This window comes from Aureispira sp. CCB-QB1, assembly GCF_000724545.1.
GTDB lineage: Bacteria > Bacteroidota > Bacteroidia > Chitinophagales > Saprospiraceae > Aureispira.
The window spans coordinates 1-57,671 of sequence record NZ_JHBV01000035.1 but is presented as its reverse complement, the minus strand read 5'-3'; the positions used below and the strand labels follow the sequence as shown (position 1 = coordinate 57,671).

Below are 57,671 nucleotides of genomic sequence, written 5' to 3'. Positions count from 1 at the left end.
AAATGGCACCAATATTAAAACACCCCTATATACTCAAATAACGAGTAAAAAGTTTCAAAATCACTAAATTAATTACACTTTTATTTATTTTATAGCATTATTCTTAAGCCTATATATTCAATATAGTCTTGATTTTCAAAACAATACTTGCAACATTCAACTACAAATAAAAATAGGCTGTAATTTCTTACAACCTATACAATATTTTTATTAGCGATTATCGTTGTTATTATATTATAACATCTCCTCATCGTCATATTTTATATGTTCTCGGTGTCCTTGGAAGGGAATTTTGAGCAACGCTACGACATCCTCGGTAACTTCCTTGTCCATATAGGTATCCGCCCCATAAATTAATTTAGAATTATCAACAACGACATATGTTCCAAAAATTCGATCCCAAAACGAATAATTGCTCCATTTCAAGAGGAGTGGCATAGCCTAAGGCAGAATGCCGACGGCGCATATTGTACCAAATTTCTATATAGCTAAAAATATCTCTTTTAGCCTGTTCTATTGTTGGATATTTTGTTCTATAAATGCATTCCACTTTAATCGTTTTGAAAAATCTTTCAGCAACAGCATTATCCCAACAATTCCCTTTCCTGCTCATACTTGCTTTGACATAGTGTTTGTTTAAATTTTTCACAAAGTCTGAACAAGCATACTGTACACCTCGATCGGAATGAAAGGTAAGCCCATTGGTTGGCTTTCGATTAATGATTGCCATCTGAAGAGCTGCTATCGTTGTTTCACTTGCTTGCATTGTCTCACTCAGTGCCCAGCCAATGACTTTTCTATCCTATAAATCTATAACCACTGCCAAATATAACCAACCTTCACCTGTATCAATGTATGTTAAGTCAGATACCCAAACGTTGGAGGGAGCATCCACTGCAAACTTTCTATTCAATAAATTAGGCGCTACATACAAATTATCATTAAAATCAGTTGTATTGGGTTTATATAATGCTTTTCTATTCTAATAGAGATTTGTGAAAATTATGAATATTATTTTTGAATAATAAAATGAACTTTATATATTTGAATATATTCTTCGTTTAACATTTGAAGCTGCTTAAAAACTATCTTAGTACCTGTGTTACAAACTGGTAACTAGTTGCTCAGATTTCCAATATAATTTTCAAACAACTTCTAAGTAATCGTTCACAATAAAAGATAAGTAAAGACGCAAGTAATTTTGATGATGGGTAAGGTAAAAAATGCAGGAATAGCACGGCTATCACGAGTGTTTTTAACGCAGACCGTCGCTAAATTACTTCTTGAATTTATTGTGAACAATTACATATATATATTAAAACACACCTAAATTTAACTACAAATTATGAAACGATTTAGCATTATTTGTTTTCTTACCTATGGCTTAGTTACCATAGCAATTTCACAAAATAAATCAGAGTATTTTAAAACGGTTCCAAATATACCAGAAAATACTCCTGAGTGGGTACAATTGATGTATTCCCCAGATCCTAACGTATTTGAAGTGGATGAATTACGGGAAGAGTACTACAGAAAAAATGCCTTCCAAAAGAACTTGCATACGCAAAACTATAAGCATTGGAGACGAATAGTAGAGAATTATATCGATGAACAGGGGTTAATTAGACCAATGAGTCCACAAGAAGAAGAGGCATATTTTAAAGAATTAAAAGATAAAAAATCACAGCAACATACAGCTAGGAGTAGTAGCCAAAACTGGACTAATATCGGTCCAGTAGAAACTTATAAACGAGGTACACTTACCCCTATGTCCTCTCAAGCCAATGTTATGTCTTTAGATCAATCAACAAGCCATCCAGATATTCTTTATGCTGGAACAGAAGCTGGTGGAGTATACAAAACAATAGATAAAGGACTAAATTGGAGTTTAGTATCCCAAAATGAAGCTTTTTTAAGAGTTACTGCAGTACAAATACATCCAACGAATCCTAACAATGTTTTGGTTTGTGGTGATTCTAAAATCTATCAAAGCTTAGATGGAGGATCTACTTGGATTCGAAGAGCGTACATTGATGCAGTAGGGCATGAACTTAAGTTTCATCCTACTGATCCAAGCTTAGTTTATTGTGCCAATTCAACTTCTTTGCTTAAATCGACTGATGGAGGTTTTACATGGGCAGTAGATCAGAATAAAGAAACTTGGGATGTTGATTTTCATCCTACTAATCCTAATATTATTTATATACTGATAAAAAATGCAAGAAGAAAAAGAGCAGAGGTATTTAGATCAAATAATAAGGGAGTTACTTGGGCATTAAAAGGAACAGGTTGGTATATACCTACTGATTTGGCAAATGCTAAAACTCTTGGTGGCAAGTTAGCAATTCCTCCTAGTAGTCCTAATATGATTTATGCTTGTTTAATCGGAGAAAGCAAAGCAGGGGATCACGGTTGGATTGGAGTTTATAAGAGTATAAACAGGGGAAATAACTGGACAAATCCTAGCGGTCAAGATGGAGGTCCATACGGTCCTATTAATAGTAATTCAGACTGGAATGTAGCAGCATATCGGAGTGGTTATCATCAAGGTTTTTATAATTTTGATTTAGAGGTTTCTCCTACAAACCCCAATAAATTATGGGTAGGTACCATTCGATTAGCAACCTCCAACGATGGAGGTGCAACTTTTAGTAGTATAGGAGGTCTTTCTCATCCTGGATTGCATGCTGATATTCAGGCATTAGAAGTAAATAGAAATGATATTTGGATAGCAAGCGATGGCGGAATTGGGTACTCCAATGACGGATTGGCGTCTGCGGAATCGAGGAAAAAGGGAATTACTGCTTCTAGTTTTTGGGGATTTGGCTCTGGTTGGAATCAAGATGTGCTTATTGGAGGGCGTTATCACAATGGGAATGCAGCTTATTATCAAACGTATGGTTTAGGAAATTTTCATAAGATTAATGGAGTAGAGGAAGCAACAGGATACGTTAATCCCATGCGAGAACGAAAAGTATATAGTGGAATACGAACAAATACTTTTGTTTCTATCATACCAGACGTACTAGGAGGAAACATCCAATCATTCCCTAGATTACCACTAAGAGCTACAGAATCCCCCCGAACAGGTATGAGTAGTGGTATTTATTTTGACCCTAGGTATGCGGATCATTTGTTATTAGGAAAAGATAACCACATTTATAAATCAACTGATGGGGGATCTAACTTTAATATATTGAAGAGTTTTAGGACTAATAGCAAAGTTTTTGAAATAGCTATTTCTAGGGCAAACCCTGATGTGATCTATGCTGTTGTTTTTTATAATAACATTAACAACATTTATAAAACAGTAAATGGTGGAAGAACTTGGGCTAGAATTACTAATCCTCCTACCAATAATCTAAGAAAACTAATTATTACACTAAATCCAAGTAATGCCAATGATATTTGGGTTGCTTGTATTTCAGGAGCAAATGGAAGAAAAATATATCGTAGTACTAACGGAGGAAGTACTTGGGTAAATAAAACAACTTCGACTCTAAACAACGAGAGGATCGAAGATATTTATTATCAAGGAGGGACAACAGATGGTGTTTATTTAGCAACATTTAATAAAGTGTTTTACTGGAGTAATACTGCGAACAATTGGGTTGATTGCGATGCTAACCTCCCCTTAATTGCAAAGTCTCTAAAGTTTGGACCTTTTTACAAGGAAGGAAAAATGAGATTGGCAACAAAAGGGAGAGGTATTTTTGAACGTGAATTTGTTAATCAAAATTTTCTGCCTGTAGCACAACCAATTACTTACACAAATGTAATTGCTTGTAGCCAAGATACAGTACCTTTTGATTGCCATTCTATGCTTAAACATAATGGCGCTAGTTGGGAATGGATAATTACTCCTTCTCCTGCCTATATTAGTTCCACATCCGTAAGGAATCCGAAAGTAGTTTTTGGAAATAGTGGAAATTATGATGTAACCTTAAGGGTTACAGATGCAAATGGGAATATTGATAGTAAGACGATCAATCAAATGATCTCAGTAACTCCTAGTTCTTGCGACCCTATTAGTTCTACTCCGTCAAAAGCTTTAAGAATAACTTCTCCTAATAGTTTTTTGAAGTTTCCAAATGATGATATAAACAATACAGAGCTTAAAATTGAACAAAAGGAGGAGGAATCACTTATTATTTATCCTAATCCATTAGAATCAGGAGGAGAATTAACCATAAAAATAGCAGATAATAAGAAGGGACGTTTGCAAATTTTTAAAGCTTCTGGTAAATTGGTTAAAGATATCATTTTAAACGAAAGTCAAACAATAATTAAGTTCCCTGAGTTAACAGCAGGGCTTTATTTTTATATATTTGAAACTACTACTAAACTTAAAACAGGAAAATTGATTATTAGATAATCATGCAAATAGTTTGTTTTTGAAAAAAATAAAAACGCTGCGGTTATATTATAAACTATAAATTAGCTCCTACTAAATTACATTTGGTAGGAGTTTTTATGTGTAATAGTCACGATGAGGTCTGACAATTTAGATTTGTCGTTCAGTGAAATAAGAAGAAATCTTATCTTGAAGATATGGCTTCTTTTCTATTTGATCAAACTGTTTTTGAACCGATTTTTTTTCGACTTCAAATCCCTGCCCAGTCTTTGAAGGGTTTGAAGTCGAAAAAAGATCTACTGGTAATTCCTTATTGGACAGCATTTTTTCTTTAGCTAAAGGAATGCTTTTAATAAAAGTTTCATAAGGTGTTTTACCATAACAGTGCTTACCAAAATGTGTTAACACTCCCTTATTCTTTTTATTATCATTGTTATAATAAGGATAATATGTAGGCAATATAATCTGAGTCGCTTGCTCTCGATCGGCCACAGACATTTTAGAAAAATGGGGCAAAATTAGCCGTACATCTTCTTCTTTGGTCGCATCAATCAATTTTAGCATTGCTTTATATGCCATCGAAAGATGAATCTCAACACTTAGCCAAGAAAATACTATATTAGAAAGACTTTTCCCTTTTTGGGGGATTCGTTCCAACTGCCCTTCTATATTTCTAAAAATTTGCAAACAACGGGCATTAGAAACCAATATTAAAACACCCCTATACACTCAAATAACGAGTAAAAAGTTTCAAAATCACTAAATTAATTACACTTTTATTTCTTTTATAACATTATTCTTAAGCCTCGATACTCAATAGAGTCTTGGTTTTCAAAATAATACTTACAACATTCAACTACAAATAAAAATAGGCTGCAATTTCTTACAACCTATTCAATATCTTTATTAATGATTCGTTACAATACCTCTTCATCATCGTATTCTATATGTTTCCGATGTCCTTGAAAAGGAATTTTGAGCAAGGCTACGACATCTTCGGTAACTTCTTTATCCATATAAGTATCTACCCCATAAATCAATTTAGAATTATCAACGACTACATATGTTCCAAAAATTCGATCCCAAAACGAAAAGATATTACCATAATTAGAATCTGAATAAGGTTGGCGGTAATGGTGGTGTACTCGATGCATATTGGGCGTACAAAACACTAACCTTAATGCCGTATCTAGCCAAGATGGCATTTTGACATTAGCATGATTGAATTGCGTTAGAATGACTGACAATGTTTGGTATAAAAACACCAACCAAATTGGCGCACCAACAATTAAAACTGCTGCTGTGGTAAACAAGAATCGAATGACGCTTTCTCCAGGATGATGTCGATTGCCTGTTGTCGTGTCTACATTTTGGTCGGTATGATGAATAACGTGAAACTGCCACATCCATGTTACATGGTGTTCGATATAATGCGCCAACCAAGCACCTATAAAATCCATTAGTAACAAACCAAGTGTCATAGAGACAAAAATAGAGGCTCCGATCCAATTTAAAATTCCAAAATTATTTGTCTCAACAAAAAGAGCTGCCCAAGCTAAAATAAATGCCATAGCAAAATTAATGACAATCGTTGTCATTGTAAAAAAGATATTCAACCCTGTGTGTTTAGTCTTGTTGTAAGACGCTTTGAATAGTGGAAGTGTGTTTTCTATTAAAAAAAAGATAAATAAACCTCCAAACAAATAACCTGCTCGGTGTAGGGGAAGGTGTTCCAACCTAGAAAAGTAGTCTACAATAGCATCCATAAAATTCCTGTTTTTTAATTGATTGATTTTGGAGGGATTCTTCTAAAACTAATATAATAAGTTGCTAGTTAGATTTTTAATAAAAATGCTATTTTAAGGTTTAATACTTCGTGATTTTTTGATTATTACATAAATTAGTAGTTAGCTACGCTGCTAAACTAATAAAGTTTTTTAACGGCCACGTAGTAGAGCGCAGCTAACTATTGATAAATATAACTTAGCTCTACAAAAAAAAGCCATTCTAAGAATGGATCCTAGAATGACTTTCTATTATTATATGTCTATAATTTATGTTTCTCTTGCGTGTATATATTTGCCTTGAGTTATTGCCGTCATCTCAAGCGATTAAACCAATTGCTTCTTTTGAAATCTTGAAGAAACAACCAATTCCTTGCTCCCTTTTTCATATTTGTAGAAACCTTCCCCTGTTTTGCGTCCCAAATAACCTGCTGTCACCATATTTACCAACAATGGACATGGAGCATACTTAGGGTTGCCAAAGCCGTCATGTAAAACGTTTAAAATAGACAAGCATACATCCAAACCTATAAAATCGGCTAATTGCAATGGTCCCATAGGGTGCGCCATTCCTAGTTTCATAACCGTATCAATTTCTTCCACTCCTGCCACACTTTCGTATAACGAGTAAATTGCCTCATTAATCATAGGCATCAAAATTCGATTCGCAATAAATCCAGGGTAATCGTTTACCTCTGTAGGGATTTTTCCTAAATTTTTTGACATTGCCATAATGGTTTCTGTTACTTCGTCTGAAGTAGCATAACCACGAATTACTTCTACCAATTTCATCACAGGCACTGGATTCATAAAGTGCATGCCAATCACCTTATCGGGACGGCTAGTTTCAGCAGCTATTTTAGTAATTGAAATAGAAGATGTATTGGTTGCTAAAATCGCATTGGCAGGAGCAGCAGCATCAATTTGTCTAAATATTTTCAACTTTAAGTCAATATTCTCCGTTGCTGCTTCTACGATTAAGTCTGCTGATGCAGCAGCTTCATCTAGGTTTGTTGAAGTTGTAATATTTGATAGAGTTGCCACCTTATCTTCTTCGGATATTTTTTCTTTTTTAACCATTCGGTCCAAGTTCTTCGAAATAGTAGCCAACGCTCTTTCTAGTGCAGCTTCTGAAATATCTACTAAAGATACAGCATAATCATGCATGGCAAAAACGTGTGCGATTCCATTTCCCATCGTTCCCGCACCTATTACAACAATATTTTTCATCATTTTAGATTTAAAAGTGAGTTATTCTTCAATGTTCAACAATGACACAAAGATACAGAAGTAGATTCAAAATTCATCATTTCTAGTGGTATTCCTTCTGGGTAAAAGTCGCAGGTTAGTATCAATGAGTAGCTAGTAAGCCACGAACATTCTCTCTATAAATTTCATCACATTGAGCTCATAAAACAAAAGCCTATTTCTAAAAAAGAAACAGGCTTTGTAAAACATATTTTTATTAAAATCTTAAGGCCAAATACCCAATGCAGTATAATCGCTTCCGATTTTTTCGATAGCATAAACAAATGCAGCAGTACGTAAATCTTTGATGTATTTTCTTTTCAAAGTATCACGGATACCATTATAAGCAGTAATCATTGTTTCCTCTAGTCCAGAGCGAACTAAGTCTACCTCATCGGCACCAAATGTCAACAATTTACGCTCGTTGTCACTCAACTCCTTTCCAGTCATTTTCAAGACCAAGTCAACCAACAATTCGTAACGATTACTTTCAAAACGTTTTTGCATACGACCAAAACGCATGTGAGAAAGGTTTTTCAACCACTCAAAATAAGATACAGTTACCCCACCTGCATTGGCGTACATATCAGGAATAATCAAACATCCTTTGTCCAACAATACTTCTTCTGCTTCTGGCGTAACAGGACCATTTGCTGCTTCTACAATGATTTTAGCTTTAATTCTATCGGCATTGTCTTCGTTAATTTGATTTTCTAAAGCCGCAGGAACCAAGATATCACATTCTAATTCCAAAGCATCCCCTCTATTTTCTAAAGTTGTTGTACCAGGGAATCCAATGATAGATCCAGTTTGTTTTCTAAAGTCCAATAAAGCATGAATATCGATTCCATCCTTATTATAAATTGAACCTTCGTATTCAGCAACACCAATAATTTTAACATTACCTTCGTCTTGAGAAATCATTCCTGTATAAGAACCTACATTTCCCAAACCTTGGATAACCATTGTTTTTCCAGCTAGCCCCGTTGTCAAACCTAGAGCAGCCATATCTTCTTCGTAGTTACAAGCTTCACGAACAGCGTAGTAAACACCACGACCTGTTGCCTCAGTACGACCTGCGATACCATTTTGAGAAACAGGCTTACCAGTAACACATCCAGCAGCATCAATTTCACCAGGATTTAAGGCAGCATATGTATCCATAATCCAAGCCATTTCACGAGGTCCTGTTCCATAATCAGGAGCAGGAACATCCATACCTGGACCGATAAAATTTTTGCGAACCAACTCAGCAGCATAACGGCGAGTGATTTGTTCTAATTGTTCTTCTGTATAATCTTTTGCATTGATTTTAACCCCTCCTTTTGCACCACCAAATGGTACGTCTACAACGGCACATTTATAGGTCATCAAAGCAGCTAAAGCCATTACTTCGTCTTGATTCACTCCCGTGCTGTAGCGAATTCCTCCTTTAGTAGGAGATCTATGGTTCGAGTGTTGTACACGGTATGCTTCAATTACTTCTACCGAATCTCCTATTTTAACAGGAAAATTCATGCGGAAAACGGCGTTACAACCTTTAATTTGCTCAAGCAATCCACTAGACAAATCTGTATGTTTGGCTGCTTTATCAAAATTTTTCTCGACTCCTTCAAAAAAGCTATAATCTGACATAGTTTTTTTTGGTTAAAGTTATTATAAACGGTTAGTTATTTTTAAGAAGTGTGTAGTTCTAAATGATTAAGTAGTTTATTCAAAATACACACTCCTATTTTTACTTATTCTTCTATTCCCATATCTTGTTCTAGGCTTGCTACTTTTCGTTCTAAACGAACTAAAAATGCAACAATTCCTACGAATAAAATGAGGATAACACCTACAGTTACGTATATTTTCCCAATATTACTAAAAAAGTCATTTCCAGTTGTTGTTTGAGCAGATACACAAACAGGTATTAAACTGAGTATTAATATGTTAATAATTTGCTTCATTAATATAGACCTAAAAATGGTGTTTTTTTTAAAAAAAAAGAATTTTTCCAAATTATATTTTGAGCAATTAGTAGGACTTTAAATTAGATAAACTTCTGACTCGCCTCCCCAAAACCCACAACAACTTAATTACCAACAAAATACAATCAAATAATTAAATATCTTATTATTAGCCACAAAGGCATAAAATTACTCCTCTAATTCTAGTTTTATTCGCATCAATCGTTCGATTCTCCCACCTAGATTAGAAATCCAAATTCCCATCATCATCCACCCCAACACCGCTGGGTAAAACACCATTCGCATGGTATTGTCTAAATCCAATTTACTAAAGGCTGGATTTCCTCCCATTCCTGGGTGTAAACTATCTACCATTCTAGGAACAATGTAAAGCAACGGAATTAAAGTTGCAAAAGCAAAGATATTATAAATAGCCGCTACTCTAGCACGTTTATCCATATCATCAAAAGAACTTCTCAATACGAAGTACGCTAAATAGATTAACAAAGCAACTGCAGAAGTGTTTTGTTTAACGTCAAACGACCAATAAGCTCCCCAAGTATGTTTTGCCCACAATGCGCCTGTCAAAATTCCAATCACTCCGAAAAGTACCCCAACAGCAGCAAAGGAAGTTGCTTGAATATCATATCGTTCTATTTCTGGTCTTGCCAGATACAAAATGCTATAAACGACAGATATTAGCATTAATAACATCATGGCAAACCACATTGGCACATGATAGAATAAATTGCGGATGGTTTCTTCTAAAATATTTAAGAAAGGAAAACTGATTTGTTCTTCTTCTGTCTGCGCAAAAGGAACGACATCACAAAAATCTTGTATGGTATTTTCAACCAAGCTATCTTTGATGTAAACAGCAGACTCTAGTGAACTGTAACCGTTGTTTTTTCCAGATACTTCCAACAATGGAAAGCTAGATTTTTTACCATTCTCTGTTAGGGTTTGGATTGGTAATTTTCCTAAAGGTAGATCAAACGACAACTCTAATTCTTGGTTGTTTTTAACCGTTATATTCTTGGCACAAATTGCCAACTTGGGATTGAGGCGAATACGAGCTTCATAATTACCTTTGTCTTTCAAAAAGTTGGCATTGTATCCTTTTATTTTCAGATCTAAAGGTTCTCCTCCTTGAGCAACTCTTGGTGAAACATTAATAATTCCTGTTCCCAAAGGAATTAGCATACCAGCAAGGAGACTATAACTTACTAAAATGACTCCCAATATTTTGTATATATTCTTCATGCTTCTCTTCAACTACTTTTAATTAATACCATACAAATATGCAAAGTATTCGGCTAAAAACCTTCTTTATGCCTCTTCATTCGACAAAAAACTAAAGTAGGATTGTCCGTATTGGCGAAGTTCTACAAATTTGGGATGATTTGCAAAATTTTGACGAGAATCATGTTCGATAATTAACAATCCATTCTCATTTAACAATTCTTGTTCAAAAATTATATTCGCTAACAGTTGAAACTTGGGTGAGTCATAAGGAGGATCTGCAAAAATAATATCGTATTTTTTGCGGTGTTTGCCCAAAAATTGAAAAACATCTTGTTTTCTAACCTCTAAGACATCCTCTATTTTGAATAGCTTTGCATGTTCTTGGATATATCGGGCGCAAGCCGAAAATTTGTCAACACAACAAATGTAACTAGCTCCTCTTGATGCAAATTCATACGACATATTCCCCGTTCCTGCAAACAGATCCAATACTTGTATGCCGTCCAATGTTATCCAATTAGACAAAATATTAAACAAACTTTCTTTAGCATAATCGGTTGTTGGACGTGTTTTCCATTTGGAACTAGGCAAGTCAAATCGACGACCTTTCAAAAAGCCACTAACTATTCGCATAATTTAAGACTGTACAAATCAAAGAAAAAATTCTGAGCAAAACTCGCCTGAAGCTTCTCTCCAAAAACATAAAAATTAGGACGATTCACAAAATGTATCGTTTTTATGTATTTGTATAGCAATTTATGAATTTCTGAATCCGCTACCAATTCACCTACGATATACAAAGGATGTCGATCTGGCATCAAGCCTAATTGTTTGTAAACTAACAAAATGTAGTACAAGCAATCTGGCGAAGCTTTAAAAGAAAAAATATTATGAAAAAGTAATTTGTTATTTTCAATTACCGTAATCATAACATAATGATCATAAATATTCAGAAAAATATTTTTAGAGCTACTGCTATCAAAATTATTAATAAAATTATTAATTAAACCAGTAGATACATGACAAAAGTTCACCTCTGAAAAATGTTCTTTGAAGTCTTGGATATAAGGTATTGCAAAGGCATAAATATTGGCTGCTTTCAGACTCTCTACCAAATCAAAAAACACCTGATCAGACTTATTCAAGGTAGTTGTTTGTTGCAAGTATACACTAGCTTCTTCTTCGCTAAACAAAGACAAAGGTATCAATGAGAACTTGGGGGCAAACAAACCAACTCGAACCGTTTTGAACTTGGCTCTAAGAATGCTATCTTCTATTAGAACTTGTTTGAGTGGCGATTCATGAGGCAAACCAGAAAGCTGATACGATCGAAGCGCAACAACTTGGTTTTGTTCATTACTGATTAAATAAGACAACCTATCCGTGCCCATAAGGACGGATAGGTTATAAGTATGCGTCAACGATTTATTAAAATCGTCTTCAAATATATTGTATATTATATCTACCAATTACCGTTTGTTGATGGTTTGTACAAATCCCCTACTTTTCTCAATTTATTTGGGTTGTACTCTGGATCATAAATTACATGACTTGCAGAATCAAATTCTTGCATGTAAGTGCCTATAGTTGTCCCTACTTCAAAGGTAGAGGTCATCATAGAATCTGTTCCTTCTACGATTGCTTCTCCTGTTTTGATATAAAACTTTTTCCCTTCAGAAAATGGTACTGTGCTTACAAATTTAAAAAACTCGTCGACAGACATTTCTGGTTTTGTCTTTTTGATAAAAGACAACAAAGAATCTTTTGCAGGAAGTTTTACTTGAACTCTTTGAATAGTTTGTGTTGTATCGTATTCGTCTCCAATCACTTTATCTACCAAGAAAGTATCGTGTGTCAATACGTATCTCAAAGAATCGTAACTATCTGCATATTTACCACGCAATGATTTGTAAATTTTTTGAAGCTCAGCCGCTTGAGTCAATCGTTCGCGAACGAGTTCTTCTCTTAACTCTCTTGTTTCTGTAAAATTAATTGGCTTGCGAATGGACTCTACCAATAAGTAAATTAATCCAATAGCAGCTAATGTCAACAAAATATTCAGTGCAATTTTCATTTGTAGTATGTTGTTAATAGTTTGTTTTTCATTTACCTATTGAAGGCAAGTATACGTAAATATATTTATGACGACGTATTTATACATAATCAAAGCAATATAGCTAACTATTGTTTGTTGAAAACAAATTTCAAAATACGGCTAGCAATTTCTAACAACTTATTTTTTTCTCTTGCAAAGAGAAAATGCTGTTCTTACTCTTTGATTGCAATAATACTTATTTTTTATTGAAAAAAAACAACATTAATATCCAATTTTTGAACAAGTCGCAAAAAATAATTCCCTTTTATCTATGAAGATGCACTTCTACTCTTCTTTTGGTGTGTTGGAATTTATTTTTTTCGACAAAGGTTAAAAGCTCCTGTTTAACGATATTACATTTTGGATTAATGCTCAGGAAAGACCAAGTGTGTCATTCCCATAGCTTCTGCAAAAATATCCATATTTAGATTTAACTCCGCTCCTTTTTTAGGAAAATAGCTCAACATTTTTTCGGTAGGCATATTTCCTGTCAAATCATCTTTTGCCATAGGACAACCACCATATCCTTTAATAGCTCCGTCAAATCGGCGGCAGCCATTCTTAAATGCAGCATCTATTTTTTCTTCCCATTCATCAGGACGAGTATGGAAATGCGCTCCAAACTCAACATCAGGATAAGGGGGAATTAAATTGCTAAACAAGTACTCGATTGTTTCTCTATTAGCAACCCCAATGGTATCCGACAAGGACAAAATTTTAATGCCCATATCAGCTAACAAATCGACCCATTTTTGAACAATATCAACATTCCATACATCGCCATAAGGGTTACCAAATCCCATAGACACATAAACGACCAATTGTTTGTTGTATTTTTGTGTCAACTCTTGAATATTTCCTAAACGCTTTAAAGATTGATCAATTGTGGCATTTGTATTTCGTAATTGAAAGGTTTCTGATATTGAGAATGGATAACCTAAATAAGTAATTTCATCAAATTGACAGGCATCTTGTGTCCCTCTTTCATTCGCAACAATTGCTAGTAACTTACTATTGGTTGTATCCAATTCTAGTTGACTCAAAACCTTTGCAGTATCTCTCATTTGGGGGATGGCTTTGGGCGACACAAAACTACCAAAATCAATGGTATCAAAACCAACTTTTAGTAGTTTGTTGATGTACTGAGCTTTAACTTCTGTATCAATAAAAAATTCTTTGATACCTTGCATAGCATCTCTGGGGCATTCCACTATTTTTACCATAATGTTTATATTCCTTAGGACTTCTATACAATATTCTAAGGTAGAATATTGTCCTTTATCAACTGTTTTCGTCTAATTTGTTTAATAAGCAAGCATTCTACTTATTTTGGAGTCACAAAGATAAAGCTAAAGTTTAAAATACTAAATAGATGGGCAATTGTTTGCAAATAATCCCTTATCTTTGCATTAACAATAGCAAAGATAAATGACTTGCATTACAAGAAGAAAAATAAAATTACAACTAGATGATTATGCAACTTGTTGGCTTTTTTATATTAGCCATAACAATATACCTTACGACAACAACTGTTGAAAAGAACCCTAATTTAAAAACCTTATGGACCTTTATTGGTTGTTTAATGTTTTTTACAGGAGCACTTTGTCTCATTGTTAACTCTGTAGGTCTAAAAATAGGGTTTCTAGTGTGGATAGAAAGCATGGGAATTCTTGGTTCTTTTCTATTCAAATTGGGTTTAGTTTTTGGCGGAATAGCCGTTGTTATTTTAGCGCATCACAATCCAGATGCCTACGATGAATATTTTGATGGTACAAAATACCAGTAACTTTAACTTTATCTTCTGCCTCATAGCAATAAGTAATACCTATTTTCTATGAGGCAGAAAACATTTCTAGCTTTTTAAGTCCGATATATCAGAATCCAATACTTCCACCTGTCTAGCAGCAGTGACAACTTTATCTTCTCGAATTATAAAAACAACCCCCAAAATCAAAATGGTTGCGGCCCAAGCAGATTGGGTTGTAATCACCTCATCATTCAAATACGCCCCTAATGCCAAAGCTATAATCGGATTGATATAAGTTACCGTAGCAACCTTTCTAGGGTCGTCTTTTAACAACAAATAGTTGAACGCAGAATAAGCGATGATAGAACCAAAAAACAGAAGGTATAATAATGAAAAAAATGATTTCCATGTAAACCGTGCTGGAATTGTCGTTAAATCTTCTTGCAAAACCGTGCTCACCATAAATAGTACAAAGCCTGCTGCCAGCATTTGAATGGCGGTATTCGCAACTTTTGATTCAGGCATGTCCATCTGCTTAATATAAATAGAACCAATTGTCCAACTTACAATGGCGATAGAAATAGCAATAATTCCTTTGTAAGCATCTGGATTTGTTGTTATTGTCTCTTGGCTAACCAAAATATACATACCAATCATTCCCAATCCAACCCCTAATAACTTCTGAAAACTAGCCCGCTGACCAACCAAAAGCCAAGATAGTAAAACCAACAACAAAGGTTCGCAGCCTACAATTAAAGAAGCCATTCCTGTATCCAAATACAAAACAGACCACATGGTTCCTCCTGACCCTATGCCCAAAATCAGAATGCCAAAAAAAGCGGCATTTTTAAGTTGTTTGACCGTCGCTGTCTTTACGCCTTGATAACTGATTGATAACAATATCAATCCTGCTGTTATAAATCGAATAGCAGTCATAAAAAAGGGCGGAAAGGATTGAAAAGCCCAATCGGTTGCCAAATAAGTAGATCCCCAAATAAAATAAATGCAAAAATAAGCGATGGGGATTAAATAGCGATCGGAACGCAATTTTTCCAGATTCATTGTCTTTTTTGCCCCAAAGGTATTTATAATATTTCCAACATTGTATTTAATTCTGTACTTTTTTTCTGTAGGATTAAGTCTAGTATATTTCCTCTAAAATTTGTTTCTGTAGGGTCATAAGCTAAGCCGTTGTCTAACAGTAATTGAACGATATTTAATAGGTTATCATCCAGCTTAGAAAACATCAATAAGTTATAAAGTGGAGACCCATTTTTATTTGATTGATTGGGATTTGCTCCATAATTTAACAAAAGTTTGACTAACAAATAATTCCCTTTGAAACAAGCCATATTTAGTGCTCCTTCCAACTCAACATCGTTTTTCTTTAAGAATTCTTTCACTACAACCACGGCTTCTTCTCTAACCAACCTATTTAACAAAGATAATTGATTGTAATCATACAAATTAGGGTCGTCTAATTTTGACAATAGAGGTACTATTTGATGTTCCTTTTTAGAAAGGATATGCCGCAAGATTTCTAAACCTATATTATTAACAGACAGCACCGCTTTTTCTCCTCCTAAAAATTCTATTGTAGATTTAGAGTCACACACAACTGCCATATCTAGTGGCGTCCAACCATAGTGATTTTCCTGATTGAGAGCACCTCCTGCCTTCAACAATAATCGACAAATTTGGACGCAATCTTTTGCAGCAGCAACGTGCATAGCCGTATAACCATACTTATCTTGGATATTCACATCAGCTCCATGACATAGCAAACAATTCAAGACTTTGGGTTCGTCCCACTTTACTAATTCAAATAAGATAGTTCGTCCTCCTTCATTTTTTTCATTGATGTCTAACCCCAAACCAATTAAAAAAGATAATAACTTTACTTTAGTCGTAGAACGGTCGCCATACCGCATTTGAACAATGGCATAAAATAAATTTTCGCCCTGCTGATTGGTGGTATGCTTGTCGGCTCCTGCATCAATTAAATATTGAGCAATTGTTGTTGATCTAGATAAGATTGCTTCATACAATGGGCTGTGTCCCGTCCCTAATGTAGATTCTATATCGGCTCCTAGTTGGACAAAATATTTGACAAAAGACAATTTTCTATAATTAACCGCATAATGCAGTAAGGTTCCTTTAAACAATCCCAAACTATCCGTTACCAGCAGATTCATCATATCCTTTGGGTTATCAAATGCTGTTTTAAATTCGGTAATGGTTCCTCTTTCGATTAATTCAATTGCTTTTTTCATTTTTCGTTTCATTGATGGTTTTCTAGCTCCTTGTTTTATAGTTTGAGAGCATTTTTTAATCAACAATAAAAATAGCCATCTAAGTAAATTTAGACAGCTATATAATTGATTATTTCTTAAAATTAGTAGTTAGCTACGCTGCTACTTCGTGGTATTGCATGAGTGCTGCGCAGTTGATAATTAAAGTTTTAACGCAAAAAATAAATTCACAACTTATTCGCTATCAAGATCAAAATTCAACTTCATTGCTACTGCGTGGTTTCAACGAACTATTGTAAAATGATAATACATTATTATTTCAAAAAGTCTCGAACACCATAACTTGCCAAAACTCCCTCGCCTGTCGCAGCGGCGACTTGTGCAATGGCACCTTCTCGACAATCCCCTGCTGCAAAAATGCCCTTGACAGATGTTTCTCCCAAATTCTTTGTCAAAACAAAGCCTTCTTCATTCATATCCACCAAGTTTTTGAAATTATCTGTGTTAGGAATTAGACCAATAAAAATAAAAGCACCTGCGGCTTCAATCAATTCTTCTTCTTCGGTTTTATTATCTTTTATTGTTAAACCTTTAAACAAACCATCCTCTGTTTTTTCAAAAGCAACCGAAGTTTTATTTTTTAGCGCTACCACATTATCCATCGAAGACAATTTGTCTGTATACGTTTTGGAAGCCGAAAATTCTTCTGAACGGTTAACGATGGTTACTTTCTTGCAAAATTTAGCTAAAAAAATACCTTCTTCTAAAGCCGAGTTTCCTCCACCAATAACAATAATCTCCTTCCCTCGATAAAACGCCCCATCACAAGTAGCACAAAAATGCACTCCCGAACCTATCAACGCACTTTCGTTGGGAATTCCCAATTTTCGATACGTCGATCCTGTTGCCAGTACAATTGTCTTTCCTGAATATTCCCCCATTTCTGTGGTCACATGAAAAATGTTGCCCTTTTTGTCAATTGTCGTCACCTCCTCTCCTGTTCTAATATCAGCACCATACGTTTCCGCTTGATCTTCCATTCGATCCATCAAATCGGGACCAGAGATATCCTTAAATCCTGGATAATTTTCAATTTTCTCTGTCAAAAAAGCATTGCCTCCTATATTCTTTTTTTCTAAAATTAACGTATCAAAACGATCTCTTTGAGCATAAATGGAAGCCGTAAGTCCTGCGGCACCGCCCCCTATGATAATGGTATCATAAATTTTGTCTTTTTTCTCTTTGTCTATTTCTAATACATCCCTCAACGTTACATTGCTAGGGTTCGTATATGTTCTTCCATTAAAAATGAGCGTAGGAATAATTCGTTTCCCATCGTTGATTTCTTCCACTTTTTGCACAGCCCAATCGTGTGCATCAATGTCAATAAAAAGATAATTGATTCCGTTGCTTTGCAAATAGCCTTTTGCACGACGACAATCAGGACACCAATCGGCTCCATAGAAAAAGATACGTCCTTTGGGGTTTATTCCCAAGACACAAGCAAGCATTGAGTTACTAGGATTCGTATAGCTTTTTTCATCGACAATAATAGTAGGAATGATGCGTTTCCCATTATTAATTTTTTCTACCGTAGCCGTAGCATCTGCATTCATATCTACATCGATAAACTCATATTCTATCTGGTGTTTCTCCAAATAACTTTTTGCACGACGGCAATCAGGACACCAGTCGGCTCCATACATTTTGACTTTGATCATAGTTTGTTTTTTTATAAATTTCGATAATAGACAAGGGCTGTTTATTAATAACTTATGGGAGATCCAAATTGTTTAAAGAAAGATCGAAGTTGGATACAATCAGACGATCTCTTTTCTACCATTTCTATTGTTAATTTATAAAAAATTTGATACAGACCTCCTCCTTTAAAATCTAAACTCCACAAAATCAGTCTATTTTCTTTATATTTATACTCTAAATCACTCAACAGTTTTCCTAATTTTTTGATTATGCCATTTATAACCTTATGCATAGCTTTTTTCATGGCTACAACGATATGGGGTCAACAGCCTTGGACAGCATTACAAGACAGCAATTTAATAGCATTAAAAAACAAAGCTCAAGCACTTGCAATACTAGCTGATAGCCCAACTCCTTGCTCCTGTCACACTTCTCCTGAGCTCTATCTTTATGACCTTTATAATTATTACCAACAAAAAGAACTACTAGAACAAGAACAAAAACGATTGAATGAAAGCAAATTTCATCCTAGTGAAACAGCAAGTAGCCTAACGACTAAGATAAAGTTACAACAACAGGAGCTTTCTAAACAAAAAAATAATCTTACAATCAAAGGGTTGTCTTTAGCCCAATCTATGGCAATTCAATCTATGAAGGTGGACAATGAAGACATCCAAGCACTATTAGCCAAAGAAGCCCATTTTTTGAGCACTACCTATCCAAACACAAAGAACGATCCCTTTGTATATGAAGCTGTTTACAAAGCACTACTTCGACTAGAAACAGTCTACCAAGATAATCCTAATTTCAATGTGCTCAATCAAACACCTAAAGGGTTTACTCGTCTTGGACGAATTCGAATGATAAAAATAGACAGCAGCAATCAAATAATGTATACACTTAGTTCGGATGGATTGTTATTAAAATGGGAATTAAATATTTATAAAAATAAGAGTGCCCGTTATGATACGATGAACAAACCTCAAGTACTTGCGATCAACCCTACAGTTTCAAGAACCTTGGATATTAGTTCGAATGGAAAAGAATTAATCAGTGCTGGTGATGGTCATAAAATTTTAACGACCAATGCTATTTCTGGCAAAACCTATTCCCAATTAGCAATTCCCAAAGGACATCGTATCTGGGCAGTAAAGTATGTATCTAATAAAAAGGGAATTGTTATAGCTGAAGGGAATATGACTCGTGAGACCATTGTACATTATCAAAACAGCACCAATACAACTACACAGACCATCGACAGCATCCCCTACCGTTTAACTTCTTGGGACCTATCTACCGATGGAAAATATTTGGCAGGGGCAGGTGATTCTGCGACTATATGGATTTGGAATTTAGAGCAGTTTCATCGTGAGTTTTTGTTAAAAATTCCTAATAATAGAAAACGTGTTACAGCTATTGCTTTTAACCCACAAAAAACGCTTCTTGCTGCGGGGTATCAAGATGGTTCCTTAATGATTTGGGACATCAACAGAGCTAAATCAGATTCGACCTATCTACCTAAGAAGATTTTGCACCACAAAGCCTACATATCTGATGTTGAATTTAATGCTGATGGTACGAGGTTGGCTGTCGGCAGTCTGGATAAAACAGCAACGTTATGGAGCATCAACACATCTAAACAGTACGGGAATCAAGAAACACTATATCCTTATCTAAATCCTAACTTTGATCCTATTGTATTGGATAATTACACCGACTGGGTAACTTCGGTTGCCTTTAGCCCCAATGGACACTATTTGGTAACAGGTACGGCTAATGGTCAACTAAATATTTGGGAAACAGATTTGAAGGTTTACATGGATCAACTTACGCCCTATGTCAATAACTTTAGTACTGAATACACCTACAAAATTTGGCAACAATACATTCAGACAAAAGCACCTACAGAAGAATATAACCCAAGAAAGTTGTACAAAAATTTTTTAATAAATCTAAGGAATAAAAAATAGCCACTCAACACATATGGTCAAGTGGCTGTCTTTAATATAGTTTGAACCAATTAAGGTTTCTTTTTATTGTACATCTGTCGCATTACGAATGTTAATCTGATAACCTGTAAATTGAGATACAATTGCAGTAATATTAACATTACCAGCAGGAACACTATTCGTAGAGAAAGTAGCCCCAGAACGAGTATACATATCAATACTTCCTGTTGCATCTGTCACAGTAGTTGTTCCAGAGTAAGTAGAAGCTCCAGAAATCGTAGCACTGTTAATAACAACTAGTGTAGATTCCCAATTTTCTGCGTTTGCCAAAACATCTGCTACGGTTGCTACTCTTGGAGTAATAGAGTTACCACTAGAAACAACAGCACCATTACCATTTGGTATATTGCTAACTTGCAACAAACCATTAAACTCAGAAATTGTAGCCCCTGAAATATCGACAGTAATACTATCTCCCAAAGCAAAAGTTGTATTATTGGCATCAAAACGAACAACAATACCTGCACCGCCTGTTTGTTGCAACACTAAGTTTCTTCCTGTGATATTTTGATTGTCTTTATCAGAAATTACGATACCAGCAATAGAAGTAGTTGCAGGTGCCGTTGTTGAACTTCCTGTAAACAAAGCACGTGCAGCGCCTATTGTAATGAAGTTGGTTGGACCTCCGCCTCCGCCACCAGAGATATTAACATCTGACGTGTTACGAATATTAATTTGTGTTCCATTATAATCTCCTACAACACCTGTCACATCTCCTGTTCCTGTTGGAATAGCAGTGCTTGCAAAATTAGAAAAGGCACTAAACATAGAGATAGAACCTGTTGCATCATTTAGCATAATTCCAAAATCACCATATGTAGATCCACCATTTAGATTAGCATTCATTACTTGTACTAAAGTAGATTCCCATGCTGTGGCATTTGCTGTAATGTCAGCGACAGTTGCGACACGTGGTGTGATTGAATTTCCTGTTGACAATACTGTTGCATTAGCATTTGGCACACCATTTACTTGCAATAAACCGTTAAATTCTTCGATTGTTAATTGAGAAATAATAACCTCTACCTCATCTCCTAGATTAAAATTGTGTGCAGCATCAAAACGCACTGTAATACCAGCACCGTTTGGCTCTTGGATAACCATGTTGCGATCTACCCAGTTGCCACCAACTAAATCAGAAATTACTACCCCAACGATTTTGGTAGTATCAGGTGCTGTTACCGCTGTTCCTGTAAATAAGTTACGAGCATCTTGAATTGTAATTTGGTTAAGCGTGGTGCCACCACCACCTCCACCTCCGCCACCAGAGATGTTCACGTCTGAAAGGTTACGAATATTTAGTTGTGTACCATTATAATCACCTACAACAGCCGTCACAGTACCTGTTCCTGTTGGGATTGGAGCACTTGCAAAATTAGCAAAACCACTAAACAAGCCAATAGAACCCGTCGCATCATTCAACATGATTCCAAAATCACCATAAGTGGTTCCTCCGTTTAGGTTCGCATTTTGTACTTGTATCAAAGTAGATTCCCATGCTGTGGCATTAGCAGTAATATCAGCTACAGTTGCGACACGTGGATTAATCACAAGTCCTCCAGGGTTTGGCAATGCAGTAGCACGACACAATGGTAAATTATTAACTTGCAACAAGCCATTAAACTCTTCTAGTGTTGCTCCTCCTACTTTCACTTCTACGTAATCTCCCAACGCAAAACTATGATCATCATCAAAACGTACTGTAATACCAGAACCATTTGGCTCTTGAATCACCATATTACGGCTTTGCCACTGTCCTGTATTAGGATCAGAAATTACAATACCTCTAATTTTTCCTGTAGCGGTTGCTGGAGCACCTGAAAATTGACCTCTTAAATCTTGGATGCTAACGCTAGTATAGTTTGCCAATGAAACACAACGTGTACCAGTCATGCTGCTAACATCATTAGGATTACGAATAAACAATTGAGAAGTACCATTAAAAGAATTGAATACAGCAATGATAGAACCATTTCCTGTTGGCATCAATTCGTTTGCAAAATCAGCAAAACCACTATTTCTAACAATAACAGTTCCTCCTGAAGCACACTCTGTCAAATCTGCGTTTTTGCTTTCTTGAGTTGAGGCATAAGCATAAGAACTTCCTGCAAAACAGTCTGCAAACTCTACATTATCCAACTGAATCAACGTGTTGTAGTCTGCTGAAGTCAATGTTGCCAACGTTTTCACTTTAGGTGTCATAGGTTGATTGTACGCTCCACCTATAATAAATTGGCGGTAAGTTGATTGTGGAATTCTAGAATTGTTCGTATTGCTACTTCCAATCAAAGCAACCACATCTCCGTCTTGCCAAACAAATAAGCCCTGACACTTGATCCATACTTTGCGACCAATTGGAAAATCATTGTAAATACTAAAAGCATCAATATCAATGCGAATACCAGCTGTAGAATCTTGTATCACCAATTGCTTGTAGAAATTTCCTGATTTATCATCAGCAATTACAGTTGCTTCTAATATTTGGTTCCCTAAAGCAACAGGCGAAGTTGATGCCAATGCGATCACATCAGCAATAGTAGCATTTGCCGTCAAGTTTGGCAACTCGCTAATCGGGGGCTCATCAAACTCTTTTTTACAGGCACTAAATACCAATAATGTTACTAATAGTAAAAAAGAGGAAAAATTAAAATATCTAGCTTTCATAAGGCTATTATTATATAATTATAAGTTAATGATACTTCGTGGTTTTTATCGACCACTTTGTATTCAATGGACTATTCATAATAATCAAATACCCCATTGAATACATTATATGAAATAATGGTTGTTTTTAAATTAAAATTTTACATTCTAAAGGTCAAACTAATCATAAAGTTTGTACCATAAGCATAGTAATAAGTATTTGGGAAACGGTCTACATTCTTCCCTTCATAATCAAATCGGAACTGCTCAAATCCACTTGTTCTCATATTTGTATTATTCAAGATATTACTAACGCCAGCTCCCAATATGACATAAAAGTTTTTAACTTTCCATGATTTACGAATGTAAATATCAGCCATAAAGTTGCCTGGTAATTGCTCCTGATAAAGAATGCTTTTCCACAAGTCAGAACCTGGTTGTACAGCATCTTGTACATATTCTGGTGCCAATCCTGTATTCGAAACAGCTTGAATAGTACGTCTATCAAAGTTCATATCCGAGTAAGTGGCATGAGTATAGCTAAAGTTAAAGCTAAACGACCAGAATTTAGGTGCACGCCACCATACGCCTACATTAAAAGCCATCTGTGGCGTATTCGGAACATAAAAGTTTTTCAAATAAATAGTTTGCGTTCCTCTAGCTATAGTAGGATCATTATCTAAGTATAAAGTAGCTTTTGGTCTAGAAGTATAAATATACTCTCCTATTGCTGCTGCTGCACTTAACGTAACATTTCCATTCAAATTAACTTCTCCCGCTAACTCGATTCCTGCATGTTGCTTTTCGATCCCTGTCATGACATAGTTCACAAAGTTTCCTCCAATTCCTGCTGGCGAACCACTTCTATCCAAGTAGAAACTACGTTGAAAAAATTCATTTTGGAACTTCGTATAATAACCTGTCACCTTAGCTTTAAATCGAGGTGCTTTTAAAATATATCCACCTTCTACAGAGTAGTTGCTAGAACTTCTCAAACTATCTGTTACTTGATCTCTTGTACGAGGTGCTACATAAGCATAACGGAAATAAGGTGCCTTAGTTTGGTATGAACCGTTGGCATATAAATAATTACGTCCATCAATTTTGTACGTTACCCCACCTTTTACTGTATAATTAAAGAACTGTTGCTCTTCTGACTTTCCTAAAGAGTTATCTGGAAATTGTCCATTTTGAACATTTCCTTTACGCCAAAATGTGGTATAATTTCCTTGTCCCCCCACAAAGAAGTCCAACTTGTTGAATGTAAAGTTCAATTGAGCCCAAGCCGATGCTTTGTGGATAAATGCTTCGTAATTATAACCAAACACATCTCCTTCTTTTAAAATTCGATTTGGGTTAGCCAAGTCATTTTGCGAAGCAGATGTATTTCCAACAGCTGCCGAGTCACGCTCTACAAAACGATTGATATCAACATAAAAATCGGCTCCCAACAAATCCTCCAATACTTTGAAATTCTTGCTATTATAAAACTGGTAAGTCAATCCTGCGTCGATATTTAAGAATTTTGCTGCATTAGCATTCAAAATCATATTGAAATTGGCTTTTTGACTATCGTAACGACGCTCTTCTACTACATAGCGAGCACGATTGCCCCATACGGTATCCCCTTGTACTCCGTTAGCATCGGCAACAAAATCATAAGAGTTTCTATTTACCTCAAACATTCTATCCCAATTTACTTGGCGAGCGGCTTCGTTTTGAACATACAAATCTGAAGCTAAGCGGCTTTGAATAGGATCTTCAATATAAGAAGGCAAATTTCTATAATACTGAGGACGAGGATCCTGCGCATCATACCAATCTAATGCCGTACTACCATACTTGCCAAATTGGTAACTAGCGGCAGTTGTAAGCTTTAGTTTCTCACTCAACTGCGCTTCGTGCGTTAGAATAAACAAAGGTTGATGAGAGTCTGTCATTCTAGAGTTTCTAATCTGTTTTTTGCCAGTTACGCCACTTGTTTGATAGCCCCAGTTGGGGTTGTAATAATGGCTGTTCGCTAAACTAAACATTTCTTGTGTAGCCGGACTCCCCTTTCCTCTCACAGAAGGAGCTCCCATAGCTGTAAAGGAGAAAGAATGTTTTTTGAATCGTTTTTCTACTGACAAGAAGTAAGAAGCAGCATTGTAAGAAGCTCCTTTTATAAAGGCACCATTCTCAGAATAACGCCAAGAACCAGAGGCGGAAAACGCCCAACCACTTGGTAAAAGCCCTGTATTGTACGTCAACATTGCACGATGATTGTAAGAACGGTTAGCATAAGAATAGGTAAAAGTTAGTCCTTTACGTTGACTTCCTGCACGGCTATCTAAAGACGAAGCTCCACCGATATCTCCTAGTGTGTAGGCTGTTGCAGCCAAACCTAGAGAAGACGAACGATTGCGCATAACGTCGTTTAGCCCAGACCAAGACCACCAAGTAGGACGACCAGATTCTAGGTCGTTCATAGGAATATTGTTCATAAATACAGTGGTATTCTCTGAACCATAGCCTCGTAGTCTAAATCGAGCAGCCCCCCAAGCAAATGCTACTTTAGAAGAAAGCACGTCATTGTTGGCATTCAGAACACCAGAAATCGACTGTGTTCCACCTGCACCATTTTCGATTTGCTCATCGGATAACATAATGGTAGGAATAATATCTTCTGCTGCTGGGTTTTCAGCTCCAATATTATCCAAGTTCACAACCCCTAAATCCAAAACACCATCCGTAATTTTAATAGTTTTAGTTTCCAAGCCGTAGCCTTCTGCACTAAATTGAATGGTGTATTCGCCATAAGGTATGGCGGTAATTTCAAACATTCCTGAGGAATTTGTTTGAGCATAAAAATCTGTGCCTTGAATCTCGACCAAAACCCCGGCTAATTTACCTTTGTTGCCGGCGTCTTGCATAACTCCTTTTACAGATCCTTGCCCGTACATCAAACATGCTGAAAAACTCAGCAAGAGTACAAACATACTTTTTAAACAATGCTGCATATCTTAGTTTTTGTTTTAATCAATCCACAGAAAAATTGCCATCTTCCTGCTTGCCCTAATTTCATTGGGTTGTTCTGTTCTAATTTGAGGCTGCAAGTTACAAATAAGGAAGGAATAAAACTCACATTGAGCTGCAAACTTAATAAAAAGTTAATGCTTGTCCGAATAAAAAAAGTTAACCATCTCCAATTTTGCTTTTTTTGACACGAATTGTGCAATTCTGCCCCCAATTACTACGATTAGGTAGATTGCTTTGTTAAATATAAGTTGCGGGAAGGTTAAAAAAATTGATTTATGTGCTAGAATTAAAGATAAATGCAGCATTCATATTGCCGTAACTCCAAGAAATTCTATATTTGTGCGTTTTTTGGTACAAAAATAGAATAGTGTATACATATTGTTATTTGAAAACAGACTAACTAGAAGCTATTTAGGAAGCATATTGTTGAAGTTAATACCCATTTTTTAGCAATCAAATGAAACAATACACCATTAGCTTTTTCTTTCTGCTTTCCAAATCATCATATCAATGAAACGTTCTAAGCGTTCCAAATCATTATATCAATCAATAATAAAATGAAAAAACAGACACTGTTATCTCTATTAAGCTTATTATTAATAAGTACTTTTAGTTTTGCTCAAGCAGAAAAACAAGCTCATAAAGTAGTTTGCGTAGGGTTTTATAACTTTGAAAATTTATTTGATACTGTAGACACAAAAGGCAAACGAGACGGAGATTTTACACCAAACGGAAAGTTACTCTATAATTCCAAAGTTTATCAAGAGAAGCTGGGTAATTTATCTCAGGTCGTTTCTGAACTTGGTACAGAACTAACTCCCGATGGTCCAGCTATCTTGGGCGTTGCAGAGATTGAAAACAGAAAAGTTTTAGAAGATTTTACTCAACAGCCTAAAATAAAAAATAGAAATTATCAAATTGTTCATTACGAATCATTAGATAAACGAGGTATTGATGTTGCACTGCTTTACAATCCCAAATATTTTAAAGTCATCGAGAGTGGTAAAATTACGCCAAAGCTTTTTTATGATAAAACTCCTGATGCAGCCAAAAGAGATACTGTTTGGACAAGAGATATGTTATGGGTAAAGGGGCGTTTGGACGGCGATATAGTTCATATAATTGTTTGCCACTGGCCTTCTCGTAGAGGCGGTTCTTACCTTCGTGAAGGAGCGGCCAAATATTGCAAAGACTTTATTGCAGGTATTCAAGATGAGAACCCTAGGGCTAAAATTATTATCATGGGGGATTTAAATGACGACCCTGTTAGTCCTAGTGTTAAGGATGTTATCAATGCCAAAGACAAAAAAGGACAAGTCAAAAAAGGTGGTTTTTACAACCCTTGGGGCAAATTGTATAAAGCAGGGATTGGCACCTTGGCTTACCGCGATTCTTGGAACCTGTTTGATCAAATTATCCTAAGCCAATCTATTACACAAAATGATGGTGAAGGGTATTATTTTTACAAAAATTCTATTTTTAATAAATCTTACTTAATTAGTAAAGCAGGACGTTTTAAGGGCTATCCTTTCCGCACGTACTCTTTTGGCAAGTACGTTGGTGGTTACAGCGATCACTTGCCTGTTTGTGTTTATTTGGTAAAAAAAGTACAACCAAAACCTTAAGGAGAATATTTTGTTTTAAGGATAGCAATTCTATCTGCAAACAAAATTCAAAATAAATCTGTATTTTGGGTTGAAGCAATCAACCGATTCATCTGTACAAGATGTGAGTTTGCTCGCATCTTGTATTTTTTTATAGACTCATCCAAAATCAATACACCAATGCAACAGTTCGAATACAAAACATTAACAGTGCCTCTCAAAAGCACCTTATTTTCTAAAAAAATAGATTTAGATATGGAACTCATAGAAGATGAACTAAATCTACTGGGAAGAATGGGTTGGGAATTAACCACTCAATTTACAAGACAAAAAAATGGTTTTAGCCAATATGCTGTCTTAATTCTAAAACGTCCTATCGTTCTACATGCTTCTAAAAATAAGTCCTAATGCGTTATTTGATATTTTTATGTTTTGTTCTATCTATGTTGTCTTGCCAAAAAGAAGCCATCCAACACGACAACGATATTCAGCTTATAAAAGATTACTTGTTGGCTAATAATATCAATGCAACAGAAGATAAACAGTCTAATTTATTTTATCATATTTATGTTGAAAGTGGTGACAGTGTTGCTCCGATAAGAGACAATGATATTGTTGTTGAGGTAAAATACAAAGCTTACTTGTTAGATGGCACTAGTGTCTATAATACGAACAATTTAAGTGAAAGAGTTGACTTAGATAAGAGCATTTATGGCTGGCAATTAGCCCTTCCTCATATGGATATCAACGATAAAATGTTGTTATTTTTGCCTTCAAGACTTGCCTATGGTGAAGAGGGGCACGGCAAAATTCCTCCTAATTCAGTCGTAATTTTTGATATTGAGTTAATAGAAGTTTTTCCACACTTCTAAACAACAAAAAAATAATTCCGCAACAGCTACAATTCTATAGCTAGTTTTTATTGCCTTGTTTGGTGTATTAAGAGGCTTAGGTATTTTCTTGAAACATAGCAATAACAACAATTCAACTTATAAGATTAAAAATAGGTATTCAATGACAAAATATGGTATCCCAATTGTAATTTTACTTTTAATAGCCTCCTGTATGTGGTTTTGTGCGCCCAATCCTACTTCAGAAAAATCAGTAGATGCCTTCTTAAATCTTAATGATTCTGTTGAATATGTTGGCATGCAAATGTGTCAAAGTTGCCATCAAAATGTTTATCAAACTTATATCCAAACAGGAATGGGGCAATCTTTTGGCAAAGCAAATCTAAAAAAAACAGCTGCTGAATTTGGAGACAGTGCCTTGGTTTATGACAAACAGTTGGATTTTTATTATAAACCTTATTTCCAAGATTCTGTCATGTATGTTATGGAGTTTAGATTGAATGGGAAAGATACAGTACACAAACGCATTGAGCGAATTGACTACATTATTGGTTCAGGGCATCACACCAACTCCCATATGATCAACAGAAATGGATACGTCTATCAAGCTCCCATCACGTACTATACCCAAGATAAAAAATGGGATTTAGCGCCAGGTTTTGAAGAAAACAACGAGCGTTTTGGACGTGCTATTTTATCAGAATGCCTAACGTGCCACAATCACACGCCTACACCTGCTACTGGTTCTGATAACAAGTATCACAAAATGCCTTTGGGCATTGAGTGTGAACGCTGTCATGGGCCTGGAGGGCTTCATGTCAAAGAAAAACTGATGGGCAAGCATGTTGATACTTCTAAGTATGTTGATTATAGTATTGTAAATCCCAAGCATTTGCCCATTGATCGCCAAATGGACTTGTGCCAACGCTGTCACCTTCAAGGAGTTGCTGTATTGAATGAAGGAAAAACCTTTTATGATTTTAAACCAGGGATGGAATTATCAGATGTTATGAATGTGTTTTTACCTCGGTTCACCAACTCCGACAAACGGTTTATTATGGCATCCCAAGCAGATCGTTTGCAATTAAGTGATTGTTTCAATGTGTCTAAAAAATTGTCTTGTATCACCTGCCATAACCCACATCATGACGTGCATTCTACTACTAAAAACAATTATAACACCGCCTGCTTGAGTTGCCACAAAGACAACTCTACCCAAAGCAAGTTGTTCAATTGTTCTGCACCGATTGCTCAACGCAATTTAGAACAAGACAACTGTGTTGGTTGTCATATGCCACGCTCTGGTAGTATTGATATTCCTCATGTGAACATTACAGATCATCACATTAGCAAAAATAATATTAAATCACCCGATACCCTAAGTCAAGAAAAAGTAGAAGAAATTGCTGGATTTTTAGGCTTGGAGAGTTTGGTTATAAAAAATGCAAGTCCCCTAGAAATGGCACGAGGTTATCTAGCCTTATGGGATAAATTCATGGGTACTCCAGCAGTTTTAGATTCAGCCAAATATTATCTAGATCTATCAAAAGCTAGCCGAGCCGAAAAATTCAATACCTTGGTACATTATTATTTTAACAAACAAGAGTATGCTTTGCTCGTTTCCATTGCCTTAGCACCACAGGAAATTCAAGATGCTTGGACAGCTTATCGTATCGGTGAAGCAGCATACAAAAACAAAAACCTTCCAAAAGCGTTAGCTTATTACAAACAAGCGACGAATTTAAAGCCGTACAGCTTAATTTTTCAAGAAAAACTGGGTAGTACTTATGCTCAGTCAGGGCAATTGAATGCTGCCAAAAAGGTTTTTAACTTCATTCTAAAAGAAGATCCGAATCGAAAAATGGCTTTGGCTAATTTGGGGTTGCTTAACGCCCAACAAGGCAATATCAATCAAGCACTACAACTGTATAACAAAGCCTTGGCTTTAGACCCTGATTATAAGAATGCCTTGCTCAATAAAGTTGGTTTGCTGTTGCAAACTGGACGCCGTCAAGAAGCACAGCCTGTCATTCAACACTTAATAAAAAAATATCCTAATTATCAAGCAATTTTAGAACAACAAGGAATCTTGTAAATGAATTGGCATTAATTTAGGTAGAGTATTAGTATATTAATACTTTTATCCAATGAACAACCCACTATAGACATACGTTTGGTTGTTCGTTCTGAGTTGACTAAGCGCCTATCTTGCGATCTTACGAATCCCAAAAGTGAATGAAAGGGTTAACAACTTACAGCCGTTCGTAAAAACCACAACATAGCAACTGTGGGGCAAACCATACAGTAGCAGCGCAGTTAACGACTAAAACTCAATAACAGCCAACTTAATCAAACAATAAAATTACTAAAAACTATTTATGACAATGAAGCAATACATTTTGACTCTTGCACTATTCTTGGTAAGTACTGTGCTTTCTTTTGGACAAGCCCCTGCTACATTTACCAATATGAAATTTTATCATTTGGATGTTGAGGTATCGTTGGACAAGTCTTATATCAAAGGAAATGCTAAATGTGAGTTTGTCGCAGTAAAAGAAAATGTTACGCAATTATCCTTAGATCTCGCTGACCAATTAAAAGTTAGCAAAGTCGATGGGGCAAGTTCTTTTGAACAAAAAGACAACAAGCTTATAGTCAAATTATCAGGCGATCCTCTAAAAAAAGAACAACGTTCTGAAATTACCGTTCACTACGAAGGAGAACCTCCTGTGATCACTAGTAACAACGGTGTAAAAAAAGGTCTAATCTATGATACGCATGGCAAAAAAAATAATTTGGTTATCGCTAGTGTGTGTTATCCTAATGGTGGCTATTTGTGGTTTCCTTGCAAGCGAGGACTTGGCGATAAAGTAGATTCTATCTACGTCGATATAACCATTCAAGATACTATGGTTACAGAAGTTTTCATGAATCCTAAAACGAAAAAAGAAGAAGCCAAAGAAATGCCCATCATAGCTGTTTCAAATGGAAAACTTGAAGCCATTCAGAAACTTGAAAATGAGAAAAAGAAACAATACCAATGGCGCCACCGTCACCGTATTGCACCGCATCATGTTCTATTGGCTATTTCTAATTTTATGAAAGCAGAGTCTGAATTTAAAGGGCGTGGTTATGGTTTTCCTATCAACTTTTACTTATTTCCTGAAAAATTGAAAGAATCTTCATCTATGATGCGTCGGGTGCCAGAAATCATGACCTGTTTAACCAATACATTTGGTCCTTACCCATACAAAGACGAAGGCTTTAATGTTACTCAAGTTGGTATTAATTTAGGAATGGACGGCATGCCTACTCAAACAAATGTCCTTTTAGAAGACATGAAAGGGGTACATATGTATATGGTGGTGCATCAAATGGCCAGTATGTGGTTTGGTAATCATATTTCACCTAAAAAATGGCAAGATGCATGGATTACAGAAGCTTTAGCTACTTATGCAGAAGCAATGTGGCAAGAATACAAGCGAGGCTTAACGGTTTATCAAATTATCTTAGACGAAAAGGAGTATTTTGAAGGTGGTAAATTGTATTTGGCAAATCGAAAAGATTATTCAGAAGAGCGATTGAGCAAAAAGGGAATGTATGCCATCCATATGCTTAGAGGAATTATGTCTGATGTTTATTTCTTTCAAACTTTAAAAGCAATTACTTCTGGAAAAAGAATGGAAGGGGAATGGTCTAAAACCTATCTAAGCACAGAGAACTTTAGAAAAATTGCCGAATACTACGCTAGTGAAAATATCGAAGTAGATTATCAATATTTCTTTGATCAATGGATTCGTGGAGAGTACTATCCTACTTATCATATCTCTTATTCTATCAATAATGGTAGCGTTTCTCTAAATGTAGTTCAAAAAGAATTGGAATCACAGCCTTCTATATTTACAATGCCCTACAAAATTGAAATTGAGTTGGAGGATGGTACCATTATCAAAGAAACAATTAACACCAATCAAAGAGACGAGGTATTTAATGAAACTAATCAGTATTTTGAAATTCCAGTCAATGGAACCGTCAAAGATGTTCGTTTTGATCCAGACAACTGGATTTTTAAAGATCTAAAATATGTTCGTAAAGTAGAAAACGATCGTTTTGCATTGGAAGACTTCGAGATCACAACAAGCAACCACCGACGAAAAGCTCAAATCAAATATAATGTTCCCAAAAAACAAGATATTCGCATTGAACTATTTGAAGTAGCAGATGGCATTAGCTTAATGGAAGACAAGTCTATCGAGGTTCAAGAATACAAAAAAGAATCTGGGGAACAAATTCATAATCTTAAAATACCACTAGGATATAGCTCTCGTGGTGTCTACAAAATTGTCGTTACAGGAAAAGGAGAAACGTTCACTAAAATCTTACGCTTAAAACGTATTAAAGAGATTTTTTAAGCTCTTTTTTGATGCCTCACAATATATCAGCATTCTCTAATTTTAGGGAATGCTTTTTTTATGGAAGATGAGTTTACTTTTTCTTTAACTTCCAAATACGACGATCAATTTCCTCCTTCCAAGCACATCTAAATTTTGTCGCAGCCAATTTTCCTACATAGCGCCAATGCCAAGGTTCTTTTTTTATAGCACTTCCCTCTCTAAAATAATAACTTGGCACCCAGCCAAAATCAAATGCGTGGCGCAACAACCAAAGAAACTTCTTGTTCGTTACTCGTTCTAAATCTATTGCTGTAAACAAGTGATGTTCTGAATACCCTGGTCGCTCAGCCTGTTTTGCCCCTAATTTGTTGTGCAAGTGTTTTTGGTAGCTGTAACTACGATAAGTATTATTAAGTTGGAGGTAAATTCCTTCTTTCTCTGATTCCACACGCATGGCTTCTAAAGCTTGATACGCCTCTTTATGCAAATATAAACCCTTTTCATTTTCTAATATGATGTGGTCGTTATCTGTACTATATTTTTGAATCGTATAATTAAAAGGAATGCCTACAGGAGCGCCCAAAAAATCAATCTGTATCTTCTCTACAGGAACACTTATACCAAAATGACGCTCTGTGATTTGGCTTAATTCCAATCTTTGCTCATAATACATCCAAGCTTTTTCACAATCTTGTGCAGCTAGAGGCTTGCTGATTATTATAAATAAAAGTAATAAAAAACGGTAAACTAGTAGCATCTTAAAATATAAGTATACGTAGCGTAATAGTTCGTGAGCCCTTTGCTTTTTTAGCTACGCCTGTTGACAAAAAAATTCAATAAAAAAGGTGCAAGTACCCCATGTACTTGCACCAAAGCTTTTATAACGATAATCCGCCTTATAAATCTAAATAATGAGATTAAGAATAGATACGGACAATACTAAATTACAATATTAACCATTCGCTTAGGTACGACAATTATCTTTCGAATTGGCTTTCCATCAATCCATTTTTGTACCTCATCAACAGCCAAAGCTTCTTGCTCAATAGCGTCTTTTGTCGCATCTGCCGCAAAAGTGACCGTTGCACGTTTTTTGCCATTCACACAAACAGGATACGTAATCGTACTTTGTACTAAATAAGCAGGATTGTGCTCTGGGTATTTCCCGTTGGCATGAATAGAACCTTCATGTCCCAGTTGCTGCCACAACTCTTCTGTAATAAATGGTGCAAACGGAGCCATCAAAACAACCAATGGTTCTAGAACTTCTCGTTTGTTGCAATTAACTTTCTTTAAGTCATTGGTTACCACCATAAAATGAGCAATGCAAGTGTTAAAAGAGAAATTAGCAATATCTTGGTTCACTTTTTTAATCGCAGTGTGCAAAATTTTCAACTCGTCTGGCGTTGCTTTTTCCTCGCTGATAGCCCATTGCCCATCCTTGTAGAATAAATTCCAGAATTTACGCAAGAATTTTGATACTCCTGTAATTCCCTTTGTATCCCAAGGCTTACTATCTTCCAATGGCCCCAAGAACATTTCATACATACGGAAACAGTCTGTTCCATATTGCGCTACCACATCATCAGGATTAACAACATTGAAATAACGCTTAGAAATTTTACCGATTTCACTATGAGTAACTACCTGCCCTTTTGCATTCGTTACAAAAACAGCCCCTGCATAATCTGGTCTCCAAGCCTTAAATTGCTTTCTACCTTCTTCATTTAAATAAGATTCTGGTTTGCCATAATCTGTTACAAAATCAATATGCACAGGAATTTGAGCAAACTCTTGCCCATCGTATTCCGACAATTGATCGGCACTTACAAATACAGATTGACCATCTTGTTTTTCTTTGAGCATATACAAAAACTCGATAACTCCCTGCAACATACCTTGGTTCACCAATTTTTTATATGGCTCACGCGTTGGTACCATGCCTAGATCAAACATAAATTTATGCCAAAAACGAGAATACATCAAATGTCCTACAGCATGTTCAGCTCCACCGACATACAAGTCTACTTCTTTCCAGTAATTAACTGCCTCAGCACTAAATGGCGCCTCATCATTATTTGGATCCATGTAGCGTAAGAAATACCAAGAAGACCCCGCAAAACCAGGCATAGTATCAATTTCACGCGTCATACCATCTTGATGCACCCATTCTTCAGCTCTAGCCAAAGGTGCCTTGCCTTCTTTGGTTGGTTTAAAATTATCTAATGTAGGTAATTCCAATGGCAAATTCGTTTCAGCGTACGCCACACCGTCTTTGTCATATTTCACGGGAAATGGTTCTCCCCAATAACGCTGACGGCTAAAGTTAGCATCTCTTAAACGATAATTGATCTTTCCTTCTCCTATATTCTTAGCATTGATTTCTTCAATTGCCTTCGTAATTGCTTCTGTAACAGGGAAGCCGTTTAAGAAACCAGAATTAATCATCGTGCCCACTTTATCACCAATTGCAGCACCTTCATAAGCCGATTGATCTACCACCTGTACAATCTCTAAGCCGAAGTGTTTTGCAAAACGTTCGTCTCTTTCATCTCCACTAGGAACAGCCATAATTGCTCCTGTTCCATATCCAATCAATACATAATCGGCAATCCAAATAGGAATTCTGGTTCCTGTAAATGGATTGACAGCATAAGCACCTGTGAAAGCACCTGTGATGGACTTTACATCAGCCATACGATCTCTTTCAGAGCGGCTGTTGGCATATGCCTGATAATCTTCTATTTCTTGTCTTTGTGCTTCTGTTGTAATCTCCTTTACCAAATCGTGCTCTGGTGCCAACACCATAAATGTAGCACCAAAAATAGTATCTGGGCGTGTTGTAAAGACTTCTATTTTCTCATTGCTATTGTGTACGTCAAAAAACAATTGTGCTCCTTCTGAACGTCCAATCCAATTGCGTTGTTGCGTCTTTAAAGCTTCTGAAAATTCGACTTGTTCCAAGCCATTCAACAAACGTTCTGCATAAGCAGTAATACGCAATGCCCACTGGCGCATTGGTTTTTTAACAACGGGGTATCCTCCTCGCTCCGAAACACCATCCTTGACCTCGTCATTTGCCAAAACAGTTCCTAATTCTTCGCACCAGTTTACAAAACCAACTTTACGATACGCCAAACGATAATTCATTAATACATCGTCCTGTTCTTTGGGACTGTAACCATTCCATTCATCCGCAGAAAAAATAGTTTCTTGGCTAGAAGCAGCCTGAACATTTTTATTTCCTTCTTTTTCAAATAGTTCAACTAGATTTTCTATCGGTTCAGCTTTATCTATTTCATTGTTATAATAATGAGCAAACAACTTCAAGAAAATATGCTGTGTCCATTTATAATACTTTGGATCTGAAGTATTCACAGAACGGCTCCAATCAAAAGAAAAGCCTAAGTTATCCAACTGCTTACGATAGAAACTAATATTCTGATTGGTAGAAACAGCAGGGTGCACTCCTGTTTGAATGGCGTACTGTTCAGCAGGCAAACCAAAAGCATCGTATCCCATTGGATGCAATACGTTATAACCTTGTAAACGCTTGTATCGAGCAAAAATATCGCTAGCAATATAGCCTAGCGGATGCCCTACATGTAGCCCAGCTCCAGATGGATAGGGGAACATATCCAATACATAATACTTGGGTTTTGAGGTATCGTTAGAAGTTTTGTATACCTCATGCTCAGCCCAATACTGTTTCCATTTCGCCTCAATTTCACTTGATTCGTAATCCATTGTTATAATTAAATAGTTGTTGGTATGTAAGCAATAATTGCTTACTGTTTATGTAAAAAGTTATTTTCTATTTATTGATAGTTACCTATGATAATACTCCGTTGATTATTCCCTGCGGTCATGAGATCGCAAGCTTAGTTACCTGCGGTACTACTTCATGGTAGCTTTCTGCGGTCGTGAGATCGCTCACGAAGTACCACGAAGTAGCAGCGCAGCTAAACTAATACAATTTTTTAACGAAGTAATGCTATGATTTACCATCAGCAAATGGTAAAACCTACTACAACTAATTATGCATTGGACTAAAGTACGCTTCATTGTTTTGTGAAGTATTTATGCTAAAATTTGAGTCGTGCATTCATAGTTTAGCCAACGAATTTATACAAAGTTTTTGAAAGTGGTTACTTAACAATTGTAGTTTTTTAAAAATAGTTTCATTATGCCCTCTTTTTGTGTTAAAAAAACTTAAAATCAATAAATAGAATTATTTTTCTAAAAAAAATGTTATGTCTATAAGGAGTTTAAAATGAGCGAGAAAGAAGGCAACAAGCTTTTTGAACCAAATAATATTTCGCATTCTAGTTTTAAATGAAATTTTTGATGTAGATCATTCATTGTCAGTTAAAAAATAGCTTGACTTTATGGCATAAAAATCGCATCTTTGCACTCCCAAAAGAACAACCTAATTAAGGAATGGCATATTTTTTCCTTATTCTTTAACCCAAAAATTAAATTTATTATGAAAAAAATCTTTACACTTTTTATTCTTTCTATTCTTTTTGTTTCAGCTAGTTTTGGACAAAGTCAAAAGACATTTGTCAAATCCCTAGCTGCCGATGCTTCTAGTGTTGCGATCAACCTAGAGGGGACAACTCAAGTTAGAGAGTGGGAAGAATCCTTCATTCGTGTAACCACCACTATTGAATTGACCAACTTTAATGAGGAAATCCTCAAACGCTTGGTTTCTGTGGGACGTTACAACATAGAAACAACTACTGATAATGGCGTTATGACAATTCAAATGCCTAAACTAGCTACAAAAGTTACCATTAGAGGTCAAGTCCTTAATGAAGTTTTAACTTATGAGATTCTTGTTCCTGAAGGCGTAACTGTCGAAATGATTTCGAATCCTGACAATGATAGTACAGTTAACTAAATAATTAGTTTACTAGATCACCAATTCATTGCTTAAGATAACTTTTTTGAGAAGAAAGCCATTCTATAATAAAGGGATGGCTTTTTTTATAAGTAAATCTCGCCTCTCTCCTAGCTGTTAATATATCCAACCATTATCATTATTCCTAGCTTATAAGTAAACTGACTTTGTCTCGTTGAAGTAATCCCTCGATTAAAGTCATAGACCAATTCTCTTTATTTAAAAAAAATAAAAAGATTCCTTACTCTTTTTGTTCTTTTTGCGACAATTCATAAATATTTAGGCTGTTTTTGAAAAATTCTAAGCTATTTTTTTTGACGATACCAACCTTTTGCTATTTTGTTTCGTTTTATAAATACACAAACATTCAATACAAGCAAAATAAAAATATCCTTCCGAGGATAATATTCATCTTATAATCTTTTGATAATCATACATTTTTCGTATCTTAAAAAAGAGTTTAATTGATATATGTTTAATCATATTAGTTTTAGTTATCTTTGCCCATAATATTATTCTTATTGTTCCTAAACACATTTTTTAATAAGTTAATATTAGAACAAACTACCTAACTACAAACACAGCAAACACACCCAATTTATTCAATCACAAGTCATGTATATTCCCTGCAGTACATGAGCCAAAAAGCAAGCGTATGAAATATTTATTCCTAACAATGGCATTCGTCTTTGGATGCACTCTAGCGGCTTCTTCCCAAGTCCAAAAAAACATCGTCAAATCGTATCAGTACAACGGTGCGCAAGTCCTTACTTTAGCCGTAGATGGAGAAATTGAAATCGAAGAATGGGACGAAAAAATAGTCCGTTTAGTGACTACAATTGATGCCGTTAATTTTAATGAGCCTACTTTAAAAGCATTGGCGGAAGCAGGACGCTATACAGCAAGTTCTAAAGATGTCGATGGAAGTATGATTTTAACCATGTTAAAAGCACAAAAAGAATTGGTCATTAGAGGAACGACTATCGAAGAGAAATATACCTTCAAAGTTTTTGTTCCCCGTGGCGTTACAGTCGAGCAAGTTCAACATAAAGATGTTGCAGCATTGTTTTAGGCATCGTTTGATGTAATTATAAACATGGTCTAAAAAACGCATTGGGTTTATCCAGAAATCATGTTCAATGCGTTTTTTTTCTTGACAAGTTGTTTTTTAATGATGATTTGCGCTATCTCCTACACAGCCTTTTTCAATCATCTTATAGTCTTTTCTAGAGACTATTTAAAAGAATATCTCTATTCTTACCGTATACCAAAACAACTCTTAAAGAATTTCATTTTCAACTATCAGGTTATTCCCCTTCTGTTCCAAGAAACACAAACGTCCTAACTCTATTCAGAGTCGTTAACTTACTTATTTATTTGCTTAGTAAATTCAGAGTCTTTTATCAATGAGAAAAAAGAGTAACATTTTATTGCTGTTTTTAATGCTTTTGTATGCCCATACCCATGCTCAACAAATTAAAATAAAACAAGATTTTGGGGTTTGGGTCGGAGTTTTAGTCAAAAAAAAACTACCTCAAAATTTTCAACTTTCCTTAGAACAACAATTTCGAACCTGCCAAAATAGTAGCGTTGTTGATGCCTATTTAGCTGATCTAGGACTAAATTATACGATTAATAAAAACTTTCGATTGCATGGCAACTTTCGCTATATACATGATGTACAAAAATGGAAGCCAACAGAAAACAGTCTACGCTATAACTTTGATCTTGAATTTAAGACTAAGTTTAGTAAGAAGTTTAAACTGTCTTATAGGCTCCGATATCAACAAAAATTTATTGACTTATTTCAACCAGAACCAACCATAATAACTAGAAAGAAATCTACGGTTCGCAATAAACTAAAATTGACCTATAAGTATAAGAAAACACACCAATTCTATTGTTCTACGGAATTATTTGTCAGCACAACCCCTCATCAAGAAACACACTTAGATAAGTTACGGTTTAATATTGGCAATAAGATAAAAACAGTCATTGGGCAATTTAATTTTGCCGTGGGATACGAAGTAAATTTGCAGCCCCAAGATGCCCTTTCATTCTTTTTTATAAAAATGATTTATAGTATTGAATTATGAATAAAGCCCTCTTTTTTTATTGTATCGCCGTATTCCTTTTTTTTTCTCAATCCTGCTACAAAGAAGAAATCATCTTTGATGCCTTGCCCGATGACCAACTAGAACTTCCTTTAATTTTAGCTTTAGACCACAAGGATTGTTTTTTTGACAAAGCAACCAATTCCTTAAGATATAGCATAGCGCAGGATTCTATCTCAAACTTTACCCCTCATGTTCGTTTTCAGGATTATGCGAGCATTTCAATTGATGGTATTTCATTAGCTAATAATGCTAGCAATAACCTTGGCAAGGTTAAAATTGGAGAAGAGTATGTTGTTGAACTAGTCACCAAAGGCATTTGCAAATATTTTACACTCCGTTTTACCAATTTACCCATTGTGAGAATTGTTACTCCAAACGTCATTATAGATGAGCCAAAGAAATTAGCTCGATTGACAATCAATTCCCCTACTGATGCAAGTTACCCCATAACATCTTTTGTGGGGATAGAAATCAGAGGTGGCTCTTCTCAATCCAATCCCAAAAAATCGTATGGTTTTGCTTTCCTAAACAGCATGAGTTTGGGTAATAAAGTCTCTAAATCTTTGTTTGATTGGGATAAGAATGAAGACTGGATTTTAGATGCTATGTACAACGACCCATCTAGATTGCGCAATAAAGTTTCTTTTGAAATCTGGCAAGCCATGAACCCCTTAAAGCATCATGGCATACAATCTAAATTTGTAGAACTTTATCTCAATAATGATTATCAAGGTATTTACTGTTTGAATGAGAAGATAAACGCCGAAAAACTTGGCTTAAACCATCCAGAAGCTGTCTTGTACAAGACAACAGCTTGGGGAGATGGTACAACGACTTTCGAGCAATTAAATTCTAATATGCCTCATCATTCCAATAATTGGGATGGCTGGGAACAAAAGTATCCTATTCCCAAAAATAGAATTCATTGGGCGCCACTACATCAGTTAAGAGATTTTATTATTAATGAAAACGACCATAACTTCAGCACTCAAATTAATACCTTCATTGATTTGGACCTTTTTATAGACTATTATATCTTTTTGAACCTAACATCTGCCTTTGACAATACAGGTAAAAACATTATTTGGGTTCGTCAAAATGCAACCGCTCCATTTTTTATTACTCCCTGGGATTTGGATGGCACTTTAGGGCAATTCTGGGATGGTTCTCCCACCAATACCACTACTATTTTGAGCAATCATCTCTTTGATCGTCTGCTGCAAACTAATTCTAATAATTTCAAACAAAGGTTAAAAAACAGATGGTTCTTGCTTAGAGGAAATGTTTTTAGTAGTTCGCATTTAAATTCCATTTACGACAATAACTTTGCAGAAATAGGTACATCAGATATTCTATTTTGGGAAAATTTGAAATGGAACAGTCACATTGACATCGCCCAACAACAATACTATATAATCAATTGGACACAAGACCGTTTGCTTTTCTTAGATGATTATTTTACCAATCTTTAGTAGTCTGCTAAGCTTTTTTAGAACGGCGTAATAATAAACCTACTCCCAACAAAAGCAATGCAATGCCACCCAATATCCATAGCAGTTTCCCATTTCCTTCACCTTGCCCATCAGGACTTGGCAAAGGAGCTTCATCTCCAATTTGAATAAAAGCCGACCACAAAAAAGGATGGGCTGTTTGGTTGGTTGCATCCTTGATGAAATCATGTTTTGCCTGCTGTAAAGCCTTATCTTTGGGCATCCCCATCTTTAAATTGGCATACAAGCGGCGCATAATTTCGGCCGTAGCATGATCGTTTACACTCCACAAAGAAGTAATCAGACTCTTTGCCCCAGCATAAGAAAACCCTCTTGCCAAAGAAGCAATTCCTTCGCTTTCGTATAGCTCTCCGATTCCTGTTTCGCAAGCACTCAAAACCACCAAACTAGCCGTTAAGTGCATGTTGTACAAATCTCGAACATAAAGCAATTCATTATCACTAGAATCGGGTACTTCAGAAAATGCCAAGAAAGAGTTTTCTGAATTCTCTGTATTCATCACCCCATGCGTTGCAATATGAACAATACAATAATCCTCACAATTTTCTTGAAAGTTCTCTTTGGTAGCAAGTTCTCCATCAAAGACTTCTCCCATCCCCACCAAATCAAAAATTTCTTTCACTTCTTTTTCGCTATGCAACAAAGGGTCAAAGGCATACTTTCCCTCCAATTTTACCCCTTGCTTAAACTCAGGAGCAAATCCCAAAAATATCTTATCAGGAACATGCTCTTTCTGTTGCATCTCGTGCAATAAGGTAGCAGAGTAACAATACCCAATGGCGTAATCATTGAGCAAATAAGGCATTTGCGTAAAATTTTCGCCTGTAGCAGGAGCGGTCAATAATGCCTCAAAAGGCAAAAATCCCAGGTTCCCTGCCAAAATAATCATCAAACGACTTTCCTGTTGACCAGCTAATACAGGTTTCAAAATACCTTGGTACAATTCATAGCCTAAAGTTTGGTATTGCTGTATGTAACTTCTTCGCAACGATTGGGAACGTTCCTTATTATTCAAATAATATCCATAAATACCTTCTCTAAAGGCTTTAATTTTGGGTGTCAATTCAAAATCTAAGGGCAATTCCAATACATCATACCCTTGTTTGCTAATTTTAAAAACGATTAATTCATTTTTTGTGATAAAATACTCTATCAATAATTGATCGCTTGCCAAACGTTCTTGCACCTCTCCCACCGTTGTTACCGATAGATCAAATTTTAGCTTATAATAATCAGGATATTGTTTTCTAAGTTCTATCAAAAAATCCTCGTACATTCGTTTTTTTTCCAACAACTCTTTTTCTTTTTTTCTCAACTTATTTTTGTAACTCTCTGTACTTTTTCTGTAGCGTTTTAAGTTGTACAATTGATTTTCCAAAGCATCCACATCTGCTTCTAGTACTTCTTCTTTTTCAATTTTTTCAATGGGAACACCAGAAACTTTCTTAGCTTTTATTTTTTTAAACGCTTCTAATAACAACAAACTTTTGCTTCTTTCCGACAATTCAAAGGCCTCTAAACGATAATCTTCTTGCCCTGTCTTATCATATAATCTCAAGCAGCTTTTGATGGCTTTTTCATAAAAATCCAATGCTCGGTCGGACCATAACAAACGAGCACTTTCTCCAGTATACAGACGACGCAAACGAGTAACAAACACATCCATGAGTCTGTAATTTTCTAAAGCTTTTTTTAATTCTCCCTCATTTTTATTACTAAAAAAAATAGCTCCTCGTTGAGCCAATAACTGTGCTGCCAACCCCAGAGATGTTGACTGATTCAACTCTTCAATAGTTGGCAATCCATTCTGAGCTTCATTTTTCCATGTAGGTAACAGGGACTTAATAGCTAAACTGTTGTATTCTAGTGCTTCTTCGTTTCGCTTGTACTCGATATAATAATTGGCTAAGTCGTGATAAAAATTGCTCCACAACACACTCTGCTCTATAACCTCCATTTTTCCCACTTCAATCGCTGTCAACATTTGATCACCTGCTGAGCTATGATTTCCAAGCTTCTCCTCTACCTTACCTAAATATAAATGCTGTTGTGCTAATAATCCCATCTCTTTAACCCCTACCTCCTTGCTATATACTAATGCTTTTTCAAAAAACGTCTTAGCTTTCGAGTAATCTGATTTTGAATAAGCCGTAGCGCCAATTCCGATCAATGTGTTTAGATAAATAATTTGAGCACTACTATCTTGTTGCAAAGATCTATCATTTTCAAATAATTTGACAGCCTTAGAGTAGACAAATTGAGCAGAAGCATATTGCTCTAATTCATTTAAAATTTTTCCTTTCTCGTGATAAGCCAACAATAGATCTTCGACAGGGTAATTTTTTTCTGTCTTTGCCCATTCTATAGGCAAATCCAAACGCTCCAATCCACGTGTATAATTTCCAATTGAATGATAAGCTATCCCTAGCTTCGTACTCAAAGGAAACCAAATATTTACATCATTTTGTATAGACTTTCGCAACAACAACTCTTCGCCCAACGCTGCCGCTCGATTGTATGCTCCTAGATTATACGCCAAAGAAAAATCTGTCATTGTTGTACGTTGCGCAGCTAGTGTTATGCTCTCCAAAAGCAGAGCAACAAAGAATATTTTTTGAAGATAGATCATAATTTGATTGTTTTTAATAGTCCGCCAACATTAAATAATCGTCCAATAATTCGATATTGCACAAAACACTAAGCGTGCCTTGTAATACCTTTAAAAAAGGTAAAAAAGTATTGTCTACGAAGTCAATAGTTCGTTGAAACCACGCAGTAGCAGCGAACCGAGCTTGCAAGCTCACGAGCGTAGCGAGCTAAAAAAGTAAAAAATCAACGAACTACTACGAAGTATTACGAATATAATACCTTAACTTCATACTTACTGTCAGCAGAACGACACATACTCTATTATTTTTAATAAAAAATCGGCTCATGCGTATTTTATTAGCTAATATCTTATTACTTTTTTTCCTACCTATTGGAGCAATGGCTCAAAATGTTGGCATTGGAACTGCAACTCCCGATCAAAAATTAGTTGTTGAAGGTGGGCAAATCAAGTTACAAAATCCTGATGGAACAAAGTTTCTACACGTCCGTACAGATGGTAGCGAAATCGACATCACTACAGTAGGCAGTGACTTTTGGATAACAGCAACCTCAAATAAACATATTATCTTAAATCCGACCGAATCTTCTCATGGCAATATTGGAATAGGGACTTACAACCCTACAGAAAAACTTGATGTGGCAGGTGGAGCAAGAATTCAATCGTTAACAGGGACAGGCAATAGAATTGTATATACTACCTCGACAGGAATTTTGGCAGCGAGTCAGCTTAATATTTCAGATTTAGAAAAAAACAATGCCCTACTTCAACAAAAGGTTGAAGAACAAGCGTTGTTAATTGAGCAGCTAACAAAACGTTTGGATCAACTAGAAGCTGAAAGTGCGAAGCATTAGTTGTCGTAATGATCAAACAAACTATTTTTATTGTTCCACCTCAACTGCCAATTGTATGATGGACCAATAATTAGGTGCTAACACTCCTTTTTCGTAAAAGCCTCTTGCCTTAATCAGTGCATGCATTTCAGGCAATTTGTACGATGGAACGCCCATTAACATATGGTGTTCTACATGATAATTCACATGATAAGGAGCAAACAACATCCGCTCAATAAAGTTAGCATAAGTAGTTCGAGTATTTAACAGTGGGTTGGTCGCATCTTCTACCACAGAATGCTCTGCCATCGAACGCACTCGAATACAAAATTGAAAAGTAGTTAAATAAGCTCCAATCCACAACAAATACAACCATCCAGAAGCGAATAAATACAAGGGTAAAAAGATCATAAAATTGGCTACAATTGGTTTCCATAAGTTGGCAATCATCACCTTAAAAAATTCCTCCCATGTCCTATCTTTTTGAGATACTCGAACAATATTATTTCCTAAATTATATTCTATATAGCCCAAGTTCATTAAAATTAAGCCTACAAAAGCTTTCATTCCTGTTTGTCCTGACAAATCTCTAAAAAACTTTCTCATCATACTCTTTTTAGAAGTGGGATACCCTCTGGTCAATAACAAATCAGGGTCTTCTTCTAATCCTGTATAAAGATGGTGTATTTTGTGATAAGGACGATACGCCAACATATCTTGAAAAATAGGATAAGCCCCTAGCCACTGCCCTACAAAATCATTGACCTTTTTATTTTTAAATACAGAAAAATGGGAGGCATCGTGCAACAAAATGGCACAAGCCAATTGCTTCCCGCCTAAAATAAACAGAGCCATTATGATTGTCAGAGGGTGACAATAAAAATAAGGTAGTAAAAGAGCAATAACAATCCATAACCAATGAATAGTTACTTCTACAAATGCTCTAAAATCGTTCATCTCTAACAATGATTTCCGTTCTTCTGTAGTTAGATAAGGAGCTGTTGGTAGTTGGTGCATGGCTATTAATCATTTTAATGTACGCTTCACAAAAAATCTCTTTTGCTGTTGTTGTATAGTTTCTAAAGTAAGGCTATTTTGACAGTCTAACATTATTCCATTGAAACCACGCAGTAGCAGCAAACCGAGCTCACGACCGTAGGGAGTAACAAAGTTAATCAACGGAGTATTGAGTCTAATATACTTAATATTTAAAACAAAAACAAGGCATACTTAGCATTCTACTCAAACCTCTATATTTAATAATAGCTTCTAGGAATAAATCTCAAATTTCCTTAACCAAGTAGTCAATTTTTTTTATCTTAAAGTGATTTATAGGAATATTCATACGTGATGTATTGAATTAATACGTCACAAATTACAATAGAAATGAAACACACTGAATTTAGTTGGACAAATCCAGCCAAAGTCAAAATTTACGCACAGGGCTGGTGGCCTGATGAGACTAAATACAAGCTCCCTAAAGGAATTATCTTGCTTATTCATGGTTTAGGAGAGCATTCTTCCCGTTATCAACACGTGGCAGAGTTTTTTACGCATCATGGATTTGCACTCTTAACTTGCGACCGCTCTGGTCATGGAAAATCGGGGGGCAAACGTGGTCATATTGCCAAGTACGACTATGTCTTTGATGATATTGTAAAACTGCATAGTGAAGCTAGCCGCAGGCATTCTTCTGTACCTGTCTTTTTGTATGGACATAGTATGGGAGGAGGTATTGTCTTAGATTATATTTTGCACAAAAAACATACTGGTCTCAAAGGAGTTATAGCTACTTCTCCATTGTTAGAACCAGCATTTAAACCACCTGCTTTTTTGCTATTTTTAGGCAAATTAATTCGACCTATTTATCCTAAATTCACACAGGACAATCAACTAGACGTTAACTTAATCTCTAGAGATAAGATGGTGGTTGCAGCGTATAGCAACGATCCATTAAACCATAGTAAGGTAACTTCTGAAACCGCAATAGGCATGCTAGAATCGGGACAAAAAAGCCTAGAAACAGTCTCTAAAATTAACCTCCCCTTATTACTCTTGCACGGTAGCGAAGATGGTATTACCTCCCCCGCTGCTACTCAACGCTTTGCAGAAAAAGCTACTGGTGACATTAGTTTGAAAATATGGGAAGGCGGCTATCATGAACTTCATAATGAGCCTGAGAAATTAGATGTACTGGAACATATTTATCAATGGATATTACAAAAACTATAGAACTATTTTTATATTGAGCGCTTCTTTTAGACAAGAGAATAACAACTATATTTAATTGGTTGTTTTTAAGATATTTTTGTCAAAAAGGGTCTGTTAAAGGTATTCTGATAAGAATATCTGTTACAATCATCAAAAATCTAAATCGAAAAATTTTAAATTTAATATTCAATTCTTATGACTGCAAAAGAATTTATACTAGGTTTCCCTGATAGAATTACTCCTGAAGCATTGGATGGTAAAGGAGATACTCGTTTTCACTTTAAAATTTCTGGTGATGGTGGAGGAGAATTCACTGCATCATCTGAAAATGGTGAATTTTCGGTAGTGGAAGGCCTAGAAGGTGAAGCAAAATGTGTCATTACTACTTCTGATAAAGTATTGATGGATATCATCAATCGTGAGCAAAATCCAATGACTGCAATCATGTTTGGAAAGCTAAAAATTAGTAACTTAAACGAGATGACAAAATTTGCCAAGCCGTTAGGATTAATGTAAACACAACAACCTATTGAACTTAGCAAATTTTCAATCGTTGTGCCTCAAAGTTTAAAACTTTGGGGCTTTTTTATCTCTCATTTCAAGGCTTAGGCAATTTATTTTCTAATTGCTCAACATGCTAGCCGTTGATAGTAATACGAGCCCATACTGCAAGAGCATTGTTCCGTCCATCAATGCTGTGAAATAGTAGTCGTGCTTTTGCTGAGGCGAATAATAGACCAATATTCCTGTTGTAATTCCTGAACCCCACAAACCTACTACTATCGACCAAGTATAGATTTGAGTGACTCCAAGCATCCAAAGAACCAGTATAAAGAATGCCAATTGAAGCGTCTTTTTTACACCAATGGTCGCAGGAATTGTTCTTACACCATTCTTTTTATCAATTTCCCAATCTCGTAAATCAAAAGGCAAGGTGATCACAAAAATAAATAATATCCGTTCTATTATTGCTCCAATTGCTTGCTCCTCAAGTGGAATACCATATTCTAAGATTGGCAATAAAACAGTTACATAAGACCAAACAATGGCAATTAAAAAAATTTTGATAAAATGCACATCCCGCAATCGTAGTTTTTTATTTCCCATAAATGGAATCACATAGCCCAAGGACAATATCGCAGGCAGCACTAAAGCATATTGAGTAGTTCTCGCTAAAAAGAAAAAACAAACACCACCACCTATCGTCCCTAAAGCAGCATAAATTTGAATGTGCCGTTGATACGTTTCAATCACATTAAAACGTTCTACTTTTAAATTTTTGTCGACCTTTGACAAACTCACCAAACGATGCAAGGCATAAATAACCAAGGTAGAAAAAAAAACAAGCCCTAGCAAAGCAGGACTTGTTGGTACACTTATATCAAATACATATAGCGTTTGAGCAGTCATCGCTACTGCACACAATGCAATATAAATATTGCTATACAATAGGAAATTGATAAACTTCGCCATTCAAACTACTTATGTAAAATATCTAAAATCGTGTTTATCTTCTATTCTTTGCAAGGCTTGGTAGATTAAACGAATGACATTTTCCACATCGTCTTTGTGTGCCATTTCTACTGTCGTATGCATGTATTTAATTGGTAAAGAGATCAATGCAGAAGGAACACCAGCATTAGAAAACGCAAAAGCATCGGTATCTGTTCCTGTAATTCTAGAGCTGGCACTTAGTTGATAAGGAATTTCATTGGCTTCTGCGGCTTCTCGAATCAATTTTAGTAAATTGTTGTGTACCGCAGGACCAAATGTTAAGTCGGGTCCATCCCCTCCTTTAATATCTCCGTGTTTTTCGACACTTACCAAAGGAGTATGTGTATTATGAGAAACATCGGTTACAATAGCTACATCTGGCTTAATGGCATTGGCAATCATCTTGGCACCATTTAAACCAACTTCTTCTTGAACTGAATTGACTATATACAAGCCAAATGGCAGTTTGATATTATTTTCATGCAACAATCGGGCAACTTCTGCAATACAAAAACCACCAATACGATTATCCAAAGCACGACCAATATAATAACGCTTATTAAGCACCTCAAAAGTATCGGGGTAGGTAATGACACAACCAGGATGAATTCCCATTTCCAAAACTTCTTCTTTGCTATCTGCACCTACATCAATAAAAATGTTTGTTAGTTTAGGGTTTAAAGTAGAATCTTCGTCCCTTCTAGTATGAATAGCAGGCCACCCAAACACACCTCGAACAATTCCTTTCCCAGTATGAATATTAACTCGTTTAGATGGCGCAATAGTATGATCAGAACCTCCATTTCGAATTACTTTTATATAACCATCCTTGGTTATATAATGTACAAACCATGAAATTTCATCGGCATGCGCTTCAATAACGACCTTATATTCTGCTTCTGGATTGATAATTCCATAGACCGTTCCATAATTATCAACCTTATAATCATCAATGTAAGGTTTTATATAGTCCAGCCACATCTTTTGACCTGGTGATTCAAACCCAGTTGGAGAAAAGTTATTCAGATAAGCTTCTAAAAATTTTTCTGATTTCTTTGTTATTATTGACATAATGGATTTACTTATAATTCAGATTTTTTCAATATTTACAATAGGGTTCTACAAACTAAAAAACTCATTTCTTTTTGTTTGGCTATTTCTAACCATAAAGCGTAAAGAACCATTCATTACAATACTTCGCACAAAATTACATTAGCCTAATTATCAACAAGATACCTTTTAAGCATTCAAACAGTAAATTACTGATAATTAAATTCATACAAAGATATTTTTTTGTCTTTCTATCAAAAAAGCAAAAAAATCCATGAAGTACTATAATTAAAGATACAATAGTTTTAGAAAAATAGAAACAATCATTTAAATATCTCTCTCCTTGCTGTATTTAATGTTTAACGAAAAAAAAATTTTCTGCTAAAAAATAATTTAAATTTGGCTCCCAAGATGGTCTTTTTTGTTAATAGTATTTTCAATGTAAATAAATTGATAATTTTTTGTAAATTTAATCTTTAATCTTAACTTTTTATTTACTTAGTCGCTCTTTGATAATGAAGTACACAATTCTACTTTTCCTATTCTTTTGTCTTTCCCAATATTCTAATGCACAGGTTGTCAATCGCTATCCCAATGTGCAGCGCCCTTCTCAAACAACAGCAACTATTGCTTGGCGTCGTGCCACTCCTTCTACTGGAACACTATATTTAGGAACTACCTCAGGCGTATGGTTTGACTCTCTTTCTACGACAGGACTAGATCAAAAACATTTTTTTGATTTGGCTGGCTTGCAAGCTAATACGACTTATTATTACCAAGTAAAATCAATCGCTCCCAACGATACTTTTATTTCTGCCATCGAGCATTTTGAAACAGCACCTCTACCTTTAGCCGATGAATTTAGTTTTTTGGCCTATGGAGATTGCGGTTATAACAATACCATACAAAATCAAGTCGCAGGATTAATGGAATCAGAAAATGCAGATTTTGCAATAGTGACAGGAGATGTCGATCAAAATGTGGGCGATAATTACGACAATATTTTCTTTGGAGTATACAAAGATATGTTAAAACGAGAATGTCATTTTACATGCATTGGAAATCACGATACGTACGCAGATAATGCAGCAACTTATTTAGATGCTTTTTATCTTTTTAGTAATAATCCTGCGAATACAGAACGTTATTACTCCTTTGAATGGGGGGACGCTAAGTTTGTTTGTTTGGATGCCAACCTCGATTACACAACAGGATCTGCTCAATTCAATTGGATGGTTGATGAATTTAAGTGCAATGACAAAAAGTGGCTCTTTATTTTCTTTCACCAACCGCCATGGACCAATGCTTGGAGTTTAGATTATTATGTTCCTTTTTCTCCTTATTTTTTATACCAAGGAGACGAAGATATGCGTACGGACTTAGTGCCCGAATTTGAGAAGTATAACGTCGATTTTGTGGTTAATGGACATTCTCATTGTTATCAAAGAGGAGAAATGAATGGCGTACAATATCTAGTAACGGGTGGTGCTGGTGCAAGTACATTAGATGCTAATACGAATAATAATGCTCCTAATTTAAGTGTAGAGATCTACGAAAACCATTATGTTCGGTTCGATATTAATGGCGATACGGCTAAATATGTCATGATTAATGATAATGGACAACGCAGAGATTCAGTTATTGTTATAAAACCTTATGTACATTACAACCAAGCTATTAGCAGTACTAATGTAAGCTGTTTTGGTGCCAATGATGGGCAAGCCGTTTTAAATGTCACAGGTCCTAAACCACCCTATACCTATCTTTGGAGCAATGGACAAACTAGTGCCAGTATCAACAATTTATCTTCTGGAACCTATCAAGTTGTCATTACAGACTTTGTAGGTTGTGAGCATTTGGATAGTGTTACCATTACAGAACCTGCTCCCACTACGACACAAATTACTTCTACTTCAGGACAATATGTTCTTTGTGACAATGCGCCTTTAACCTTAACCGCAACAGGGAATTTTGCTACTTATTCTTGGTCGAACGCTGCCACAACAGCAAGTACTCAAATTAGCTCTCCAAACACATATAGTGTTACAGCTTACGATGCATTGGGTTGTGCTTCCATTCCTGATACGGTTATAATTACAGCAAACAGTAGTCCAACTATTAGTAATTTTCAACAAAACGTTTCTGGCTTGGATGTCAATTTTGCAACCTCTAGTATTGGCGATTCTTATGCTTGGAACTTTGGAGACAACAATACTTCTACTCAACAAAATCCTTCCCATACTTACGCAAGTGCTGGTACGTATACCGTAGAGCTAATAGTCAGCAATGTTTGTGGAAGCGATACGATTAGTCAATTGGTAACAGTTGGCGCCACTAATATTCAAAACACTCAAGCAATACAGGCACTCAACATTTCAGTAAACCCCAATCCTTTTGAAGAGGCAACAACATTGATGTTTAATAACGTTGAGCAAGAAAGTTTTGATTTAATCATTACCAACTTGCAAGGAAAAATCATTCATACTTATACCAATATAGCGTCCAATCAAATTACAATCAAGAGAGGTTCTCTTACTGCGGGAACTTACTGGTACCATCTAAAAAATGATAATATTCATGCTACTGGTCAACTGATTATTCGATAAGACACACATTACCAACACATAGAAAGCTCATCTGGGATATTCCCAGATGAGCTTTCTTGCTATCGGATGTTCTGAATAGAACGTCTCAATTTTTGTCTGTTTTATAGAAATGATGACTTTAGTTACCGATGGAGTTGATATAATCGTTTATCTCTCGCTTCGACTTGCCTAGCTTTTGCTGCAAATGTCCAAGCATTTCATCTTCCTTTCTCTCTCGATACATCAAATCATCTTCGGTTAACTCAGCATATTTTTGCTTCATTTTACCTTTGATTTCATTTCAGTTTCCTCTGATTTTATCACTCATTGCAATCATTTCTTTTTTATTTTTCGGGTGAACGAATTAATATAGTTTTTTTCATGCTGTACAAATCCATTTGAAATTGCACAACCTGTGTACAGGTTTTATTAGGAGTTTAAAAGAAATAAATTTAGTTTCCAATGGAATTAATCCAACGTTTTATTTCTTGCTTTGACTTTCCTAGCTTCTGCTGTAATCGTCCAAGCATTTCATCCTCTTTTCCCTTCTCATACATTAAATCGTTATCGGTTAATTGAGCATACCTTTGCTTCATTTTACCTTTAACTTGTTTCCAATTTCCCTTTACTTTATCGCTAAGCGCACTCATTTTCTTTCAATTTTTGAAAGTGAACAAATATTTTTTTCTTGTTGCACAGGTTCTTTTGAAGCTGTACAACCTAAATGCTTGTTCCTGTAGGGATTTTGAAAGTGACTATACTAATTACCAATTGAGTCGATGTAGTTTTTGATTTGTTCTTTAGATTTTCCCAGCTTTTGCTGTAGGCGACCTAACATTTCATCCTCTTTCCCTTCTTGGTACTTTAAATCATCTTCGGTTAACTCAGCATATTCTTGCTTTAACTTACCTTTGATTTCGTTCCAGTTTCCTTTAATCTTATCGCTAATCGCGCTCATTTCTTTTTAATTTTTTAAGGTGAATAAATATATTTTTCCTTTTTCCAACACCTAATGTGTTGTATGATACATAGAGAGTACCTTAGGATATACGTCTGGTATAATTAGCTACCAATTGAGTCAATCCAATTTTTAACTTCCTCTTTAGTCTTTCCTAATTTTGTCTGTAGGCGACCAAGCATTTCATCTTCTTTTCCCTCTTGGTACTTCAGATCATCGTCAGTCAATTGAGCATATTCCTGCTTCAACTTACCTTTGATTTCATTCCAGTTTCCTTTAACTTTATCGCTAAATGCACTCATAATTTGTATGTTTTAATTGTTAATAGATTGATTATTGTGATAATATGCGTGTATTTGTTGGTTATTATCCATGGGTAATCAACACAGGAATCATTAACTACATCACTAAATAAAAGTGAGCATTCTGATTCTTCAATGTGTGCAGGACATTAAAATTGACTCCTACCGATTGATTAGCTGTATTGAAAAGTTAGTTTATTCCTCCTACTTAAGCCTAACAAATAAGCTAGAAGTTGTAGAAGTATAAAAATATAGATTCTAAGGCTTAGACTGCTCGAACATGATATGAACTACGAACAGTTTTGGGGGATATTACTACTGACTATATGTGCTTGTATTGGGTCTTTGAAACGGGTGTTTTACAAAAACAGAATGGTTTAATTCTAGGAACGATTCACTCTGCTCATCAGCAGCAATGTATGCAAATTTTGATTTTTATCATTTGTTGTTTAACGTCTATATTATTATAACAAATATAATCAAAAAATGTTCATTTTAATTTCAACTTTCTTTTATTACGCCTTTCTTAATAGACTGAATAACAATGAAACGACTAATAATACAAGGAAAATGTAAAAAATAATTTTAGCAATACCTGTAGCCGCACCAGCAATTCCTCCAAATCCAAAAAGAGCAGCAATAAAAGCGATGATCAGTAACGTTATGATAATTCTAAGCATGATTTACGTTGTTTTTTATTAAATAATAAGTTTTCGAGATAAGTAGCAAGGGGCAACAAGACCATTTATACCAATAAATAGTACTCTTACTCGATAGTTAGCTGCGCTGCTACTACGTGGTCGTTAAAATAGTTGCAAACTAAACTTACTCAAAAATAAGGGTGATTATTAATATTTGTATTGAAGGTCTCTTTTTTCAGAGTCAACTGATTTAGGGTAATCAGCTCATTTTCAAAACTTTTAAGTAAGTTAAAAATGTATGTTTCGTTGTCACTTGATACATAATTATAACATCCCACAGCACAGATTGTTCAAATAAAATCAAAAAAAAAATTGTTTTTACAAAAAAAACTAGCTGCACCCTACTATCTATCAGCACATTAGAACTGATACCTTTTTTTATCTTACTAACAAGACTTTTGCTCTTCTTCGAAATAAGACCAATAAGTACCACAGATAAGGAACCTCTTACTCATGAATATAGCTCCCCCCTCCTTAAGAGTTTCAAAAGATGAAGCTCAATGCAACTTTTTTTTATTCAAATTTGTATATTGGTTAGACAAGCAACAAAAGCTATTACGAATACAATTCCAAGTATCTATTATTTCGTAAGTGTCTATTAAATTAGTAATCATTAATCAACCTATTGATGGAGAATAAATTCATTAAAGCCGCAAAATTTGTACGAAAAATGAGTAATAAGAATAATAATGAGGATTTGAATCAGAGAGCAGAATCTGCTGTAAGAAATCATGTAATTTGGTCTATGGGGGCTGGTTTTATTCCAATTCCAATTGCTGATTTTGTTGCTGTTGCAGCTGTTCAGTTGGATATGATTCGCACCATTAGCAATATATATGGTGTTGATTTCAAGGAAACAGAAGGCAAGGCTTTAGTGACTTCTCTTACTGGTTCGGGGCTTTCTAGATTAGGTGCCAATGCTTTGCTCAAATTGGTTCCTGGCTTTGGTTCTGTCTTAGGAGGCGTATCTATGTCAATTGTTTCTGGTGCTTCAACTTATGCCTTAGGTCAGGTATTCAAAACACATTTTTCGGTCGGAGGAACATTCCTAGACTTTGATACAGACCGCTTTCAACGTTATTATGATGAGCAATTTGAAAAGGGGAAAACAGTTGCTGAGGACATTCAGAGGGAAAAAGAAGAAAAAGGAGCTGTTAAAGAAGATACCGTAGAGTACACCAACACTACTCCCCAAAAGGAGGCTTCGGAAGAAAATGCTAATTCTGAAATCGTTCGTAAATTAAAAGAACTCGCAGAATTAAAAGATATGGGGGTCATTGATGATGAAGAGTTTGCACAAATGAAAGCTCGGTTGATTGAGAATTATAAATAATTTTTAGTAGTCAATAGTTCGTTAAAACCACGCAGTAGCAGCGCAGCTAATTAACGAACTACTAAATAATGTAATATTATTAAACCGCTTCGCATAGGATTGCTAACTTATAATATATATGGTTATCAACCCTATACAAAGCGGTTTTGTTTTTTAACTCCCAAGTACGTTTGTTTTAATTTGAGCTAAAAGTGTTTACTTTATTGTTTCAAAAAAGCTTTCCCATCTTTAATGCTTTCTAACATATCTATATGTACTTGTTCGATTTTTTGCTCTTCATCTTTTAGATAAGTCATAATGTCTGTCTCAGACATTTTTTTGTACTCCTCCTCGTTTAACTCCGTACTTTTAAATTCGTGCATCCAATTCATCATTCCATCGTCTGCTTTTTTGAGTGCCGTCAACAAGTTGAGTATCGTATCTTTTTTAAGGCTATCAATTTCTGCTGTTTTCATTCTTAACCTTAGTTGACTCCTTGTTGCTTCTATATCTGTCATTAAGAGCATTGCCGTGTCGTGCTTCTCTCCAACTACTTGATAGAGTGTTGCAGCATCTTCATTTAATTTCCAAGTTTCTTTTTCTATCTTTTTGGAAGGCTCAGGATTAGAACAAGAAACCAATAAAAAACTGATTATCAGCAAAATTAAATACTTCATTTGTTACTTATTTTTTCTATTATAAAACATTTTATAGGTGAACATTGACTTTCTAAGAACTTAAAACCAATGTTTTTGTTACTTTTGTGGTGCAAAGATAAAGAATTCAGAATAGACATTTTATTCTATTCTATATTCTCCATAAAATTTATTAATAACTGTATAAGCACCTGTTAAAATCCAACAGATTATTCAATAACAAAAGAAGCATTCTATGGAATTAGCGCCTAAAAAAGTATCCGAGTCGAAAACGATTATGACGGAGATGATCATGCCCAATGATACCAACCCTATCAATAATTTAATGGGGGGAAATTTATTAAAATGGATGGATGTTGTTGCAGGAATTTGTGCAGGCAAGCATTGCGAAAGTTATGTTGTTACGGTTTCTGTAGACAATGTATCTTTTGATAAGCCGATTCCTCTTGGAGATGTCATTACACTAGAATGTGTGGTGACTAGAGCTTTTACAACATCTGTAGAAGTATATGTAGAAGTTTTTTCTTCTGATATTAAAGGCAAAAATACCCGTCGATGCAACGATGCCTATTTTACATTTGTAGCTGTTGACGACAAAGAGAAACGTCCTGTAAAAGTTCCGCCATTATTACCTCTAACCGCCGAGGAGAAAAAACGTTACGATGAAGCATTGCAACGTCGCCAAATGCGATTGGTTTTCTCTGGAAGATTAGGGAAGGAAGAAACCCTGAAATTAAAATCAGAATTGTTAAAAGATTAAATCATTATAAAATAAAATCAAACGATGAAAAATATTCTTCTTATCGCCTTATTACTATGCACTACGACTCTATTTACACAAGCTCAAGATGCTACTTATACCGTTGATGGCGCCCATTCTTCTTTGGTATTTGCTGTTGGGTATAAATTCAGTGATTTTCATGGTAGTTTTGGCGATATAGCTGGAAAAGTTGCGTTAAAAGATGAGAAAGATTTCAGCACGGCAGCAGTTGACTTTACAGTACAAATCGCCTCTATCAATACCAATTCTGAAACCAGAGATGGGCATTTGCAGGGAGAGCGTTATTTTAATGCTGAAAAAGCAGCAACCGCTACTTTCAAAAGCAATTACATCAAGCCAACAGGACACAATACTTATGAAATGACTGGCGATTTATCTATTGCTGGTACTACTCTTTCTCAAACGGTGACTGTAGTGATAAAAGGGCAAGGAGAAGTAGAGGGAAAAGATGGCAAAAAATCAAGTATTATGGGAGCTGAAGCTACCTTTGATTTTAATAGAAGTAATTTTGGTATCAAAGGTGGATTGCCAACAATTGCTGATAATGTAAAAGTTACCGTGGCTCTTACCTTGGTTAAAGAATAAGTTGCCTAGTACAATAGTGTTAGCGTTGTGATTCCCTCTAGTCATGAGCTCACTGCTACTAGTACTGTATAAAAGATTTAAAACAAACATGAGTCATCCCGAATTTTTCGGCGATGACTTTTTTTTTGGAAAAAAGATAGGAATCTACTAGATTTAATTACCACAAA

At 35.5% G+C, this 57,671-nt stretch carries 47 protein-coding genes; 19 read left to right on the top strand and 28 right to left on the bottom strand.

Going from position 1 to position 57,671, the window contains the following annotated elements; genetic code table 11:
• Positions 1-367: 367 nt before the first annotated feature.
• A complete protein-coding gene (locus CG11_RS18440; protein ID WP_255351958.1) occupies positions 368-790 on the bottom strand; it encodes an integrase core domain-containing protein in 423 nt (140 codons plus the stop codon).
• 555 nt (positions 791-1,345) lie between these two features.
• Between CG11_RS18440 and CG11_RS18435 the strand changes: the two genes are divergently transcribed.
• A complete protein-coding gene (locus CG11_RS18435) occupies positions 1,346-4,375 on the top strand; it encodes a T9SS type A sorting domain-containing protein (protein ID WP_052598311.1) in 3,030 nt (1,009 codons plus the stop codon).
• A gap of 129 nt (positions 4,376-4,504) precedes the next feature.
• Here CG11_RS18435 and CG11_RS29740 read toward each other — a convergent pair whose 3' ends face one another.
• The 10 genes from CG11_RS29740 to CG11_RS18385 form a co-directional block, all read right to left on the bottom strand.
• Positions 4,505-5,041: a hypothetical protein gene (locus CG11_RS29740; protein ID WP_156039825.1), complete on the bottom strand. Its 537-nt coding sequence runs from the start codon at positions 5,039-5,041 to the stop codon at positions 4,505-4,507.
• A gap of 230 nt (positions 5,042-5,271) precedes the next feature.
• Positions 5,272-6,120 (bottom strand): sterol desaturase family protein, encoded by an 849-nt coding sequence (locus tag CG11_RS18425; RefSeq protein WP_052598309.1) that lies wholly within the window; start codon positions 6,118-6,120, stop codon positions 5,272-5,274.
• Between the two features lie 345 nt (positions 6,121-6,465).
• Positions 6,466-7,368, bottom strand: a complete 903-nt coding sequence (locus CG11_RS18420; protein WP_052598308.1) for a 3-hydroxybutyryl-CoA dehydrogenase — start codon at positions 7,366-7,368, stop codon at positions 6,466-6,468.
• Between the two features lie 243 nt (positions 7,369-7,611).
• A complete protein-coding gene (locus CG11_RS18415; RefSeq protein ID WP_052598307.1) occupies positions 7,612-9,021 on the bottom strand; it encodes a Glu/Leu/Phe/Val dehydrogenase in 1,410 nt (469 codons plus the stop codon).
• A gap of 104 nt (positions 9,022-9,125) precedes the next feature.
• Entirely contained in the window at positions 9,126-9,338 is a 213-nt protein-coding gene (locus CG11_RS18410) for a CcmD family protein (RefSeq protein WP_052598306.1), read from the bottom strand.
• Between the two features lie 189 nt (positions 9,339-9,527).
• On the bottom strand, positions 9,528-10,601 hold the full coding sequence (locus tag CG11_RS18405; protein ID WP_052598305.1) for a cytochrome c biogenesis protein: 1,074 nt from the start codon (positions 10,599-10,601) through the stop codon (positions 9,528-9,530).
• A gap of 66 nt (positions 10,602-10,667) precedes the next feature.
• The gene (locus CG11_RS18400; protein WP_052598304.1) at positions 10,668-11,216 is read right to left on the bottom strand and encodes an RsmD family RNA methyltransferase; all 549 of its coding nucleotides are present in this window, start codon (positions 11,214-11,216) and stop codon (positions 10,668-10,670) included.
• The gene (locus CG11_RS18395; RefSeq protein ID WP_072011006.1) at positions 11,207-12,052 is read right to left on the bottom strand and encodes a DUF3822 family protein; all 846 of its coding nucleotides are present in this window, start codon (positions 12,050-12,052) and stop codon (positions 11,207-11,209) included. Before CG11_RS18395 ends, CG11_RS18400 begins: the two co-directional genes overlap by 10 nt.
• On the bottom strand, positions 12,046-12,657 hold the full coding sequence (locus tag CG11_RS18390) for a hypothetical protein (RefSeq protein WP_052598302.1): 612 nt from the start codon (positions 12,655-12,657) through the stop codon (positions 12,046-12,048). The genes CG11_RS18395 and CG11_RS18390 overlap by 7 nt, the downstream gene beginning before the upstream one ends.
• Before the next feature lie 386 nt (positions 12,658-13,043).
• Positions 13,044-13,901, bottom strand: a complete 858-nt coding sequence (locus CG11_RS18385; RefSeq protein ID WP_052598301.1) for a hydroxymethylglutaryl-CoA lyase — start codon at positions 13,899-13,901, stop codon at positions 13,044-13,046.
• 245 nt (positions 13,902-14,146) lie between these two features.
• Here CG11_RS18385 and CG11_RS18380 point away from each other — a divergent pair, with 245 nt between their 5' ends.
• On the top strand, positions 14,147-14,464 hold the full coding sequence (locus tag CG11_RS18380; RefSeq protein WP_052598300.1) for a hypothetical protein: 318 nt from the start codon (positions 14,147-14,149) through the stop codon (positions 14,462-14,464).
• A gap of 66 nt (positions 14,465-14,530) precedes the next feature.
• On the opposite strand, the gene CG11_RS18375 is transcribed toward CG11_RS18380, so the two are convergent.
• The 3 genes from CG11_RS18375 to CG11_RS29225 form a co-directional block, all read right to left on the bottom strand.
• Entirely contained in the window at positions 14,531-15,487 is a 957-nt protein-coding gene (locus tag CG11_RS18375) for an EamA family transporter (protein WP_052598299.1), read from the bottom strand.
• A gap of 23 nt (positions 15,488-15,510) precedes the next feature.
• Positions 15,511-16,710: an ankyrin repeat domain-containing protein gene (locus tag CG11_RS18370; RefSeq protein ID WP_052598298.1), complete on the bottom strand. Its 1,200-nt coding sequence runs from the start codon at positions 16,708-16,710 to the stop codon at positions 15,511-15,513.
• A gap of 281 nt (positions 16,711-16,991) precedes the next feature.
• The gene (locus CG11_RS29225) at positions 16,992-18,398 is read right to left on the bottom strand and encodes an FAD-dependent oxidoreductase (protein WP_052598297.1); all 1,407 of its coding nucleotides are present in this window, start codon (positions 18,396-18,398) and stop codon (positions 16,992-16,994) included.
• 282 nt (positions 18,399-18,680) lie between these two features.
• Here CG11_RS29225 and CG11_RS18355 point away from each other — a divergent pair, with 282 nt between their 5' ends.
• Positions 18,681-20,348: a WD40 repeat domain-containing protein gene (locus tag CG11_RS18355; RefSeq protein ID WP_052598295.1), complete on the top strand. Its 1,668-nt coding sequence runs from the start codon at positions 18,681-18,683 to the stop codon at positions 20,346-20,348.
• A gap of 63 nt (positions 20,349-20,411) precedes the next feature.
• Here the strand turns inward: CG11_RS18355 and CG11_RS18350 are convergent, their stop codons facing one another.
• Positions 20,412-23,051, bottom strand: a complete 2,640-nt coding sequence (locus CG11_RS18350; protein WP_052598294.1) for a DUF5689 domain-containing protein — start codon at positions 23,049-23,051, stop codon at positions 20,412-20,414.
• A gap of 140 nt (positions 23,052-23,191) precedes the next feature.
• Positions 23,192-26,029: a carboxypeptidase-like regulatory domain-containing protein gene (locus CG11_RS18345; RefSeq protein ID WP_052598293.1), complete on the bottom strand. Its 2,838-nt coding sequence runs from the start codon at positions 26,027-26,029 to the stop codon at positions 23,192-23,194.
• A 576-nt stretch (positions 26,030-26,605) separates the two neighbouring features.
• Between CG11_RS18345 and CG11_RS18335 the strand changes: the two genes are divergently transcribed.
• From CG11_RS18335 to CG11_RS18315, 5 genes are all read left to right on the top strand, one after another.
• Positions 26,606-27,673: an endonuclease gene (locus CG11_RS18335; protein ID WP_052598291.1), complete on the top strand. Its 1,068-nt coding sequence runs from the start codon at positions 26,606-26,608 to the stop codon at positions 27,671-27,673.
• Positions 27,674-27,832: 159 nt separating this feature from the next.
• The gene (locus tag CG11_RS18330) at positions 27,833-28,060 is read left to right on the top strand and encodes a DUF4177 domain-containing protein (RefSeq protein ID WP_052598290.1); all 228 of its coding nucleotides are present in this window, start codon (positions 27,833-27,835) and stop codon (positions 28,058-28,060) included.
• Positions 28,060-28,524, top strand: coding sequence for an FKBP-type peptidyl-prolyl cis-trans isomerase (locus CG11_RS18325; protein WP_052598289.1), 465 nt, complete (start codon positions 28,060-28,062; stop codon positions 28,522-28,524). The genes CG11_RS18330 and CG11_RS18325 overlap by 1 nt, the downstream gene beginning before the upstream one ends.
• A gap of 142 nt (positions 28,525-28,666) precedes the next feature.
• Positions 28,667-30,598 (top strand): M48 family metallopeptidase, encoded by a 1,932-nt coding sequence (locus CG11_RS18320; protein WP_052598288.1) that lies wholly within the window; start codon positions 28,667-28,669, stop codon positions 30,596-30,598.
• A gap of 289 nt (positions 30,599-30,887) precedes the next feature.
• Positions 30,888-32,915 (top strand): M1 family aminopeptidase, encoded by a 2,028-nt coding sequence (locus CG11_RS18315; protein WP_197043883.1) that lies wholly within the window; start codon positions 30,888-30,890, stop codon positions 32,913-32,915.
• 73 nt (positions 32,916-32,988) lie between these two features.
• On the opposite strand, the gene CG11_RS18310 is transcribed toward CG11_RS18315, so the two are convergent.
• A complete protein-coding gene (locus CG11_RS18310) occupies positions 32,989-33,654 on the bottom strand; it encodes a D-alanyl-D-alanine carboxypeptidase family protein (RefSeq protein ID WP_052598286.1) in 666 nt (221 codons plus the stop codon).
• A 182-nt stretch (positions 33,655-33,836) separates the two neighbouring features.
• Positions 33,837-36,644 (bottom strand): leucine--tRNA ligase, encoded by a 2,808-nt coding sequence (gene leuS / locus CG11_RS18305; RefSeq protein WP_052598285.1) that lies wholly within the window; start codon positions 36,642-36,644, stop codon positions 33,837-33,839.
• Positions 36,645-37,383: 739 nt separating this feature from the next.
• On the opposite strand from leuS, the gene CG11_RS18300 reads away from it, so the two are divergent.
• The 4 genes from CG11_RS18300 (at position 37,384) to CG11_RS18285 (ending at position 41,389) form a co-directional block, all read left to right on the top strand.
• Entirely contained in the window at positions 37,384-37,800 is a 417-nt protein-coding gene (locus tag CG11_RS18300; protein ID WP_052598284.1) for a hypothetical protein, read from the top strand.
• Positions 37,801-38,455: 655 nt separating this feature from the next.
• Positions 38,456-38,872 (top strand): hypothetical protein, encoded by a 417-nt coding sequence (locus CG11_RS18295; RefSeq protein ID WP_156039824.1) that lies wholly within the window; start codon positions 38,456-38,458, stop codon positions 38,870-38,872.
• A gap of 334 nt (positions 38,873-39,206) precedes the next feature.
• Positions 39,207-39,896, top strand: a complete 690-nt coding sequence (locus CG11_RS18290) for a DUF2490 domain-containing protein (protein ID WP_081909596.1) — start codon at positions 39,207-39,209, stop codon at positions 39,894-39,896.
• Positions 39,893-41,389, top strand: coding sequence for a CotH kinase family protein (locus tag CG11_RS18285; RefSeq protein WP_052598281.1), 1,497 nt, complete (start codon positions 39,893-39,895; stop codon positions 41,387-41,389). Before CG11_RS18290 ends, CG11_RS18285 begins: the two co-directional genes overlap by 4 nt.
• A gap of 7 nt (positions 41,390-41,396) precedes the next feature.
• Here the strand turns inward: CG11_RS18285 and CG11_RS18280 are convergent, their stop codons facing one another.
• Positions 41,397-44,057 (bottom strand): CHAT domain-containing protein, encoded by a 2,661-nt coding sequence (locus CG11_RS18280; RefSeq protein ID WP_052598280.1) that lies wholly within the window; start codon positions 44,055-44,057, stop codon positions 41,397-41,399.
• Positions 44,058-44,362: 305 nt separating this feature from the next.
• Here CG11_RS18280 and CG11_RS18275 point away from each other — a divergent pair, with 305 nt between their 5' ends.
• On the top strand, positions 44,363-44,890 hold the full coding sequence (locus CG11_RS18275; protein ID WP_052598279.1) for a hypothetical protein: 528 nt from the start codon (positions 44,363-44,365) through the stop codon (positions 44,888-44,890).
• A 27-nt stretch (positions 44,891-44,917) separates the two neighbouring features.
• Here CG11_RS18275 and CG11_RS18270 read toward each other — a convergent pair whose 3' ends face one another.
• Complete coding sequence (locus CG11_RS18270; RefSeq protein ID WP_052598278.1) at positions 44,918-45,886, bottom strand: fatty acid desaturase family protein; 969 nt, start codon at positions 45,884-45,886, stop codon at positions 44,918-44,920.
• Positions 45,887-46,255: 369 nt separating this feature from the next.
• Between CG11_RS18270 and CG11_RS18265 the strand changes: the two genes are divergently transcribed.
• Positions 46,256-47,101 (top strand): alpha/beta hydrolase, encoded by an 846-nt coding sequence (locus CG11_RS18265; protein ID WP_052598277.1) that lies wholly within the window; start codon positions 46,256-46,258, stop codon positions 47,099-47,101.
• A 174-nt stretch (positions 47,102-47,275) separates the two neighbouring features.
• On the top strand, positions 47,276-47,596 hold the full coding sequence (locus tag CG11_RS18260) for an SCP2 sterol-binding domain-containing protein (RefSeq protein WP_052598276.1): 321 nt from the start codon (positions 47,276-47,278) through the stop codon (positions 47,594-47,596).
• 105 nt (positions 47,597-47,701) lie between these two features.
• Here CG11_RS18260 and CG11_RS18255 read toward each other — a convergent pair whose 3' ends face one another.
• Both CG11_RS18255 and CG11_RS18250 read right to left on the bottom strand, forming a co-directional pair.
• Complete coding sequence (locus tag CG11_RS18255) at positions 47,702-48,553, bottom strand: hypothetical protein (RefSeq protein ID WP_052598275.1); 852 nt, start codon at positions 48,551-48,553, stop codon at positions 47,702-47,704.
• Positions 48,554-48,562: 9 nt separating this feature from the next.
• The gene (locus tag CG11_RS18250; protein WP_052598274.1) at positions 48,563-49,645 is read right to left on the bottom strand and encodes a M42 family metallopeptidase; all 1,083 of its coding nucleotides are present in this window, start codon (positions 49,643-49,645) and stop codon (positions 48,563-48,565) included.
• A gap of 494 nt (positions 49,646-50,139) precedes the next feature.
• On the opposite strand from CG11_RS18250, the gene CG11_RS18245 reads away from it, so the two are divergent.
• Positions 50,140-52,230, top strand: coding sequence for a PKD domain-containing protein (locus tag CG11_RS18245; RefSeq protein ID WP_052598273.1), 2,091 nt, complete (start codon positions 50,140-50,142; stop codon positions 52,228-52,230).
• A gap of 118 nt (positions 52,231-52,348) precedes the next feature.
• Here CG11_RS18245 and CG11_RS18240 read toward each other — a convergent pair whose 3' ends face one another.
• From CG11_RS18240 to CG11_RS29220, 5 genes are all read right to left on the bottom strand, one after another.
• Positions 52,349-52,492: a CsbD family protein gene (locus CG11_RS18240; RefSeq protein ID WP_156039823.1), complete on the bottom strand. Its 144-nt coding sequence runs from the start codon at positions 52,490-52,492 to the stop codon at positions 52,349-52,351.
• A gap of 169 nt (positions 52,493-52,661) precedes the next feature.
• Complete coding sequence (locus tag CG11_RS18235; protein ID WP_052598272.1) at positions 52,662-52,859, bottom strand: CsbD family protein; 198 nt, start codon at positions 52,857-52,859, stop codon at positions 52,662-52,664.
• Positions 52,860-52,969: 110 nt separating this feature from the next.
• Positions 52,970-53,167 carry a CsbD family protein gene (locus CG11_RS18230; RefSeq protein ID WP_052598271.1) on the bottom strand — a complete coding sequence of 66 codons (198 nt, stop codon included), beginning with the start codon at positions 53,165-53,167 and terminating at the stop codon, positions 52,970-52,972.
• A 104-nt stretch (positions 53,168-53,271) separates the two neighbouring features.
• Positions 53,272-53,469, bottom strand: coding sequence for a CsbD family protein (locus tag CG11_RS18225; RefSeq protein ID WP_052598270.1), 198 nt, complete (start codon positions 53,467-53,469; stop codon positions 53,272-53,274).
• A 515-nt stretch (positions 53,470-53,984) separates the two neighbouring features.
• Positions 53,985-54,149: a DUF1328 family protein gene (locus tag CG11_RS29220; protein ID WP_072011005.1), complete on the bottom strand. Its 165-nt coding sequence runs from the start codon at positions 54,147-54,149 to the stop codon at positions 53,985-53,987.
• A gap of 691 nt (positions 54,150-54,840) precedes the next feature.
• Here CG11_RS29220 and CG11_RS18220 point away from each other — a divergent pair.
• The gene (locus CG11_RS18220) at positions 54,841-55,503 is read left to right on the top strand and encodes a DUF697 domain-containing protein (RefSeq protein WP_052598353.1); all 663 of its coding nucleotides are present in this window, start codon (positions 54,841-54,843) and stop codon (positions 55,501-55,503) included.
• Between the two features lie 200 nt (positions 55,504-55,703).
• Here CG11_RS18220 and CG11_RS18215 read toward each other — a convergent pair whose 3' ends face one another.
• The gene (locus CG11_RS18215; protein ID WP_052598269.1) at positions 55,704-56,159 is read right to left on the bottom strand and encodes a hypothetical protein; all 456 of its coding nucleotides are present in this window, start codon (positions 56,157-56,159) and stop codon (positions 55,704-55,706) included.
• A gap of 214 nt (positions 56,160-56,373) precedes the next feature.
• Between CG11_RS18215 and CG11_RS18210 the strand changes: the two genes are divergently transcribed.
• Both CG11_RS18210 and CG11_RS18205 read left to right on the top strand, forming a co-directional pair.
• Positions 56,374-56,898, top strand: a complete 525-nt coding sequence (locus CG11_RS18210) for an acyl-CoA thioesterase (protein ID WP_052598268.1) — start codon at positions 56,374-56,376, stop codon at positions 56,896-56,898.
• A 24-nt stretch (positions 56,899-56,922) separates the two neighbouring features.
• The gene (locus CG11_RS18205) at positions 56,923-57,504 is read left to right on the top strand and encodes a YceI family protein (protein WP_052598267.1); all 582 of its coding nucleotides are present in this window, start codon (positions 56,923-56,925) and stop codon (positions 57,502-57,504) included.
• The last annotated feature ends 167 nt before the right edge of the window (positions 57,505-57,671 follow it).

Bases quoted from the DNA above. Each gene is read 5' to 3' on its own strand.
- CG11_RS18210 (WP_052598268.1), top strand. From the start codon at position 56,374: ATGGAATTAGCGCCTAAAAAAGTATCCGAGTCGAAAACGATTATGACG.
- CG11_RS18265 (WP_052598277.1), top strand. From the start codon at position 46,256: ATGAAACACACTGAATTTAGTTGGACAAATCCAGCCAAAGTCAAAATT.
- CG11_RS18380 (WP_052598300.1), top strand. From the start codon at position 14,147: ATGATTATGCAACTTGTTGGCTTTTTTATATTAGCCATAACAATATAC.
- CG11_RS29220 (WP_072011005.1), bottom strand. From the start codon at position 54,149: ATGCTTAGAATTATCATAACGTTACTGATCATCGCTTTTATTGCTGCT.
- CG11_RS18275 (WP_052598279.1), top strand. From the start codon at position 44,363: ATGCGTATTTTATTAGCTAATATCTTATTACTTTTTTTCCTACCTATT.
- CG11_RS18390 (WP_052598302.1), bottom strand. From the start codon at position 12,657: ATGAAAATTGCACTGAATATTTTGTTGACATTAGCTGCTATTGGATTA.
- CG11_RS18320 (WP_052598288.1), top strand. From the start codon at position 28,667: ATGACAAAATATGGTATCCCAATTGTAATTTTACTTTTAATAGCCTCC.
- CG11_RS18240 (WP_156039823.1), bottom strand. From the start codon at position 52,492: ATGAAGCAAAAATATGCTGAGTTAACCGAAGATGATTTGATGTATCGA.
- CG11_RS18375 (WP_052598299.1), bottom strand. From the start codon at position 15,487: ATGAATCTGGAAAAATTGCGTTCCGATCGCTATTTAATCCCCATCGCT.
- CG11_RS18285 (WP_052598281.1), top strand. From the start codon at position 39,893: ATGAATAAAGCCCTCTTTTTTTATTGTATCGCCGTATTCCTTTTTTTT.
- CG11_RS18225 (WP_052598270.1), bottom strand. From the start codon at position 53,469: ATGAGTGCATTTAGCGATAAAGTTAAAGGAAACTGGAATGAAATCAAA.
- CG11_RS18400 (WP_052598304.1), bottom strand. From the start codon at position 11,216: ATGCGAATAGTTAGTGGCTTTTTGAAAGGTCGTCGATTTGACTTGCCT.
- CG11_RS18290 (WP_081909596.1), top strand. From the start codon at position 39,207: ATGAGAAAAAAGAGTAACATTTTATTGCTGTTTTTAATGCTTTTGTAT.
- CG11_RS18415 (WP_052598307.1), bottom strand. From the start codon at position 9,021: ATGTCAGATTATAGCTTTTTTGAAGGAGTCGAGAAAAATTTTGATAAA.
- CG11_RS18335 (WP_052598291.1), top strand. From the start codon at position 26,606: ATGAAAAAACAGACACTGTTATCTCTATTAAGCTTATTATTAATAAGT.
- CG11_RS18250 (WP_052598274.1), bottom strand. From the start codon at position 49,645: ATGTCAATAATAACAAAGAAATCAGAAAAATTTTTAGAAGCTTATCTG.
- CG11_RS18295 (WP_156039824.1), top strand. From the start codon at position 38,456: ATGAAATATTTATTCCTAACAATGGCATTCGTCTTTGGATGCACTCTA.
- CG11_RS29225 (WP_052598297.1), bottom strand. From the start codon at position 18,398: ATGATCAAAGTCAAAATGTATGGAGCCGACTGGTGTCCTGATTGCCGT.
- CG11_RS18330 (WP_052598290.1), top strand. From the start codon at position 27,833: ATGCAACAGTTCGAATACAAAACATTAACAGTGCCTCTCAAAAGCACC.
- CG11_RS18350 (WP_052598294.1), bottom strand. From the start codon at position 23,051: ATGAAAGCTAGATATTTTAATTTTTCCTCTTTTTTACTATTAGTAACA.
- CG11_RS18405 (WP_052598305.1), bottom strand. From the start codon at position 10,601: ATGAAGAATATATACAAAATATTGGGAGTCATTTTAGTAAGTTATAGT.
- CG11_RS18220 (WP_052598353.1), top strand. From the start codon at position 54,841: ATGAGTAATAAGAATAATAATGAGGATTTGAATCAGAGAGCAGAATCT.
- CG11_RS18410 (WP_052598306.1), bottom strand. From the start codon at position 9,338: ATGAAGCAAATTATTAACATATTAATACTCAGTTTAATACCTGTTTGT.
- CG11_RS18235 (WP_052598272.1), bottom strand. From the start codon at position 52,859: ATGAGTGCGCTTAGCGATAAAGTAAAGGGAAATTGGAAACAAGTTAAA.
- CG11_RS18260 (WP_052598276.1), top strand. From the start codon at position 47,276: ATGACTGCAAAAGAATTTATACTAGGTTTCCCTGATAGAATTACTCCT.
- CG11_RS18345 (WP_052598293.1), bottom strand. From the start codon at position 26,029: ATGCAGCATTGTTTAAAAAGTATGTTTGTACTCTTGCTGAGTTTTTCA.
- CG11_RS18280 (WP_052598280.1), bottom strand. From the start codon at position 44,057: ATGATCTATCTTCAAAAAATATTCTTTGTTGCTCTGCTTTTGGAGAGC.
- CG11_RS18215 (WP_052598269.1), bottom strand. From the start codon at position 56,159: ATGAAGTATTTAATTTTGCTGATAATCAGTTTTTTATTGGTTTCTTGT.
- CG11_RS18245 (WP_052598273.1), top strand. From the start codon at position 50,140: ATGAAGTACACAATTCTACTTTTCCTATTCTTTTGTCTTTCCCAATAT.
- leuS (WP_052598285.1), bottom strand. From the start codon at position 36,644: ATGGATTACGAATCAAGTGAAATTGAGGCGAAATGGAAACAGTATTGG.
- CG11_RS18310 (WP_052598286.1), bottom strand. From the start codon at position 33,654: ATGCTACTAGTTTACCGTTTTTTATTACTTTTATTTATAATAATCAGC.
- CG11_RS18435 (WP_052598311.1), top strand. From the start codon at position 1,346: ATGAAACGATTTAGCATTATTTGTTTTCTTACCTATGGCTTAGTTACC.
- CG11_RS18255 (WP_052598275.1), bottom strand. From the start codon at position 48,553: ATGGCGAAGTTTATCAATTTCCTATTGTATAGCAATATTTATATTGCA.
- CG11_RS18230 (WP_052598271.1), bottom strand. From the start codon at position 53,167: ATGAGCGCGATTAGCGATAAGATTAAAGGAAACTGGAACGAAATCAAA.
- CG11_RS18315 (WP_197043883.1), top strand. From the start codon at position 30,888: ATGAAGCAATACATTTTGACTCTTGCACTATTCTTGGTAAGTACTGTG.
- CG11_RS18355 (WP_052598295.1), top strand. From the start codon at position 18,681: ATGGCTACAACGATATGGGGTCAACAGCCTTGGACAGCATTACAAGAC.
- CG11_RS18425 (WP_052598309.1), bottom strand. From the start codon at position 6,120: ATGGATGCTATTGTAGACTACTTTTCTAGGTTGGAACACCTTCCCCTA.
- CG11_RS18370 (WP_052598298.1), bottom strand. From the start codon at position 16,710: ATGAAACGAAAAATGAAAAAAGCAATTGAATTAATCGAAAGAGGAACC.
- CG11_RS18300 (WP_052598284.1), top strand. From the start codon at position 37,384: ATGAAAAAAATCTTTACACTTTTTATTCTTTCTATTCTTTTTGTTTCA.
- CG11_RS18385 (WP_052598301.1), bottom strand. From the start codon at position 13,901: ATGGTAAAAATAGTGGAATGCCCCAGAGATGCTATGCAAGGTATCAAA.
- CG11_RS18205 (WP_052598267.1), top strand. From the start codon at position 56,923: ATGAAAAATATTCTTCTTATCGCCTTATTACTATGCACTACGACTCTA.
- CG11_RS18325 (WP_052598289.1), top strand. From the start codon at position 28,060: ATGCGTTATTTGATATTTTTATGTTTTGTTCTATCTATGTTGTCTTGC.
- CG11_RS18420 (WP_052598308.1), bottom strand. From the start codon at position 7,368: ATGAAAAATATTGTTGTAATAGGTGCGGGAACGATGGGAAATGGAATC.
- CG11_RS18270 (WP_052598278.1), bottom strand. From the start codon at position 45,886: ATGCACCAACTACCAACAGCTCCTTATCTAACTACAGAAGAACGGAAA.